The organism is Campylobacter sp. RM9334 (genome assembly GCF_020138145.1).
Classification (GTDB): domain Bacteria; phylum Campylobacterota; class Campylobacteria; order Campylobacterales; family Campylobacteraceae; genus Campylobacter_E.
Genome location: NZ_JACGAX010000018.1, coordinates 1 through 40,504, shown reverse-complemented (window position 1 = coordinate 40,504; position 40,504 = coordinate 1). Strand labels below are relative to the sequence as shown.

Sequence of the window (40,504 nt, the reverse complement as noted above, 5' to 3'; positions counted from 1 at the left end):
TTTTCAAAATTGGAGTTTTTGTGAATATTGTTATTATTGGAACTGGTTATGTTGGATTGCCTAGTGGTGTTGGTTTTGCACAATTAGGTCATAATGTAACTTGTGTAGATATTGATGTGGATAAGATAAATATTTTAAGACAAGGTAATATACCTATATTTGAAAATGATTTGGAAATAGCTTTTAGGGAAGTTGTTAATAGTAGGTTATTTTTTACAACCTCTTATTCTTGTATTAATAATGCAGATATAGTAATTTTGGCTGTTGGAACGCCTCAATTGAATAATAGTGGCAGTGTTGATTTGAGATATATCGATGATGCAATTATAGAAATAGCTAAAAATTTATGTAAAGATAAAAATTTAGTTTTAGCTATTAAATCTACTGTTCCAGTAGGTACTAGTGATCAAATAGAGCACAAATTTAATACTTTTAATTTAAATGTAAATATAGTATCTTTACCTGAATTTTTGAGAGAAGGGTATGCTTTAGTAGATTTTTATAATCCAGATAGGGTTATAATAGGAAGTAATTCTGATAAGGCAAGTAAAGTATTAAAAGAATTATATTCTCATATTGATAGCAGTAAAATTTTAATAACTTCTAGAAAGTCAGCTGAACTTATAAAATATGCATCAAATTCTTTTTTAGCAATGAAAATACATTTTATAAATGAAATGGCTGATTTTTGTGAAAAAAGTGGTGCAAATATAAATGAAGTTGCATTGGGTATTGGGTTTGATAGTCGTATAGGTGATAAGTTTTTAAATCCAGGACCAGGATATGGTGGAAGTTGTTTTCCTAAAGATACTTTAGCAATGTTAGAAATGGCTAGAAAATGTAAAGTAGAACTTTCTTTGTTAAAGGCTACCATAGAAGGAAATAATAGAAGAAGATTTAAAATTATAGATAATATTGAATATATATTAAAAAATGTTGAAAATCCAAAAATAGGTATTTTAGGACTTGCTTTTAAAGGTGGTACTGATGATTGTAGGCAAAGTCCAGCGTTAGAAATAACAAAGGAGCTTATTAAGAAATATGAGAATATTAATGTATATGATCCAAAAGCGATGAAGAATGCTAGCAAGATATTAAAGAATAATGTTAATTATTTTAATTCTATATATGAGTGTTCTAACAAATGTGATTTATTGGTAATATTAACTGAATGGGATGAATTTAAGGATATCGATTTTAATTTATTATCTAATAAGATTAAAACTAAAATTATATATGATACTAGAAATATAGTTAATTTAAAATTAGCTGCTGAATATAATTTTAAGATAATAAATATAGGTAAAAGCGGAGATAGCTATGAATATTAATAATATAATAGTTAAAAATGCTGAAGGTGATCCTGATACAAAAGCTACTATTTTAATTAAAAATAAGATTGACTATACTCCAAAAGTATCGGTAATAATCCCGGTATATAACACTGAAAAATATTTAGGAGAGTGTTTAGATAGTGTAATAAACCAAAGCCTAAAAGAAATAGAAATAATATGTGTAGATGATGGCTCAACTGATAATTCACTAGAAATTTTAAAAGAATATGCAGCTAAAGATAATCGTATTACAGTACTTACTCAAGAAAATCTATATGCTGGAGTTGCAAGAAATGCTGGTATGATGGTAGCTAGTGGAGAGTATTATCATTTTTTAGATAGTGACGATTGGGTTAAATGCAATATTTATGAACAATTATTGACTAATATTTTTGAGACTGATATTGTTATTTTTGCTAATGATATTTACGATGATATTACTAAAAAAATAATAGGTAGAACTTACTTGCCTAATTATAGTGTTGATAAAAAAATTAAAAATATTTTTAATATCACAAATCCAAATGCTTGGACTAAGATATTCAATTCGCAATTGATAAATAAATATAAAATTTATTTTCAAGCTTTACAAGTTGTTAATGATTTGGCTTTTACATATATTTGCATCGCCTTGACTAATAAAATTAAATTATTAAATAATTCTTATGTTATATATAGAACAAATCAGTGTTCAAATTTGACTGCTAATAGAGGAGATAAAATTGAATGTTTTGCAAGAGCTATACAATTTTTATATGATAGTCTATGTAAACATAATATTTACAATAAGTACAATCAAAGTTTTTTGGATAGAGTTAATTCATCATTTATATATGAATTAAGTTATTGTAATGATAGTTATGAGGTTATAAAAGCAAAATTAAAATTTATTGTAAATGATAAAATATATAATTTTTTATCTAGTTTACTGAGACCAAAAATTTCTATTATTATATGTGTTTATAATGGTGAAGATTATATTGAACAATGTTTAAAAAGTGTTATTGGGCAAACAATAAGGGATATAGAGATTATATGTGTTAACGATGGTTCTTGCGATTCAACTTTATCTATATTGGAGAAATATTCTTGTATAGATAATAGAATAACTATTATAAATCAAACAAACCAAGGTCTATCTATATCTAGAAATAACGCTTTTCTTGTAGCTAAAGGATTTTATATTCAATATATTGATGCTGATGATTACATTGATAGTTTTGCTTGTGAAAAAATTTTTACTAAAGCTTTTCGTAATAAATTAGATATGTTGATGATAGGTGGTATGAATTTTGATAATAATAACAATATCTCTTGCAATGATTATTATAGTTTTAGATATATACCAAATGATTTTAAAGATATTTTTAACTACAAAGATTGTCGAGAATTTATTACAAAAATAGCTGTATCTTCTTGTCTTACTATATACAATAGAGATTTTTTAGTAAAAAATAAAATATTATGGGTAAATAAAAAAATATGTTTTGAAGATAATTTATTTTTTATAGAATCTTTGTTTAAAGCAAAAAAAATAAGTATTTTAAGAGATAAGATATATTTTAGAAGAGTTCATGATGATTCTATCACTCAAAATTTAGAAAAAAAATTTTTAGATAAAATTATAATAGTTGAATTATTATCCCAAATGTTGCCTAGAATAACAAGTGATGAATTTATAAATATTTATATGTTATTTTATGTTAACATTTTATATGCCAATTATAAGAGTTTTAATGTTCAGTATAAAAAACATTATAAAGAGTATTTAATTAGAGTAATTACAAAAATTATAAATACCTATAAACTACAAGTATCTAGAGAATTAGAGTTGTTTATTAAAGATAATTTTGGTATATATTATCAAGAAATAAATTCTGCAAGATTTGATATTAAAAATTTTGGTTTTCACAATCAAATTGAATTAATAGAGGAAGTGGATTTAATACTACCGATATCAACAAATAAAAGCAATGGTTATAATATAATAGGTAATTGTAATAAAATAATATTTAAGAATAAAGGTATTGGTTATTTAATAATTGAGCTTTTTAATATTGATAATATTGAGGTTATATACAATAAAGTATATTTAAATGGAAAAAATATATTAAAAAATCCAATCAAAGTTAATGCAAATAGTTCTGTAAAAATTAAACAATTTCTTTTAAAGGAAGAAATTTTATTTTTAAATTTAGATTATTATAGTGGTAATGGAAAATTTAATATAAAAATTAGAAACTATAGAACAGCAACTAATAGAATTGAATTATTGGAACATAGTTTTAAATCTACCAATCCAATTTGGTTCACTAATCAAGATGGTATTGGTAGTGTTGTTATAGATAATAATTTAAAAACTAATTTTAAAATTAAAATAGTCGGGGATGGTATTTTAATGTTAAAATTCTTGGGTATTGACAAAAGACTTAATGATATTAGGGTTCCAGTGTATGTATTATATAATTCAATTAAAATCAATGGTACTGAACTTTTACAAAATCCACTATTATCTTGGCATGATGATGCATACATATATAAAATCAGTGTAAAAGATAAACAAATAATTAGTGTTGATATTGATAGAGGACATTACTTATATGATATTAAAGATATTTGCAAAATTGTTCCTAATATTACACATGCTGATTTTTATGATTTCAATTTAGTTATAGAAGAATTAAAATTTAATATTAAAAAGAATTATTCTTATTATTGGTTTTTAATTATGAAACTAATTAAGTTTATTTTTAGGAGTAAAAAATGAATCCAAAAAAGATAGCAAAATTATATATACCTTCAGTTTTATGCTTTAATAGTTATTTGGTAGATAAAAGAGTACCAACAAGACCTTTAGAGAATAGACAAGATAATTTTAAAGATTTATATGATTATGGTGTTATCTTTTGCGATATATTTTATGATGAATTTGAGCATAAAATACACGCTATAGGTGCTCCATTTACACAAAAGAAAGATTTGTTATATAAAAATATAACTTTAAAACATAATATTAATTCAAAAAATATAAGTATAATGAAAATAAATTTTAATTTTTCTTCAGTAAATATATCAACAAAATATTTAGATAGAGCTAGTCATTATGAATTATTATATACTTCTTTTTTTAAACCTAGAGTACTGGAATTTTGTAACTATGGTAGTTTTGTTTATAATAAAATTAATGATATATATAAATGGGGGGGGGGTAGTCAATTATTTAAAAGATAAAAGAGTTATAATTACAATGAGTAAAGACAATAGGCTTACATGGATAAAAGATTTTTGTAATTTTTATAAAATTATACATAAAGCTGATGCTATTGTTATATATGATAATTGTAGTGATGATTATTCTTCTCAAGAATTATTAGAATATTTAGAACAAAATATTGATATGTCGGTTGTGGTTGTTAGATGGCCTGTACCATATGGTCCTGGAAGCTTTAATAAATCTCCTTGGGATTCTGATTATTCTCAATATTGTATGTTTGAGCATGCAAAATATAGTTTTTTAAAATACGCAAAATCAATTTTAAATGTAGATATAGATGAGTTAGTTATTTCTTATAATAATAGATCTATATTTGAAGAAGCTGAATTGTCTAAAGAGCCTATATATTTTGATGGACAATGGGTAGAAAATACCGCTATAAATTGTAATTACTCTTATAAAGATTTGTTATATATAAATATTAATTCTCCTAGAACTGCTACAAAATGGTGTATTTGCCCTAGTAATATAAAAAATATAGATTTGAATGATATTCAATATAGAGTACATGATCATTTAAATTTAAAAACTAAAAAATCTCTTAAAAATAAGTTAAACAATAATTATGAAATTAGACATTTTAAAGGGATTACAAATGGTTGGAAATATTCTTCTAGGTTGTTAAAAAGTAATGAAGAAAATTTAAAAAAATGCAATGTATTGCACAACCTTTATACTAAATTAATGTGGATTTGAGACTCTATGGATAGTTTGTAAAATTTTAATTAGTTTTATACAATCACAAAATTTATTAGATAAAGGATTTAAATATCTAGGATATAAAATAATAACTCCAGCTATTAGTTCGTTGATGCTTAGGTTTCTACTACGGCGAGATAGGATTTTTGGAGTTATGTTTTTATCAATGGTTAGACCCCAGCCAGCATAAAATGGAGCTCCGTAAGTTACCACTACTTTATCACGAATTAATGCATCATATCCTGCTGTTGATGTGATAGTATGAACCTCATCACAAGCTTTTATACAACTATCTATACTAATATCAGTTATAATTTCATCGCAATATTTTAAGATAATTTTCTCATCCTTAAGTCCTTTACGATTACCAGCTACTACATCAGGATGAACTTTATATATTATATAAGCCTCCGGATTTTCAGCTCTAACTTGCTTTATAAGTTTTAAAGTATCATATCCTAAACCACCACATTTGATAGATGCATCATCTTCAACTTGTGCTGGAATTAGTATTGTTTTTTGTTTTCTTTTTGGCAATTCTTGATGTTTTAAGCAATTGTATTTAGAAAATGAATTATCTAAAATTAGTTTTCTAATCTCTTTTGCTTCTTCTATTAACTCATCGCTAAAATTGGTATTTTTTAGGATATATTCTAATCTACTTGGAAGTTGAGGGTCAAAATAAATTCCCATATCATCAACTACTAATGAGTATGCTTTAGTAAGGTTTGAGCCAAGTCCAATTGAGCGTATAAAACCATCTTCTACTATGCTAACATTCTTAAAATACTTTTCGAGTTCGTTTTTATCATACTTTTTACCCCATATAAATGCTTTATCGTTTTCTGTAACCTTATACCGCTTTAAAGTACTTAAAGAGTTCATGAAAATTATTTTATTATCAAATGATTTAAAAAAATGCTTTGTATGAGCTCTTTTCCATAAGGAAAACCCAAAGAAAAATAATCTCCCTGAATTAGCCTTATAAATTTCTCTAAATTGCACTATGGTTTTCATAGTATCAAAAATATCTGAAATATCTTCAGAGTAGGGATTATAATATTTCGTATATAAAAAATACATAGCATAAAATATTTCTTCAATATTTCTTATTTTTATTCTACGCTCACATTTTTGTTTATCTTTTGTAATTCCCCATCCTGCATAAAAAGGTATTCCATAGCACACACATTCACACCCGCAAAGTAAAGCTTCAAACCCCATTGTTGAAGTTTTTGTATAAACCTTTTTAAAGTTTTTAAGTAAAATTATTGGATTATAACTATCGCTTATAATCTCACACTCTTGTGGAATTTCATTTATGTTTATATCGCTTTGTTTTTTGCTATTTAGTGTATCTGGATGAATTTTTACATAAATTTTAGAATTAGGGTTTTCCTTGATTGCGTCTTTAATCATATCAAGTGAATTAATATTATTAGCTAAACCATATTTAAGTGATAGATCATTTGCACTCTGCAAAATCACTAAAACATTATCTTTATTCCCTAATTTAAATTCTTTGTAAGCATTGTTATATTTGCTTATATTATTATCTACTAGATATTTGATAGCTTTTCTTGCTTTTTGTAATTCATCTTCGTTAAACTCGTAAGTATTCAAAATATTTTCTAATCTACTTGGAGTGGTTGCATCATAATAAATCCCAATATCATCAAATACTAGTGAAAAGCTATTTTTATCATTAATGCCAAGCCCTAAAGAGCGAATAAGCCCATCTTCAAGTAAGCAAAATTTAGCATTATTTTTTTTAGCTAAATCCTTGGCTATTTTGCCACTTTCCTTTCTTCCCCAGCCATAATAAACACCATTGCAACTTGCATCACGCCAAGAAAGATTTAAAAAGTTTTTAACATTTTTACGAAGTTTATATTGTTTAAAATATCTAATCAGCATTCTTTACCTAAAATAAAAAGAACTTAGAGTAGTTAAGACCCAATCTATCGTTGGAACATCTCTAAGTTAAAATTATTCTAATATAATTATGTAAACATAAAAGGCAGCTAAATGTATAAGATAGAAGAAGAATTTTATAAAAAAATTGAAGATTTATTTGCAAATTATCAATTCCTTTTAGTAGATGATTTTAAAGACAGAATGATAAAAGCTATAAAAACATTGCACTTTGAATATTTGCTAGGCTCTTGCAAAGAAGCTAAAAAATTATTAGAAAAATATAATAAGGAATATAATTTATTTGAACTTATAATGGTTATTTATAATAAACGCAGGAGAAATCATCAGACCAAATCACTATTATTGCACTGTTTTGAAAACACTTTAAGAAGCACTGTAGCAATAAATTATGCAAACCATTATAATAAAAACGAAGATAATTGGTTTTGTAACATAATTGATATTAATATGGCAAAGAGAATAAATAGGCAATGTAAAGAACTAGATTTAAACAATACAAACACATTTGAGATTTTTGATTGTTTTAGGATGATGGATTTACAAGAGATAATAAATGAAAATTGGAATTTATATTCAATAATTTTTGCTGAATATAAAGAATATAAAAATCAAGAATTGCCACCATATGATAAAAACCATTTATATACAAAAATAGGTCAAATTAGAAAGGTAAGAAACGAAATCTTTCACAATAAACCTACAAAAATTAGATTTCAAAAAGATTTAGAAATATTAATGCTTAGAATGGAATTTAACTTAAAAGATGCTATAAACATTGGTAATATAGCAGATGGCATTAGTTTGCAATATAAATATACCCCTTAAAAAGGGGTAAAATTATTTTTTACTTTCTTTTAGTGCAATGTGTAATTCATTTAGCTGTGCATAAGCAACTTTGCTTGGTGCGTCAGTCATTAGGCATTGCGCTCTTTGAGTTTTAGGGAATGCTATTACATCTCTAATTGAGCTAGATTTTGTAACTAGCATTAATAATCTATCAAGCCCTATTGCAAATCCACCATGACTAGGTGCTCCGTAGCTTAATGCGTCTAGTAAAAAGCCAAATTTTTCTTTTTGTTCATCTTCGCTAATTCCAAGTAATTTAAATACTTTTTGTTGAATATCGCTTCTATGAATCCTTATACTTCCACCACCAAGCTCAACTCCGTTTAATACTATATCATAAGCAATAGAATTTATCTCATCAATTGGTGCATCGATATTTTTTGGCATTGTGAATGGATGATGCATTGCCGAATAGCTTCCATCATCATTTTGCTCAAACATAGGAAAGTCAACAACCCATAAAAACTCAAATTTATTTTCATCAATAATCTTTAATTCATTCGCTAAGAATAATCTAAATCTTCCCATATAATCTAAAACGGTTTTTTTAGCACCAACGCCGAAGAATACTACATCTCCTACACTAAAATCTGCTTTTTCTTTTAAGAAATTTATAAGCTCAGCTCCATCATCATCAAAAAATTTAGTTAATGGTCCTTTTGGTCCATCTTCTTTCATTTGAATAAACGCTAGACCTTTAGCACCAAATTTTCTAACATATTCTTCAAATCCTTGCATTTGGCGTTTTGAAAAAATATTATCTCCATTTTTAACAATAATTGCTTTTACACGATTTTTCTTAGTATCTTTTGCAGGTTCGCTAAAAATAGCGTTATTTGACTTTGTAAAAATGTGTGCAACATCAATCATTGGCATATCAAATCTTAAATCAGGTTTATCACTTCCATAAAGTTCCATTGCTTCATTATAGGTCATTCTTTTTACATTTTGTGGCATTGCAATACCAACACTTGCAAATGTTTCTCTTAAGAAAGTTTCAGCATTTTGCATAACCATTTCTTGGTCGCAAAAACTCATCTCAACATCTATTTGAGTAAATTCAGGTTGTCTATCAGCTCTTAAATCTTCATCTCTAAAGCATTTTGCAATTTGAAAGTATTTATCAAACCCAGCAACCATTAAAAGTTGTTTGAATAATTGTGGGCTTTGTGGTAACGCATAAAATTCGCCTTCATGCACACGAGATGGAACTAAATAATCTCTTGCACCTTCAGGTGTAGCTTTTGTTAAAATCGGAGTTTCAACCTCCATAAAGCCTAATTTTGTTAAAGCATTTCTAGCTGCTGTTGTAATGATTGAACGCTTTTTAAAATTATCTAATAATTTAGGATTTCTAAGACTTAAAAATCTATATTTTAGTCTTAATTCTTCATTAACATTTAAATCATTTATATCAAAAGGTAGCGCTTTTGCACTATTAATTAGTTCAATTTCGCTACATACTATTTCAATTTCTCCGGTTTTTAGTCTTGGATTTACTAAACCTTCGCCTCTAGCTCTAATCTTACCTTTAGCACTTATTACATACTCATCTCTTAAGCTGCTTGCTATTTCGTGAGCATTTTTGTTTATTTCAGGGTCACATACTAATTGAATAATACCTTCTTTATCTCTTAAATCTAAAAATACAACTCCACCATGGTCGCGGTAGCTATTTACAAATCCAGCTACAACTACTTCTTCATCAATGTTTTTAATGCTAAGCTCAGTGCTATAATGTGTTCTCAATTTCTTTCCTTAACATGAATTTTTATTAAATTAATTGATTTTTACTCAAAAATTGTAAATTTATAATAAAAAGAATAAGAAAAGATTATGAAAAATAAAGAAATTAAAAAAATAATTATATTTTGCAAATTAGGTTTAGAAGATAGTTTGGAATTAAATAATATAAAAAATTATCTTAATAGTAAAAATATTGAATATTTAATATATATAAATGATAGAAAAAATGAAATAGAATTTGATTTAGAAAATGTGGGATTATTAATATCCTTAGGTGGAGATGGAAATATAATTTCAGCTTGTAGATATCTAGCAAATTCTAATATTCCTGTATTTGGAGTAAATGCCGGTAATTTAGGCTTTTTAACGGAGTTTAAAACTACAGAATTTGAAACCGGTATGAATGAGTTTTTAAATGGTTCATATAAACTTGAGCGACCATTTTTACTAAGTGTTCAAATAAAGCTAAATAATGGTAAAATCTTACAAAAATATGCTTTTAATGACGCAGTATTTAATAGAGCAAATCATTTATTATTAGCGGATATAAAAACGAGTTTTAAAGGAGATATTTTTAATAACTATAATGCCGATGGGCTTATAATCTCCACTCCTTCAGGCTCAACCGCTTATAATCTTAGTGCAGGCGGCTCGATTATTTATCCATTAAGCCGTGTTTTTATGCTAACTCCAATTTGTTCTCATTCACTAACTCAAAGACCAATAGTATTACCTAAAAGTTTTTTTATTGATGTTATGAGTGCAAATTGCACTTTAAGTATAGATGGTCAAGAAGTATTTAATAAAGATGAATTTAAAAGCGTTAGAATAGGGCTTAGTAATGTAAGAGCAAATATTATTAGGCGTAAAAATAGCTCTTATTTTAGGGTTTTAAATGAAAAGCTTAATTGGGGAGAAGTAAGATGATAGAAAGATTATATTTTACAAATAATATAACTTTTGATGAACTTAACTTAGAATTTAAAAATGGTCTTATAGTTTTTACAGGTTCTAGTGGAGCTGGAAAATCAGTAATTTTTAAAAGTATATTAGCAGCTTTTGGAATTTTTGAAAGCAGTGCAAGTCTTTTAGAAATTAGCATAGATGATAAGATAAATGATGAAAGTATAGAAAATTCTAATCCCAATGTTTTTAGGGTTAAAAAGGATAAAGTTACTAGATATTTTATAAACAATCAAGCAGTTTCAAAAAAGATTATGAGTGAGCTAAATGCTAGTAATATTCGCTATTTATCGGCTAAAAATTATGATGATTTTGAGCCAAATTATTTATTAAAAATGCTAGATTTAATCATAATTAAAAAAGAGCAAAATTATGAAAATACTTTAAATGAATATAAAAATAATTTTAAAAAATTAGATGAATTAGAAAAAGAATACAAAAAATTATGTGAAGATGAAAATAAAATCAATGATTTAAAAGAATTATTAAGCTTAGAAATTAAAAAAATTAAAGATATAAATCCAAAAATAGGCGAATATGAAAAATTATTAGATATTAAAACCAAGCTTTCAAAAAGAGATAAAATAGAACAAGCTTTAAGAAAATCAGAAGGCATTTTTGCCTATGAGAGCAGTGTTTTAGAACTTTTAAGATTAGCTAATATTGATAGTGAATTTTTTGTAAGTGCTATGAATGAATTAAATGATATTTATAATGATTTAAATAATGATAGTAGTGAGTTAGATATTGAAGAGATTTTAAATAGATTAGAAAAGCTTCATTATCTAGTAAAGCGTTATGGAAGCGTTGAAGATGCGTTAAATATACTCAAAGATAAAGAAAAAGAATTAAATATTTATGAAAATATTGATTACGAAAAAGACAATATTGAAAAAAAGCTTAAAACTCTAAAAAATAAGCTTATAAGCGATGCGAAAGCTATATCAAAAATAAGATTAATTTACCTTAATGAACTTGAGTGTAAAATTAATGATTATCTAAATTTGTTATACTTAGACAAAATTGCTCTTAGGTTAGTGGAATTTGAACTAGGAATTAACGGCATAGATAGATTTGAAATCAGTTTAAATAAAGCAGGTTTTAAAGAGATTAGCTCGGGCGAGTTAAATAGATTAAGACTTGCATTTTTGGCTAGTTTTGCTGATTTTATTGATTATGCGAATGGTTATATATTTTTAGATGAGATAGATGCTAATTTAAGCGGAAAAGAGGCTATTAGTATTGCAAATGTAATTAGTAAATTAAGTAAGCATTATCAAATATTTGTAATAACTCATATGCCTTGGATTTGTGCAAAAGCAAATCAGCATTTTTTAGTAAGTAAAGAAAACAATAAAAGCTTTGCAAGAGAGCTTAGAAAAGATGAAGTAGCAAATGAACTTGCAAGAATGATTAGTGATGAGAATATCAGCCAATCAGCCTTAGATTTTGCAAAAACCATATTAGAAGGAAAAGAATGAAATTACTATTAGTAGATGACAATAAGATGTTAGCTAAAGCAATAGCAAAAAAAGTTAGTGGCGCATTAAATTGCGAATTTGATGTAGCTTATGATTTTGCAGAGGCTAAAGAGTTGCTAGATAATAATCAGTATTTTGCTGCATTACTTGATTTATGTTTGCCTGATGCTATGCATGGTCAAGTTGTTGATTATGCTCTATCTAAGAAAATTCCAAGTATTATTCTAACTGGACTTGATGATGACGCTACAAGAAAAAGTTTTATGGATAAAGACATTGTTGATTATGTGCTAAAAGAAGGTAGCGAATGTGTTGATTATATAATAGATATTATTGAACGCTTACAAAGAAACGAAAATACGAAAATTATAGTGGCTGAAGATTCAATGGCTATGAGAAATATTATTAAAAATATTTTGCAAGCTTACAAATTCCAAGTTTTCCCAGCAGCTCACGGAGCTGAAGCATTAGGATATTTAGAACAACACCCTGATGTAAAACTTATTTTAACAGACAAAGAAATGCCAGCAGTTTCTGGTGAAGAGCTTATAAAAGAAGTTAGAAAATCTTATAATAAAAATCAATTAGGAATAATAGTTTTAACAGCTCACGGAAGTGATGATGTTGGTGCTAGAATGCTAAAAACCGGAGCAAATGATTTTATTCAAAAGCCATTTTCAAGAGAGAATATTATTTGTAGGATTAATAATAGTATAGATTTAATTTATTATTCAGAACAACTAAAAGAAAGTGCTGAAAAGGACTTTTTAACAAAATTAAATAATAGAAAAAGCTTTTTTGAGGCTAGCAAAGAATATTATTCAAAAATCAATGATGATGTTGATTTTGCTGTATTAATGATAGATATAGATAAATTTAAAAACATTAACGATACACTAGGTCATGCTGCAGGAGATAGCGTTATTGTTCAATGTGGTCAAACTCTACTTGAACAAGTTAAGGGCGGGGATATGGTTGCTAGATTTGGTGGCGAAGAATTTTGTTTATTAATTAAAAATATTAAGAAAGAAGACGCTATTAAAATGGCAGTGAAAATTAGAAGTGCAATTAAATCAACTCCTGCTATGTATCTTGATAAACCAATTAATTTCACAGCTTCAATAGGAGTTGCAGTAGGCTCTAAAAAATCAGAAATAGAAGAAATGATTAAAAAAGCTGATGAAGCTTTATACGACGCTAAAAGAAATGGTCGTGATAGAGTTGAAGTTTATGAAGGCGAATAATAGTGATAATTGATACTCATACGCATTTAGATGATGAAAGATATGATGATATCTTAGATGAAGTTTTGCTTAATGCTAGCAATGAAGAAGTAAAACTTCATATTATTCCAGGTGCTGATATAAAAACATTACAAAAAGCTCGTGATATTTCACATAAATATGATAATGTATATTTTGCTGCCGGAGTTCATCCTTATGATATACAAGATTTTGATTTAGACTACTTAAAGAGTTTTTTAGAAGATAGTAAATGTGTTGCAATAGGAGAATGTGGTTTAGATTATTATAAAAATCCTAGCGAAGAAGAAAAAAAGCTACAAAAAGAAGTATTCAAAAAACAGATTGAACTATCAATTGAAAGAAAACTACCATTAATAATACATATAAGAGACGCAAATGCTGATTCTTTAGAAATATTAAAGGCTTATAAGGAAGCTTTTGGAGTATTGCATTGTTTTAATGCAAGTCCAATTCTATTGGAATTAAGCGATAGATTTTATTATGGAATTGGAGGAGTGCTTACATTTAAAAATGCAAAAAACTTAGTTGAAATCTTACCTAAAATCAAAACAGATAGATTACTTATAGAAACTGATTCACCTTATCTTACCCCGCATCCACACAGGGGGACTTTAAATGAGCCAAAATATTGCAAATTGGTTGCACAAAAAATGGCAGAAATACTAAATAAATCAATTGAGGAGATAGAAGAACTTACAACAAATAACGCAAAAAAATTATTTAAAGGATTAATTTGAAAAAATTTATATTATTAATAGTTACAAGTATTTGTTTATATGCGAATTTTTCAGTAGATAAATACGATAAACAAGAAAAAATCTTAAAAAGTATTGATGTAGATTTAAGATATTTACAAGACCAATCTTTTATGGAAATTTTTTACGATATGAGTGAAAGAGAAGTGCTTTATTTTACAAAAGTATTGAATGAAGCTAATATGAATATTCCAATTATTAAAGCAATTTTAAAAAAAGAAGGTGTTCCTGATGTTTTTTTATATCTTGCTATGGTTGAGAGTAATTTTAAAACAGATGCTAAATCTGGAGTAAAAGCTACAGGTGTTTGGCAATTTATGGAACCTACTGCTAAGAATTTTGGTCTAAAAATTGACAAATTTATTGATGAAAGAAAAGATGTTGTAGCTGCTAGCGTTGCTGCTGCAAAATATTTGCATAGGCTAAAAGATGAATTTGGTAAATGGTATTTAGCTATTTTTGCTTACAATTGTGGAAATGGCTGTGTTAGAAAAGCTATTAAAAATGCAGGTAGTGATGAATTAAGTGTATTATTAGATGAAGACCAAAAATATTTACCTAAGGAAACAAGAAGATTTTTCAAAAAGATTTTAAGTACTAGTTTAATAGCAGAAAATGATATTGCTAAGTATGGTGATATTTATTTGTTAAATCAAGTTATGGCACTTAATATAGGTAAAGTTGATGTAAAACCAAAAGAAAGTTTATCATCAATTGCTAGAAAAGCTGGGATTAGCTTAAGTGAATTTAAAGATTTAAACCCACAATTTAAAGGCGATTTTGCACCACCTTATAATTATTATGCTTATTTACCAATAGAAAAGATAGCAGCTTATAAAGATAACTCAAATCCTATTAAGTATGCTAAAAATAATGTAAAAAATGTAATAAGCTATAGGGTAAAACAAGGTGATACAATATATGCAATAGCTAAGAAAAATGGTGTTTCTACAAATGCTTTAAGAGCTTATAATAATTTAAAAGATGATAGAATTGGAATTAATCAAACCTTATTAATTCCTGTATTAGTATATGATGATAGTAAGGAGGCTAAAAATTGAAAAAATATTTAGTTTTCGCTAGTTTTTTATTTTTATTTGCTGCTTGTTCAACTACAAGTAGCTTAAACCAAAATTATAATTATGGAGTAGCTAAACCAAATACTCCAGCTACAATGAGACCTTATACAATAAATGGTAAGACTTATTATCCAAGTAAGGTTGATATTGGAGATACTGAAACTGGCATTGCTAGTTGGTATGGCCCAGGTTTTCATGGTAAAAAGACTTCAAATGGAGAAACTTTTAATACAAATTCTATGACAGCAGCTCATAAAACTTTACCTATGAATACAATGGTTAGAGTTGATAATTTAGAAAATGGAAAAAGTGTTGTAGTAAGAGTTAATGATAGAGGGCCATTTGTTGCTGGAAGAATTATTGATTTATCAAATCGTGCAGCGCATGAAATAGATATGACTAAAAAAGGCACTGCAAGAGTAAAATTAACTATATTAGGCTTTAATCAAGACAATATTAAACCTCAAATATCTAATACAAATTCTAACATTCAAAATAGTGTAAATAGTATTATGGGTGGAGATTTTATGATACAAATAGGAGCGTTTAAAAGCTCTGCAAATGCTTATAATTTAGCAAAAAGATATGCAAATTATAAAGGTTATACAAGTAAAGTATTAAATTCTAGCGATGGATTTTATAGAGTGTTTTTAAAAGGCTTTAGAAGTGAAGAAGAAGCAAAGGATTTTATAAACTTAGCTAATTTTCTAGGTTCATTTATATTTAGGGAGTAAGAATGATTAAATTAGTTATTTTAGATATTGATGGATGTTTAAGTGATGGTAAAATTATTTATTCTCCTAATGCTGATTTGATTAAAGAATTTAATGTAAAAGATGGAGCTGCTATTTTAAAAGCTAAAGAATTGGGTATAAAATTTGCAATTATTACAGGAAGAAGTTCTGAAGTTGTTTTAAATAGGGCAAGAGATTTAGGCATTGAATATGTATATTGTGGTATTAAAGATAAGCTAAGTTGTGCTAAAACACTACTGAAAGATTTAAATATTACTTTTGATGAAGTTGCTGCAATAGGGGACTATTATAACGATTTAGACCTTTTAAAATCTGTTAAACTACCTTTTATTCCTAAAGATGGGGCAAAAATTTTTGGAAGAATTTTAAATACAAAAGGTGGATATGGTTGTGTGCATGAAATGCTTGAAATTATTGTAAAAGAAAATAATCAATTAAAGCAGTGGATTAAGTGTTAATAAAAACTTTTAATATTATTTTAGTTTCTATGCTATCTATGCTTTTTTTTATAATAATACAAAAGCCTTATGATATTGATAAGATGAATTATCAACTTGATTTTAAAAGCCTTGAAGCTAATGATATTATCGGTTATGAGCTTAGTAATAAGCTTGAAAAAATAGCTTATGCTAAGCAATATTACAAAATAAATAATCAAGATAATTTGATTAATTTAAGTATAAATGATTTAGAAAAGCATTTAAGTAGTAATAAAGCAACTAAAGAAAATAATATTATAGTATTAAATGGCGATGTCAAATATAAAGATAATCTAATTAAGCTTGAAAGCGATGTATTAAATTATTCAATAAATGAAAAAATCTTAAGCTCTTTGAGTAAAACTAAAGTAACTTATAATAATAGTTTAATTAATGCTAATTCTTTTAGTTATAATTTAAATTCTTCAGATTTATTATTAAAAGAGGTTGATTTATGTATAGAAAAATAGTTATTTTATTATTATCTTTATGTAGTTTATATGCTGAAAAAATTGAGATTAATGCAAAAATTTTTGAAGGTAATAAAGATAATCAAACTGGGGTATTTAGCAAAGATGTTAGTATAAGGCAAGGTAAAGATTATTTAAATTGTCAAGTATTGACAATAAGAACAAATAAGGATAATAAAATTGCTAGCTATGAAGCACAATATGTAACAAGTTTTTCTATAAGTTTAAATAAAGATAATTTCAAAGGTAAAGCAGATAAGATTGTTTATGATGTAAATAAAAATACTTATGAGCTTATAGGGAATGTTAAAATTACAGAAAATAACAAAGAATTATCAGCAGATTATATTTATATAAACCAAAATGATGGAACATATAAAGTAAAAAGTGATAAAGCTAATAAGCCAGTTAAATTAATTTTTGAGATAGCAAAATGAATATAGTAAGTGCAAAATTTTTAATATCTTGTGAAAAATATTTTCAAACACAAGAATATAATTTAGGTGAAATTGCTTTTTTAGGTCGTTCTAATGTAGGTAAAAGCTCTTTAATAAATGCTTTAGCAAATCACAAAGGTCTTGCAAAATCATCTTCAACTCCAGGAAAAACTCAATTAATTAATTTTTTTGAAGTTACATTTGCGGATAAAAACAAATTGATTTTAATAGATTTACCAGGTTTTGGATATGCAAGGGTTTCTAAGGATAAAAAAGCTGCTTGGAACAAGAATTTAAATGAATTTTTACAAAAAAGAAAAGAAATAAAATGCTTTATTCATTTAATAGACTCAAGACACGATGATTTAGATATAGATGAAGGTGTTTATGAATATTTACAAGATTTTATGAATGAAAATCAAGTTTATATAAAGGTTTTTACAAAAATTGATAAATTAAATCAGAGTGAATTTTCAAAACTAAAATCAAAATATAAAGATGCAATTTATGTATCAAGTGCTAGTAAAAAAGGTATAGATAAATTGCAGGAAAAAATATATGAGTTTATTAAATGAAAGAACGAGTTGGGTTAAGCTATTATATAACAATATTTGTTTTATTTTTTTACCAATTACTATGCTCTATTACATTTTTTTTACCACCTTTACTCGGAGTTTTTTTTGTATTTTTGATTATACATTTTAAAAAAAGTGGTTTTGATAAAACTAGTTTGCTTATTATTTTATATCTATGTCTTATTGAAATAACCCACGGATTAGTGCTGTTTAGTACTACAATAGCGTTTTTAATATTTTTTTATTATTTTTATGATAAGTTGATTTACAAACTTAAAAATAGGGATATTTTGATAATTATTTTTATAATATTTGTATATTTTATAGATATATTTTTAAATTTATTATTTTCTTATTTATTTGAACTAGAAGTGCTTAAATTAAGCAATATTTTTATTTATTATATATGCCTTGAATCTTTATTATCAATTATTTTGTTTAGAGGTATTGTGTGAGATTAAAATTTGTAATTTTTGTAATATTGTCATTTTTTATAATGCTACTTTCTAGGGTATATTGGCTTAGTATTTATAGCAATGATTATTATGAAGAACTAGCACAAAAGAATTCAACCAAAGAAGAATTAATTCCGCCTATTAGAGGGATAATATTAGATAGAAATAATACCCCATTAGCTGTTAATCAGCTTGGATTTTCAATATCTTTAAAACCACATTTAAGTAGTAATTTATTAGATGTAACAACTAATAAAATTCTAAAATGCTTTAGTGATTTAGATATTGATAAAATTATTAAAATATATAAAAGAGAAAATAGCTATTACAATCAAGATGAAATAGAAATTATAGATTTTATAGAGTATGAGAAGATAAATCCTTGTTATTTTGAGCTGAATTTAGATGATAATATATTAATAAAACCAAGTGTTAAAAGACTATATCCATTTAATTCTTTAGCAAGTCATATAATAGGCTATGTGGCAAGGGCAAATGCTGAAGATATGGTAAATAATGATGTTGTAAAAGTTACAAAAAAAATTGGAAAAACAGGCATAGAAAAATATTATGATGATATATTACAAGGCACGCCTGGCAAAAAAGTTACAAAAGTAAATTCCATCAATCAAGAAGTAGAAGAAATTGAGTTTAAAAAACCAATTATGGAAAATGACATAAAACTCACTATTGATATAAGAATGCAGCAGTACTTAGATGAATTGTTTAAAAATATTAGTGGTTCAGCAGTTGTTTTAAGTATTGAAGATGGCTCAATTATTGCAGCAGGTTCTTATCCAGAGTATGATTTAAATCCTTTTGTTACTGGAATTTCACAAAACGAATGGGATATGATGATACAAGATTTAGACCATCCATTTACAAATAAGATTATAAATGGTCGTTATCCACCAGGTTCAGTTGTTAAAATGGGCGTAGGCTTATCGTTTTTACAAAGTGGTAAAATAGATACTAATACTACTTTTACTTGTTCTGGTTCTTTTGATTTTGGTGGTAGAAAATTTAGATGCCATAATGTATATGGGCATGGGGTTATGGATTTAAGAACTGCTATTAGGTCAAGTTGTGATGATTATTTTTATAAAGGCAGTTTAAAAGTTGGAATAGCTGATATAAGTGCAAGTTTATATAAGCTTGGATTTGGTAGAAAAACAGATATTGATTTACCACTTGAGAGTGTTGGTATATTACCAAATAAAGTATGGAAAAGTTCAAGATATAATCAGCCTTGGTATCAAGGTGAAACTTTAATTACTAGCATAGGGCAAGGTAATTTCCTAGCAACTCCAATGCAAGTAGCAGTCTATACAGCAAAATTAGCTAGTGGATATGAAATAAAGCCACATTTTGTAGATGAAATAAATAAAGAAAAAGTTGAAATTGTTAAAAAAGATATTTTTACTCAAAGCGAACAACAAGATTTAAAATATATTAGAGCAGCTATGTATGATGTAGCAAATACACCTAAAGGCACAGGATATAAACCTTTATTGGAGAGTAAAATCACATTAGCAGCCAAAACAGGCACAGCGCAAGTTGTAGGGATTTCTCAAAGTGAAAAAAAGCGTATGAAAGAAGAAAATATGGAATATTATACAAGAAGCCACGCTTGGATGAATGCTTATGGACCTTATGAAGAGCCAAAATATGCCGTGGTTGTTCTAGTTGAGCATGGAATGCACGGAGGCGCTACTTCTGGGCCAATTGTTGCAAAAATATTTAATAAATTATTAGAATTAGGCTATATTGATGAGCAATATCAAAAGGGATTTAAAAAACATAAATGATATTTCAAATTCTAAATGTATTAAAGATAAATTATTATGATTAGCCTATTTTTTTGCAAGGATTTATATGTTTAGAGCATTTTATTTATCTAAAAAATGGTTTTTATGGTCTTGGGGCGGGAGTTTGCTTATTTTGCTTGCGATTTTTTCTCAAACCTTACTTAATGTACAAATCAATAATTGGTATAAAGATTTTTATAATCTCTTACAAGCAGCACCACAAAATAGCACTTACGAGCAGTTTTTAAGTGGCTTGAGTGATTTTTTATTTATAGCTTTACCTTATATTTTAATAGCTACATTAACAGCGTTTTTTTCTAGGCATTTTGCTTTTGCTTGGAGAGAAGCTATTACATTTGCTTATCTTAAGGCTTGGCGTAAGAATAATGATTATATAGAAGGCTCATCACAGCGTATTCAAGAAGATATATATAGATTTGCAAAAATCGTTGAGAGCTTGGGTGTTGATATTATAAAGGCTTTTATGACCTTGATTGCTTTTTTGCCTATTTTATATACTTTAGGGGCTAATTTAGTTTTGCCTATTTTTAATTTTCAATCAGGTTTAATTATGTGGGCTTTATTAACAAGCGTTGGTGGTCTTATTATATCTTGGTTTGTTGGAATTAAACTTCCTAATCTTGAATATAACAATCAAAAAGCCGAAGCTGCTTTTAGAAAAGAGTTAGTTTATGCAGAAAATGATAGAACCAATCACGCATTACCAGAGCAAATGTTTGAGCTTTTTACAGGGCTTAAGTTTAATTACAAAAGATTGTTTTTGCACTATGGATATTTTGATGTTTGGCTATATTTATACGAGCAATTTATGGTGATTTTTGCTTATTTGATAGTAGGGCAAAATTTATTCTTAGGAATAATTGCCCTAGGTGTTTTAGTTCAAATCAATAATGCTTTTAGTAGTGTTCGCTCAAGTTTTAGTGTTCTTACTAAAAATTGGACAACTATTACAGAATTAAGAAGTATTCACAAGCGTTTAAAAGAATTTGAAGAGCATATTAATTTTAAAATTAATTCTTAATTTATGTTATTTTGAATTAATTTTATTTGTATAAACTAATGGCATTTTTTAATTTTTAATAAAGGTTATTAATGAATTTTTTACAAAATCAAGCTTTAAAATATACTTGCAATTTTCTTAACAAAGAGCTTAAGTCTAAGTTTAATTTTAAAAATGAAGTTAATTTAGAAAAATCTAAAGATGGTAAAAAGGTAATGCTATATATTCATGTTCCGTTTTGCCATACTTTTTGTCCTTATTGTAGCTTTCACAAATTTGCTTATGATGAAGAATTATGTAAAGAATATTTTAAAACTTTAAGAATTGAATTACAGCAATTTAAGGATTTAGGATACGATTTTAATACACTTTATGTTGGTGGCGGAACTACTTTAATCAATGAAGCAGAACTTATAAAAACACTTAGTTTATGTAAGGATTTATTTAGTATTGAAGAGATTTCTTGTGAGAGTGACCCAAATCATATAAAGCCTGAAGCTTTAAAAGACTTTAAAGGGCTTATTGATAGGCTTAGTTGTGGGGTGCAGAGTTTTGATGATGAAATTTTAAGAAAAGTTAATCGTTTAGAAAAGTTTGGAAATCAAAAAGAATTAGTAAAAAAATTAGAATTAGCTAATGGGATTTTACCAACTTTTAGTATTGATTTGATTTTTAATTTTCCATCACAAACAAAACAAATGCTAATAAAAGATATTGAATTAGCTAAAAATATTGCTCCATCACAAATTACTTTATATCCACTGATGAAATCTAATCTTACTAAAGAAATAATTGCAGCTAAATTAGGCATAGATAAACAAGATAATGAATATGAATTTTATAAGATAATTTGCGAATACTTTAGTGATTATGAGCAAAATAACTCTTGGAGTTTTTCTAAGGATAGAACTAGTTTTAATGATGAATATGTAAGCACACATCACGAATACATTGGTGCTGGTAGTGGGGCTTTTTCTTTTACAAATAATAAGCTTTTAGTAAATGCTTTTAAATTAGATGATTATAAAGCTAAGGTTTTAGCTGGTAAAAATCAAAAATTAGCTCACATAGATTTTAGTCCTGAAGATAGAATTAATTATATTTTTCTAACAGAGTTTTTTAAGGATAATTTGAATATTAATAATTTTAATTCTAATTATAATTGTGATTTAGAAAAACACTTAGGGCTAAAACTAAAAGCAATGCAGACTATTGGAGCAATTAACATAAATAATGGTATTATTAATAATACTTTTTTTGGTAAATATCTAGCACTTACCTTGATGAAAGAATTTTATATAAATATGGATTTAGTAAGGGCTTATTTTAGAAAGGATTTATAATGAAAAAATATTTATTTTTACTAATAAGCTCAATGCTTTTTGCTAGAGAAAACCCATTTGTGCCTATTGTAAAAATCAATAATCCAAGTCCTATTGAAGAGATAAAGGAATTTAAAAAAACAGCTTTTAGTGTTCCAAGTGATGCTAGAATTTTAAATAAAATGAAACTTATTTATACAAATGTAGATGGGACATTGAAAGAATTTGAATTAGATATTAATGAAGCTCTTGATTGGCATAAAGTTTATATGCTACTTGACGCCCAAGAGCTTACAAACCAAGATAAAGAAGAAGCAAAAACTGAATTAAAAGAAGTTGATAAAATAAAACTTGCATTAAAAAATCAAGAAAATGCTAATGATGACAATTCTAATGTAGAGCAAAATACTACTAAAATTACTGAAGTTAAGAAAGAAGAAAACAAAGAAAATAAAATTAGTAAAACCACAGAATATACACCTTTATCATTAGACATATCAAATAATTTTAAAATAGTTATAGACAAAAAAAATATTTCAATTAAAACAAATAGCGAATTAATTAGGGAATTTAGTTTAAAAAAACCAAATAGAATTGTTATGGATTTTAAAATTAATCCAAGTTTAAAAAATAAATCATTTGAAATAAAAGCTAATTATTTTGATGAAATTTATACTGGAGTTCATAGAAATTTTTATCGTCTTGTAATAAAACTTGATGGTATATATAATTATAATATTGAAAAAAAATCTAAAGAATATTTAATTAAATTACAATAAAAAGGGGTGTTATGAAAAAAATAATTTTTTTAGGTGCTGGATATGCAAACTTATCTTTAATTAAAAGTCTAAGCAAGGAAGATTTAACAAAGGCTGAATTTTTGCTAATTAATAATAATTCATATCATTATAAAACTACAGAATTACATAAAATTGCAGCAAATGAGAGTGAAAAAAATATCAAAATTCCTTTAAAAGATATAATTCCTAGTGAAATTGTAATTATTCAAGATAGTGCTATTAAAATTGAAGGAAATAAATTATATTGCAAAAATACTGATTATGATTTTGATGAGATTTATGTAGGTTTAGGTGCTAATAAAAATACTTTTGGTATAGAAGGGCTTGATGAAGCTTATGAAATCGGAACTTATGAAGACGCTTTAAAAACCAAAGAAATTATTTATTCTAATTTAGAAAAATCTGAAAGTATTTATAAAAATATTGTAATTTGTGGAGCTGGATTTAGCGGTGTTGAATTATGTGCTTCTATAGCTCAAGTTTGCAAAAGCAAAGGAATTGATGCAAAAATTAGCATAGTTGAAGCTATGGATGAGATTTTGCCTATGTATAACAAAGATTTAGCAAAAATAGCAAGAAATTATCTTGAAAAATTAGGCGTAAAAGTTTTAACATCTCATAAAATTATTAAAAAAGTTGGGGATAGATTGTATTTAAACAATGAAGATACTTATATAGATTCAAAAAATATAATCTTTACAGCTGGCGTTAAGGGAAATGAAGTTATTAAAAATAGTGTATTTGAAAACAAAAATAATAGAATATTGGTTAATGAGTTTTTACAAGCGCCAAATTATTCAAATTGCTATATTTTAGGAGATTGTTCTTTAATTATGAATAATGATAGACCATTTGCTCCAACAGCTCAAATAGCTTGCAAGCAAGGTAATTATTTAGCAAGAAGTTTAAGTGCTAGATTAAATAATGAAGAATTTAAAGAAACATTTATTTATAAAGACCAAGGAAGCGTTTGCTCTCTTAGTGAAAAATATGCCGTTGCAAGTATTCAAGGCAAAGATTTTAGTGGATTTTTAGCAAAAGTTCTTAAAAAAATCACAGAATTAAAATGGCAATATAAATTATTTGGATTTAAAGGTCTATAAATTTTAATTCAAATTCTTTTTAGAATTTGAATTAAATTCTACAAAAATATTACGAATTTACACACTTTAAAATAAATTACAAAATTACACACAAATCTTACTCTTTATTAAACTTTAAAATCTAATGTTTGCTTAAAAATAAGGAGAAAGAATGGGAGTTTTAGAAAACTTTAAACAAATTGCAGCAATTCCGCATTGTAGTTTTGATGCAGTTAAATTAAAAGATTTTTTAATTAATTATGCAAAATCAAAAGGTTTTGAAGTATTAGTTGATAAGGCTGAAAATATTTTATGCAAAAAAGGAAATCCTAATATATGCTTGCAAAGTCATTATGATATGGTTTGTGTTGGAGATGCACCTAATATAAATATAATAGAAAGTGATGGATTTATTAAAGCAAACAATTCAACCTTAGGTGCTGATAATGGCATAGGAATTGCCATTATGATGGAAGCTATGAATGAGTTTAGCGACCTTGAATGTTTATTTACCGCTAATGAAGAAGTAGGGCTTATAGGTGCAAATAATTTAGAGCTAAAAATTAGTTCAAAACACTTATTAAATCTTGATAGCGAGTGTGTAGATAGAGTAATAATTGGTTGTGCGGCGAGTTTGATGATGAATGTAAATATTAAGCTAAATTATAAAAACCCTAGTAAAAAATATTTATATGAAGCTCATACTAAAGGCTATAAAGGCGGTCATAGTGGGATTGATATTATCAAAAACATTCCTAGTGCTATTAGTGATTTAGCTTTATTTTTATATAAAAACGATGCTGAATTAGTAAGTTTTAGTGGTGGGGAAAGAACCAATAGTATAAGTGTAAATGCTAAGGCTATTTTTTATAGCGACACTGAACTTAAATCTAGTGAAAATATTGAAATAACCAAGCTTGAGAGTAAAGATGAAAAAGTAATTCAAGAAGATATTTTAAGTCTAATTGCTAGTTATAAACACGGAGTTTGGTCTTATTCAAGGGATTTAAATATTGTAAAAACTAGCGTAAATCTAGCAATCATTAGTCAAAATAATGATGAATTAAAGCTTGAATTATTTGCAAGAAGCGATAATTCAGCAGATTTAGATGAAGTCTTTTATAAAACCAAAGCACATTTTAATAATTACGAAGTAAGACTACTTGCTAAAGATGAGCCTTGGGAGCCTATACCAAATGATTTTACTTATGCAGTGCTTAATTCTTTACAAAAATATAATCCAAAAGCTAGTATGAGTAGTATTCACGCAGGGCTTGAGTGCGGAGTGCTAAAAACTAAGCAAAATGAATTATTATGTGCTTCAATAGGTCCAAATATCCTAAGCCCACATAGTATTTATGAAAGATGTGAGATTAGCACAATAGATATTATTAAAAATACAACATTTGATTTAATTAAAAACTACAAATAAAAGGAGATAAAATGAGTTTTCGTATAGAACACGATACAATGGGTGAAGTTAAAGTTCCTGCAGATAAATTGTGGGCAGCACAAACACAAAGAAGTTTAGAGAATTTCAAAATCGGCACAGAAAAGATGCCTGTAGAATTAATCCACGCTTTTGCGCATCTTAAAAAGTCTTTAGCATTAGTAAATAATGATTTAGGCAAATTAGACAATGTAAAAAAAGATGCAATCGTTAAAGCTTGTGATGAGATTTTAGCTAATAAACATAATGATGAATTCCCACTTGCTATATGGCAAACAGGTTCAGGAACACAAACAAATATGAATCTAAATGAAGTTATAGCAAATCTTGCTACTAAACTTAGTGGAATGGATTTTACTAAAGAAAAAATAGTCCATCCAAACGACCATGTAAATATGAGCCAAAGCTCAAATGATACATTCCCAACTGCAATGCATATAGTAGCAGTCTTAGAAACTGAAAGGACTTTAATTCCTGCATTAGAAATTCTAGAAAAAACACTAGATAAAAAAGCAAAAGAATTTGAAAATATAATTAAAATCGGAAGAACTCACTTGCAAGATGCAACCCCACTTACTTTAGGTCAAGAATTTAGTGGATATGTATATATGTTGCAAAGCTCAAAAAGACATATTTTAAAAGCACTTGAAGATGTAAGAGAGCTAACAATTGGCGGAACAGCTGTTGGAACCGGAATTAATGCTCATCCAGAACTTAGTGAAAAAGTATCAGCAAAATTGAGCGAACTTTTAGGCACTAAATTTATAAGTAGCCCAAACAAATTCCACGGACTTACAAGTCACGATGCTTTAGTATTTTTACACGGAGCATTTAAAGGTCTTGCAGCAAATTTAATGAAAATAGCAAACGATATTAGATGGCTTGCAAGTGGTCCTAGATGTGGTTTAGGAGAGCTTAGTATTCCTGAAAATGAGCCAGGAAGCTCAATTATGCCAGGTAAAGTAAATCCTACTCAAAGTGAAGCTTTAACAATGCTTAGCGTTCAAGTAATGGGAAATGATGCGGCAATTGGGTTTGCAGCTTCTCAAGGTAATTTTGAGCTAAATGTATTTAAGCCTGTAATTATTTATAATTTCTTACAAAGTTTAAGATTATTAGCTGATGGTATGATTAGCTTTAATGATAATTGTGCTATAGGAATTACTCCAAATATTGATAAAATTACTTATAATTTAAATAATTCTTTAATGCTAGTAACTGCACTAAATCCACATATTGGCTATGAAAATGCAGCAAAAGTTGCAAAAAATGCTCACAAAAAAGGAATTAGCCTAAAAGAATCTTGCTTAGAATTAGGCTTAGTTAGTGAAGAAGATTTTGATAAATTTGTAGTTCCTGCAAATATGATTAAGCCAAAATGAGAGAATTACTTTTAGCAATAGAAAGTAGCTGCGATGATTCAAGCATCGCAGTTATTAATGTAAATACTTATGAATGTTTATTTTATGAAAAAATATCTCAAGATGAGCATAATGAATTTGGTGGAGTTGTGCCAGAACTTGCATCAAGGCTACATACTGAAGCTTTACCTAAAATATTAGCTAAAACCAAGCCATTTTTTAATGATTTAAAAGTAATTGCAGTTACTAATGAGCCAGGATTATCAGTATCTCTTCAAAGTGGAGTTGCAATGGCTAAGGCTTTAAGTGTGGCTTTAAATATACCATTAATTGCGATAAATCATTTAAAAGGTCATATTTGTTCTTTATTTTTAGATAAAGAAATAATGAATGATTTTTTAGTTTTACTTGTAAGTGGCGGTCATACTATGATACTTGAGATTACTAAAGAATATGATATAAATTTAATAGCAACTACAAGCGATGATAGTTTTGGAGAAAGTTTTGATAAAGTTGCAAAAATGCTAGGACTTGGTTATCCTGGTGGGGTATTTATTGAAGAATTAGCAAAAAATGAAAGCAATAATACTTATGAGTTTTCTTTACCAATCCCAAGTAAAAGTAGGCTTGAGTATTCATTTTCGGGTATTAAAAATCAAGTTAGATTAGCTATTAATGATTGTATAGCAAATAATACTTTAGATACTCAAAAAGCAAATATAGCAGCAGCATTTCAAAGAATTGCTTGTAAGCATATAATTAATAAATTAAACATAGTTTTGCATAATAAAAATTATAAAGCATTAGGCGTAGTTGGTGGTGCAAGTGCTAATTTATTGCTTAGGTCTAAATTAGATGAAATTTGTAAAAAAAATAATATGCAATTATTGTTAGCTCCGCTTAAATATTGTTCTGATAATGCTTTAATGATAGCAAGAGCAGGGGTTATTGCATACAAAAATAAAGATTTTGTAAATATAAGTGATGATATAATAAACCCAAAATCAAAAAATTTTAAAAGGCTTTAATTTAATGAAAAAAATATTTTTATGTTTAGGATTATTAGGTAGTTTATTAGCTAAGGATTATGGTAATTATATAAGTATTGATGAAAATGGTAAAAAAACTGCTAGATGGCATATTTATGAAGAAAATAATGAATTATTTGGCAAAGTTGTTAAATTGTTTGAATATGGCGATGATGAACTTTGTAAATCTTGTGAAAAAACTTATGATTATTTTACTTATGCAGAAGATGCTAGAAAGATGAAAATAGTAGGTGCGCCATTGCTTTATAAATTAAAAAAAGATGGTGAAAATTCTTATAAAAGTGGTTATATAATTGACCCAGAAAGTGGTAAATTATATAGAGCAAATGCAACTTTTAAAGATGATAAATTAATTTTAAGAGGATATGTTGGATTTTCTTTAATAGGAAGAAGTCAGACTTGGATTAAGGAAAAATAATGCAAGAGTTATTAACTCTTGCTAAAAGAGCAGCAAGAATTGCTGGAGATGAAATAATTGATATAAAACACCCTTTAATTAATACAAAACCAGATGGAACTTTAGTTAGTTCAGCTGATTTAAAAGCTAATGAAATCATATTTGATATTTTAGGAAAAAGTAAAATTAATATATGTTCTGAAGAACAGATTTTAGATTATGAAAAAAGAAAAAAATCTTTATTTTGGCTAATTGACCCACTTGATGGCACTAATAACTATTTAAAAAATAGAAAAAATTTTTGCGTTTGTATTAGTTTGATTGAAAATACAAGACCAATTTTAGGTGTAATTTATGATGTTTGCAATAAGAATTTGTATTATTCAGCTAAAAATATGCCAGTTTATAAAAATCAAGAAATCCTAAATAAAGTTAAAAAAGAATCAAATAAAGCTTTAGTATCTTTAAGAAAAGAACAAGATATAAATAATAGTAAAATTCCATTTAGCTACGGATATTCAGCATTAAATATAGGCTCTGCATTAAAGTTTTGTGCTTTATTAGAAGGCGATGCTGATGTATATTTAAGATACGAAAGGCTCAATTCTTGGGATTTAGCTGCCGGGGATTTTTTAATAAATCAAAGTGGTGGATTAATGTTAGGGCTTGATAAACAAAAATTGAATTATAATACGCCTAATTTTTCTTGCAAACCTTTTATAGCGTTTTCAAGTGTATTTAATAAGGATTAATATGAATATTTTTAACACACATAGAATAGTTTTTGAAGGCTCTTCGGTTAGCAAATATTTAAGTGATAATTTGACCTGCATTCAATTTAGTTTAAATGGTGTAATTGATGCTGGGTTTTTACCAAAACCAACTGATGATAATTTTATAAAGCATGTTTTTATTTCCCACACTCATTTAGACCATATTTGTGCTATTGCTTTATATGTTGATAATTATTTTTTAAAACTTCAAGATAGTATTTGTATATATGCTAGTAAAGAAAGTATAAATAATCTCAAAGAGCATTTTTTTAATAATAAAATTTGGCCTGATTTTGCAAAGATAAAATTACCAAATGGTAGTCCTGCTATAGTTTATAAAGAAATTAATGTAGGAGATAAGTTATTAATAGATGATATAACAATAGAGCCAGTTAAGAGCTATCATACTGAAGGTAGTTTTGGTTTTATTTTAAGCTATGATAAAGATAGTATATATTTTACTTCAGATACTTATTATCACGATGATATAGTGGAATTAATCAATAAAAGAACTGATATAAGACAAGTAATTGCTGATGTTAGCTTTGATTCTAGTATGGATAAATTAGCGAAAGCATCTAAGCACTTAACTCCAAAATTATTAAAAAAAATACAAGAGCAAGTAAGAGATGATGTGATTTTCCATGTATATCACATTAAATATTGCTTTAAAGATAAAATAGAAGAAGAATTAAGAGAATTTAATATCTTAAAAGATTATGGAATGATTATTAAAAATGGTTCATTTATGCAATTTAATACAAATTATCAAAGTGATATGATAAATGTATTAAAAAGACATAATTTAGACCAAGAACAAAAACTAGAAACCATACTTGAATGCTTTTCTCAAATTTCTAAAAACTCTGATTCTAAAGCCAACCTAAATACCTTAGGCGAAATGGTTAAACAAAACATTCAAGCTGATAGATGTAGTGTGTGGTTTATTGACAATGAAAGAAAAGAATATTATACCTTACACGCTGATGGAGTAGGTGAGATTAGAGTTCCTTTTGGTAAAGGAATAGTAGGTCGTGCAATTGAGACAAAAGAAGCTATTTTAGAAAATAATCCAAAAAGCAATCCGTATTTTGATAGCTCAAATGATGAGAGAACAAAATATAGCACTAAATCAATTTTAGCTATGCCTATTTTAAATAGTGAGCATGAAGTTATTGGGGTATTCCAAGCTTTAAATAAACTTACAGATATTAATAATAATTTTGATAAAGATGATTTAGATTATCTAAGAATTGCAGCTGATTATTCAGGTAAGATTTATGAAGGAATGAAATTCCAAGAAGATATTTTAAACGCTCAAAAAGATTTAATTTATTCAATAGCTGAAATGGTTGAGAGTAAGAGTGAAGAAACAGGAAATCATGTAAAAAGAGTAGGTAAAATAAGCGAAGCCATAGCAAGACAAATGGGGTTAAGCGAAGAAGAAGTAACGCTAATTAGTTATGGTGCTCCAACTCACGATATTGGTAAGATTGGAATTCCTGATGCTATTTTAAATAAACCTGGAAGACTTGATGAAAAAGAATTTAAAACTATGCAAAAACACGCACAAATAGGCTATGAAATGTTGCATAGATTTAAAGGTAAAATTATGGAAGCAGCAGCAATCATCGCTCACGAACACCACGAAAAATATGCAGGTGGTGGCTATCCAATGGGTAAAAAAGGTGATGATATTCATATTTATGCAAGAATTGTTTCTTTAGCTGATGTTTTTGATGCACTTGCAAGTGATAGATGCTATAAAAAAGCTTGGCCACTTGATGAAGTTTGCAAATATATTAGTGATAATTCAGGTTTTCAATTTGACCCTAAAGTGGTTGAAGCATTTTTTGCTTGTAAAGAAGAAATATTTGCAATAAAAGAAAAATATGTTGATAAATATATTGATGATAATTTAATGTGATTGTAATTTGTTGATTTTTTAGATTAATCCAAATTAATTTTTCATTGATTTGGATTAATTATTTGCTTTAATTTAAACTATTAATACTTTTTTAAATAAAATTATTTATAATCGCTCCTTTTTTTAAAATTAGGAGTAATTTAATGTTTTTTAAAAATAATAAAGAAATACAAGACAAGATTATTAACGAGTTAAAAGATAAAGAAGCTATTTTAAAAGCTATTTATAAAGAAATGGCTATTATAGAATTTGATACTAAAGGAAATATTGTTGATGCAAATGAGCATTTTTTAAAAGCTACAAAATATACACTAGCAGAGATAAAAGGTAAGCATCATAGAATATTTTGTGATAAACATTATGTTAATTCAAGTGATTATTCAATCTTTTGGCAAGAATTATCAAGAAATATTCCACAAAGTGGTCAGTTTAAAAGATTTGCAAAAGATGGTCAAATAGTTTATTTAGAAGCAAATTATTTACCAATAGTAGATGAACAAAATCAAGTTTATAAAGTAATTAAGTTTGCTGCTGATATTACAGAGCATGAAAATGAATTGTTGGACTTAAAAAACACAATTAATGCAGCAAGTAAGTCTATGGCTTTAATTGAATTCACTCCAAACGGAGAAATACTTGATGCAAATGATAATTTTTTAAATACATTAAATTACAGAAAAAGCGAAATTATAGGCAAACATCATTCTATGTTTTGTGATAGTGAATATGTAAAAAGTAGTGATTATAGAAAATTTTGGGAAGATTTAAGAAGCGGACATTTTCAATCAGGTCAATTTATAAGATATACAAAAGATAATAATCCTGTATATTTAGAAGCAAGTTATAATCCTGTTTATAATGCCGAAGGTAAGGTTTATAAGGTAATTAAATTCGCAAGCGATGTTAGTGAGCAAGTAATAAGAGATTTGAATAAAAATAAAATCGTAAGCGAGTTAGCACAAAAAAATGATGAAAGCACAAATGAAGGTAGTAAAGTTATTGCTAAAACCGTGCAAAATGTCCAAGAAATAGCAGAAATTATGAATGAAAGTAGTGAATTGGTTAATTCGTTAAATACTCAATCAGATGAGATTGTATCGGTTATTCAAACTATTAAAGATATTGCAGAGCAAACTAATTTATTAGCATTAAATGCTGCTATTGAAGCTGCTCGTGCTGGCGAGCATGGTCGTGGTTTTGCTGTGGTTGCTGATGAGGTTAGAAAACTTGCTGAAAGGACTGCAACATCAATTAATGAAATTACTTTAACAATTAATTCTATTAGAAATGTTAGTGCTAATGTTGTTGAGAGTATAAATAAAAGCATAGCTCAAGTAAATGATAGTGTTGTGTTAGCAAATACTGCAAATGAATGTATGAATAAAATCAAACAAAGTTCAGAAGAAGTAGCAAGAGCTATGGAAGAAAATAAATAAATATAATTTGAAATTCTTAGGAATTTCAAATTAGTTTTTTAAGTCTTTTTGCAATTCTTTTAAAAAAATTCTCGCAACATCACTTAATTTATCATCAATCCAAATTAACCTTAAATTAGAAGTAATTAATGGGTTTATAGGCTTAAAACATAAATCATCATTAGTGTTAATTAATTTATCAAGAGATAAAGCGTATCCAATATCTTCTTTAACAAAAATTGCAGCATTGTATAATAAATCATAAGTAGCTACTATATTTAGCTTATCTTGATTTTGCCTTAAAACATTTGGCATTTCTTGCGTAAAACCTTGTCTTGATACTATAAGTGGCATTTGAAATAAATCATTTATGCTTATATCTTTTTGCTTAGCGTATTTTGAAGTATTTTTCATAATAATCCCCCAAGTATCACTATGATTTAAATCTAAATAACTAAAATTGCTAATATCAAATTCTTGAACTACAACGGCAAAATCTATTAAAGAATTTTGTAATTTATTTACTACATTTTCATAATTACCACTGAATATATGAAATTTAAAATTTTTATTTTGTAGCTTTTTAGCAGTTTTTGCTATTTTGGCTATTCCAATTGATTCAGCACAGCCTATATAAACATCTCCACCATTAAAATCTTTTAAATTTTTAAATTCTTGCTCGGTTTTATCAACTAAATCTAAAATATCACAAGCTCTTTTATAAAGCATTTCTCCTTCTTTTGTGAGAATGATTTTATAATTTGTTCTAATAAAAAGTTTTTGCCCTAATTTTGTTTCCAAATCTTTTAATTGTCTTGATAGATTTGGTTGAGTAAGATTTAATTTATTAGCTGCTTTAGTTATATTTTGTAATTTTGCAGATTCTATAAAGTATTTTAAAACTCTAATTTCCATAATATTCCTTAGAAATAATTAATTTTTATAATTAATTATATATTATAAGTATTTGATATTTCTTTTAAAAATAAATAAAATTATTTTACTTTTAAAACAAGGAGATTTTTTATGAATAATTTTATTTTTCACAATCCAACTAAGATTTATTTTACTGATGAAGTAGAGCAATCTTTAGAATTTGAATTAAGTAAATATGGTAAAAACATTGTTTTGGTTTATGGTTGTGGCTCGGTGCATAAAAATGGTATTTTTAACCAAATTGTAAAAATACTAGATAAATTAGGCAAAAATATAGCATATATTGATGGTGTTATGCCAAATCCTACTTTAGAAAAATTAAACTCAGGTGTAAAGATAGCAAGAGAGCATAAAGCTGATTTTTTATTAGCTTTAGGTGGCGGTTCTGTTTGTGATTATACAAAAGCTTTAGCAGTTAGTATAAACTCAAGCGATGATTATTGGGATAGATATTTTATAAATCAACTTGAGCCAAATTGTGATGTAGTTTCGTTAGGTTGTATTTTAACAATGTGTGGGACAGGCTCTGAAATGAATGGTGGTAGTGTAATTACAAATGAAAAAACTCATCAAAAAATAGGAAAAGTTTTTAATGATAAAAGAGTATTTCCTAAGTTTTCTATATTAAATCCTAAATACACTTTAAGTCTTAGCAAATATCAAATGATAAATGGAATTTATGATGCGTTTAATCATATTTTAGAGCAATATTTTTCAAAAGAAGATGATAATGTGAGCGATTATTTAGCAGAAGGGCTTATGCGTTCAATAATCTCATCAAGCAAAATTGCAAATAAAAACCCTAATGATTATAAGGCTAGAAGCGATATTATGTGGGCAAGTACTCTAGCATTAAATACTATGCTTCATTGTGGTAAAAATGGAGATTGGATGGTTCATATGATAGGTCAGGCAATTGGTGGCTTTACCAATGCAACGCACGGAGCTACTTTAAGTGCTATTAGCTTGGCGTATTATGAATATATAATGCCTTATAATATTGATAAATTTAAAAGGTTTGCTATTAATGTCTGGGGTATAAAAGACAATAAAAGCGATGAAGAAATAGCTAAATTAGGACTATTTGCTATGAGAGATTGGATGAGTGAGCTAGGTCTTTGTATGAATATAAAAGATTTATTAGTAGATGAAAGCTTGATTGAAGATATTGCTAATAATGTATTCATCTTAAATGGTGGTTATAAGGAGCTTAATAAAGATGAAATTATTCATATACTTAAGAAAAGTTTTTAGCATTTTTATTGGTTTAGGAGCTTTTTGTATGTTAAATGGATTTAGCAATGATGAAATATATGTTGAAATAAATAATCAAGAATTAAAAATAAAATTAGAAAGTAATTCATCATCAACTGCTCTTTATGAAGTATTACAAAAGTCTGATTTAAATATCTTGATGAATGATTATGGTGGGTTTGAAAAGGTAGGAAGAATTGATAAAAATCTTCCTACTAATGATAAATATTTTCAAGCTAAAGCACTTGATGTGATTTTATATAATGCTAATAATATAGTAATTTATTATGATAATAATTCTTGGAGTTTTACTAAATTAGGAACAATTTATGGCATTAGTAAAGATGAGTTAAAAAAGCTTTTAGGTAATGGCAAAATTAATGCTAGGTTTTATGTTAAAAATAAGGATTAATTATGATTAAGTATGTAAAAGCAAATTCTATTGAGCATAAACTTATGCTTAAACAAGCTAAAGAAGCTATGAAAATAACTTTTAAAATTAACAATACTTATAATGAACCAGAAGAATTAAATAAATTATTTTCTCAATTAATTGGTAAAGAAGTAGATGAAAGTTTTACTTTATTTCCGCCTTTTAATACGGATTGCGGTAAAAATATTTCAGTAGGCAAAAATGTATTTATAAATAGCGGTTGTAAATTTCAAGACCAAGGAGGAATTTATATAGGAAATAATGTTTTAATAGGGCATAATGTAGTATTAGCTACTATAAATCATGATATAAATCCATTTAAACGCTCTGATATGGTATTAAAACCAATAACAATAGAAGATAATGTTTGGATTGGTTCAAATGCCACAATACTTAGCGGAGTAAAAATTAAAAAAGGCTCAATAGTAGCAGCTGGTGCGGTGGTTACTAAAGATGTTGAAGAATTTCAAATAGTAGCAGGAGTTCCAGCTAAATTAATTAAAACTATAAAATTAAGCTAATTAATAAATTAGCTTAATAATTTTTCTTGTTGAGTTTTTATGATATTTACAATTGAGCGAATATTATCAATTGTATATGGTAATGGTAGAAAATCTACTTCTTGAATAATTTTTTCAACATTAGGTGTTATTTTGTGGTTGTTTAATATGAGAATTAATTTAAAACAATATTCATCTTGTGCTTTTACTAAACGATTTAAATCATATTCATTAAAAGTATTGATTAGATTTGCGTCTAATAAAACAGCTCTATAAGCGCAATTTACTCCATCTTCAATTTTCTCTAAAAGACCATTACTTGATTGATTTTGAACGCAGTTAATTTCATAGCTTTCAAGATTTGCAGTGATTGTTTTTGATATGTCAATATTGTTATGAACTATTAAAACACTTAATCTATCTTTTGGAGTTACATCTGGTAAATTATTTTCTTTATCATTGATTAGTATTGGGATACTAAGACAGATTGCGTGATTAATTCTTTCATTTGTATCCTTAAAGGCATAACTAGAACCATCAATTTTTTTCATATATCCACTAAATTTATGTAATTGTTCTGAAATAGATAGTTTTTTAGGATTAGTAAAGCTTTTAAATAATTCAGTTTTTTTATCATCAACAACACCACAAACTCCAATATCAACACACAAAAGAGTTCTGTTTTGCATATTATTAATAATCCCAATATCAATAAATATGGTTTCATTTTCTACATTTTGATTAATCAAATCAGCAGCAGCCCAAATAGCATTGATAATATTTGTATAATCTCCATAAAAATACCTATTTGGCATACATTTTTCATTGTTATCGTTTAGATATAGCATATCTTGTCTAACTAAAAATATGTTATTTTTAACACTAGCTTCGTAATTTAGCGTTTTGAAAAAATATAAAAATACTTCTTGTAAATCAAAATATAAAGATGATTTTTCAAAACTTTCACTTTCAAATTCTGCTTCATCGCTAACACTAAACATTTTTACTTTTTTAGTTTTTAATTTCATTTTTAGCTTGTAAATATAAGCTAATAATAAAACTATTAAGCCACCTAAAACTACAAATAAAAGTATTGTATCTTTATCAGAAAAATCTATTTTAGAATCTGCAAATAGATAGGTTGAGATTAAAATTAATAATAATTTTTTCATATTTTCCTTTCAAATAATAAGCATTGCATCGCCGTATGAGTAAAATTTATATTTATTTTTAATAGCTTCTTCGTAAAGTTTTAAAGTATTTTGCCTACCTATAAAACTAGCTACTAACATAATTAAAGTTGATTTTGGCAAATGAAAATTTGTTAATAAATAATTTTGTCTAATTGGCCTATTAGATGGGTTTAAAAACAAATCGCATTCGCCACTACTTTTTTTTGTCCTTGCATAATACTCTATTGTTCTTGTAGCAGTTGTGCCAACCCCTAAAATAGGTATATCACTATTAATTAATTTTATTGCTTCATCGCTTAGATTAAAGTATTCGCTATGCATTTTATGTTCTTGTATGTTTTCACATTCTACACTAGCAAAAGTTCCTGCACCAACATGTAAAGTAATATAAGCACTTTTTTTATCTTTTAGACTATCTAAAACTCTATTTGTAAAATGTAATGACGCAGTAGGTGCTGCAACAGCTCCAATATTTTTAGCAAACACGCTTTGATAATTTATCTCATCATCTAAATTATCCATTCTTTTAAGATATGGTGGTAGTGGAATATGTCCGATTTTTTCGCTAATTTTTAAAACTTCATCGGTTTTTAAAACTTCATTGTTTTTGCAAAATTTCACAATTCTGGTGCCATCTGCGTTTAGCTTTAATATTTTTGCGTTTAAATTATCTTGAAAAATTAAAATATCATCTTCTTTAACTTTACCCCTAATTTGCACTAAAAACTCATCATTTGCTAGAATTTTATTTATAAATAATTCACATTTTGCACCACTAATTTTATTGCCATAAAATCTAGCTTTAAATACTTTAGTATCATTAAAAATCAAAGCACATTCAGGCAAAAAATTAGCTAATTCATAAAATACACTATGAGTAATTTTTTCACTATTTTTTTCATATACTAATAGTTTTGCACTATCAGCAGGATTTGCAGGGTATTTTGCTATTAATTCTTCTGGCAAATCATAATCATAAGAACTTAGTAAATTATCAAGCATTTTTATCTTCTAATAATTCTTTTTCATCATCTTCGCTATCTATATCAGGGTCAGCTGGATTTACTACTTTAGCAATATAAATTGAAATAGCATAAAGCCCAATTAAAGGAATTGCCATTAAAAATTGCGAAAATACATCAGGCGGGGTCATAATTGCTGCAAATATAAAAATAACTAATATAGCAACTCTAAAATTTCTAATAAGAGTTTTTTCAGTTACAAGACCAATTTTTGCTAAGAAAAATATAGCAACAGGTAATTCATATCCTAATCCAAATGCAATTACTAATTTTGTAAAAAAGCTCACATATTCAGAAATTGAAGGCATAGCCTTATACTCTCCACCGCTAAAATTGATTAAAAAATCAAAAGCAATAGGAACTACTAAATAATAACAAAACGCCGCACCAATCAAAAACATAATAGTAGCACTAAATACAAAAGGCACTACAAATCTTTTTTCATTTTCATATAAACCTGGTTCAACAAATTTCCAAGCTTGCCACAAAATTATAGGCAATGCTACAAGAAATGCTGCAAATAAAGAAACTTGCATAGCAGTGAAGAAATTCTCTTGTGGTTTATAAAATATAATTTCAGAGCCTTCAGGCAATACATTCATAAGTGGAACACAAATAAAATGCAGTATTGGTTTCCAAAATACAAAACATACAAAAAAAGCTAAAATCAAAGCAACTACACTAATAAATAATCTTTTTCTAAGTTCAACTAAATGTGGTTTTAATTCTTCAAACATTTTCGCTCTTTTCTTTTAAAAATTGTTCTCTTTTGCTAAGTTGCTTTTCTTCTGTATTTGTATTTTTTTCTTCTGTAGAATTTGAATTTTGATTTGAGTTTTCTGTATTTTTTACACTATCAATAGTGCTATTTAAAGCATTTTGTGCGTCTTTTTCAAAATCACTTAAAGTATTTTTAATCTCATCAAATTCTTCAAAGCTTAGTTTTTTTCTGATACTATCATTTGCTTTTGTGATTTCTTCTTTATATTTTCTAGCTTCATCTTTTAATTCGCTAATATTGATTTCGTTTTCTATACTTGATTTAGCTTCGTTAATTTGTTTTTTAACAGCCTTTAATAATTTTGCGATTTCAACTATAGTGCCAGGTAGTTTTTCAGGTCCTAAAACCAAAACAGCAACTATTAAAATAATAACAATTTCCATAAAACTCATAATAAAACTCTTTTAGATAATTTTTTGCTGAATTTATCTAATTTTTTTTAATCGTTAGTTTAAATTAAGTTTTGCTACTTAATCTTTTTAAAGTTATATTTAGTTATATTTAATTAATATATTTACTAATTATTAAATTATTTTAAAGGGGTAAAATATGAAAATTAATTCAAATAATTATAACTTACCATTACAAAAGCCAAATAATAATCAAGCATTAGTTCAAGGAAGACTTGAAAATAAAGAAAATGCAAAAAGATATGATGATTTTATTAAAATGTTTTACCCCGATACTCACGATAGCTTGGATTTTAATTACCCAACTAATAGCAATGAAGCAAAAATCCAAAGTATGGTTATTTATATGTTACTTGAACATCAAGATGCTTTATATGGCGATATGTATACGAATACAATTTATGAAAGAGCCTTTAGTCCTGAAGCAAATCAAGATGTGCAAAAAGATTTAAAAGATTTTTTAAAGGAGCATTCTGATAGCTTAGGAGATTATAAATGGAATCAAGATGTAATAATAGCAAAGCTATTTAATGCAAGAAATATTAGCGAAGATGAGTTTAAGCAAAGATATCTAGCAAGAATTGATGAGATAAAACAAGGCAAAGAGCATGAAAGTATCCAAAATAGTGAAAATACAAAACCAAGTGATGAAATATTAACAATAAATAAAAATGATGAAAAAGTTGAAGATAAAAAAGACAAAACTGAAGATAAAAAACCTTACGAAGCCATAGAAGTAAAAGGCTCTAGCACTCGTGAAAGTATGGAAGATATTTTAAGCAAACTTGATATTCAAAATATCAAAGATGAAAGAGATTTATTAGCTATTTTAATGGCATATAAAGATAGCAAGAATTTATATGATAAAAGAGTTTAAAATAAAGGAATAATTATGAAAATAAATTCTTATTCAACATATCAAATAACTAATATAAGCAAAAAAGAAACAAATAACGAGATTAAAAAAGTAGATAATAAAGCAGATGATAAAAAGGTAGGAGTTGTTTTAGGATACGGAA

38 protein-coding genes and 1 pseudogene are annotated in these 40,504 nt (G+C 26.7%); 32 read left to right on the top strand and 7 right to left on the bottom strand.

Features of this window, described 5'->3' with window-relative positions:
- The 4 genes from AVBRAN9334_RS07780 to AVBRAN9334_RS07765 form a co-directional block, all read left to right on the top strand.
- On the top strand, window positions 1–1,331 hold a 1,331-nt coding region (locus AVBRAN9334_RS07780; RefSeq protein WP_336607470.1), incomplete at its 5' end, for a UDP-glucose dehydrogenase family protein.
- A complete protein-coding gene (locus AVBRAN9334_RS07775) occupies window positions 1,321–4,101 on the top strand; it encodes a glycosyltransferase family 2 protein (RefSeq protein WP_336607469.1) in 2,781 nt (926 codons plus the stop codon). The genes AVBRAN9334_RS07780 and AVBRAN9334_RS07775, both read left to right, overlap by 11 nt.
- Entirely contained in the window at window positions 4,098–4,565 is a 468-nt protein-coding gene (locus tag AVBRAN9334_RS07770; protein WP_336607468.1) for a hypothetical protein, read from the top strand. The genes AVBRAN9334_RS07775 and AVBRAN9334_RS07770 overlap by 4 nt, the downstream gene beginning before the upstream one ends.
- A 16-nt stretch (window positions 4,566–4,581) precedes the next feature.
- Window positions 4,582–5,304 (top strand): hypothetical protein, encoded by a 723-nt coding sequence (locus AVBRAN9334_RS07765; RefSeq protein ID WP_336607467.1) that lies wholly within the window; start codon window positions 4,582–4,584, stop codon window positions 5,302–5,304.
- Here AVBRAN9334_RS07765 and AVBRAN9334_RS07760 read toward each other — a convergent pair.
- The gene (locus AVBRAN9334_RS07760; RefSeq protein ID WP_336607466.1) at window positions 5,290–7,224 is read right to left on the bottom strand and encodes a capsular polysaccharide biosynthesis protein; all 1,935 of its coding nucleotides are present in this window, start codon (window positions 7,222–7,224) and stop codon (window positions 5,290–5,292) included. The two genes, AVBRAN9334_RS07765 and AVBRAN9334_RS07760, sit on opposite strands and share 15 nt — an antisense overlap.
- 111 nt (window positions 7,225–7,335) lie before the next feature.
- Here AVBRAN9334_RS07760 and AVBRAN9334_RS07755 point away from each other — a divergent pair, with 111 nt between their 5' ends.
- Entirely contained in the window at window positions 7,336–8,070 is a 735-nt protein-coding gene (locus tag AVBRAN9334_RS07755; RefSeq protein WP_214117975.1) for a hypothetical protein, read from the top strand.
- A gap of 12 nt (window positions 8,071–8,082) precedes the next feature.
- On the opposite strand, the gene aspS is transcribed toward AVBRAN9334_RS07755, so the two are convergent.
- Entirely contained in the window at window positions 8,083–9,840 is a 1,758-nt protein-coding gene (aspS, locus tag AVBRAN9334_RS07750) for an aspartate--tRNA ligase (protein WP_336607465.1), read from the bottom strand.
- Between the two features lie 87 nt (window positions 9,841–9,927).
- On the opposite strand from aspS, the gene AVBRAN9334_RS07745 reads away from it, so the two are divergent.
- The 23 genes and pseudogenes from AVBRAN9334_RS07745 to AVBRAN9334_RS10235 all read left to right on the top strand — a co-directional run bounded on the left by AVBRAN9334_RS07745 (window position 9,928) and on the right by AVBRAN9334_RS10235 (window position 32,977).
- Window positions 9,928–10,764, top strand: coding sequence for an NAD(+)/NADH kinase (locus tag AVBRAN9334_RS07745; protein ID WP_336607464.1), 837 nt, complete (start codon window positions 9,928–9,930; stop codon window positions 10,762–10,764).
- Complete coding sequence (locus tag AVBRAN9334_RS07740; protein WP_336607463.1) at window positions 10,761–12,281, top strand: AAA family ATPase; 1,521 nt, start codon at window positions 10,761–10,763, stop codon at window positions 12,279–12,281. The genes AVBRAN9334_RS07745 and AVBRAN9334_RS07740 overlap by 4 nt, the downstream gene beginning before the upstream one ends.
- On the top strand, window positions 12,278–13,525 hold the full coding sequence (locus tag AVBRAN9334_RS07735; RefSeq protein ID WP_214117982.1) for a GGDEF domain-containing response regulator: 1,248 nt from the start codon (window positions 12,278–12,280) through the stop codon (window positions 13,523–13,525). Before AVBRAN9334_RS07740 ends, AVBRAN9334_RS07735 begins: the two co-directional genes overlap by 4 nt.
- Before the next feature lie 2 nt (window positions 13,526–13,527).
- A complete protein-coding gene (locus AVBRAN9334_RS07730; RefSeq protein WP_214119844.1) occupies window positions 13,528–14,283 on the top strand; it encodes a TatD family hydrolase in 756 nt (251 codons plus the stop codon).
- Entirely contained in the window at window positions 14,280–15,362 is a 1,083-nt protein-coding gene (locus AVBRAN9334_RS07725) for a lytic transglycosylase domain-containing protein (protein WP_214117987.1), read from the top strand. The genes AVBRAN9334_RS07730 and AVBRAN9334_RS07725 overlap by 4 nt, the downstream gene beginning before the upstream one ends.
- The gene (locus AVBRAN9334_RS07720; RefSeq protein WP_284444073.1) at window positions 15,359–16,114 is read left to right on the top strand and encodes a septal ring lytic transglycosylase RlpA family protein; all 756 of its coding nucleotides are present in this window, start codon (window positions 15,359–15,361) and stop codon (window positions 16,112–16,114) included. Before AVBRAN9334_RS07725 ends, AVBRAN9334_RS07720 begins: the two co-directional genes overlap by 4 nt.
- 2 nt (window positions 16,115–16,116) lie before the next feature.
- Window positions 16,117–16,593 (top strand): KdsC family phosphatase, encoded by a 477-nt coding sequence (locus AVBRAN9334_RS07715; RefSeq protein WP_214117989.1) that lies wholly within the window; start codon window positions 16,117–16,119, stop codon window positions 16,591–16,593.
- Window positions 16,587–17,084 carry an LPS export ABC transporter periplasmic protein LptC gene (gene lptC, locus AVBRAN9334_RS07710; protein ID WP_336607462.1) on the top strand — a complete coding sequence of 166 codons (498 nt, stop codon included), beginning with the start codon at window positions 16,587–16,589 and terminating at the stop codon, window positions 17,082–17,084. Before AVBRAN9334_RS07715 ends, lptC begins: the two co-directional genes overlap by 7 nt.
- Window positions 17,069–17,521, top strand: a complete 453-nt coding sequence (lptA, locus tag AVBRAN9334_RS07705) for a lipopolysaccharide transport periplasmic protein LptA (protein ID WP_214119845.1) — start codon at window positions 17,069–17,071, stop codon at window positions 17,519–17,521. Before lptC ends, lptA begins: the two co-directional genes overlap by 16 nt.
- A complete protein-coding gene (gene yihA, locus AVBRAN9334_RS07700) occupies window positions 17,518–18,096 on the top strand; it encodes a ribosome biogenesis GTP-binding protein YihA/YsxC (RefSeq protein ID WP_336607461.1) in 579 nt (192 codons plus the stop codon). Before lptA ends, yihA begins: the two co-directional genes overlap by 4 nt.
- Window positions 18,097–18,547: 451 nt before the next feature.
- Entirely contained in the window at window positions 18,548–20,359 is a 1,812-nt protein-coding gene (gene mrdA, locus AVBRAN9334_RS07695) for a penicillin-binding protein 2 (protein WP_336607460.1), read from the top strand.
- 67 nt (window positions 20,360–20,426) lie between these two features.
- The gene (locus AVBRAN9334_RS07690) at window positions 20,427–21,401 is read left to right on the top strand and encodes a putative transporter (protein ID WP_214117998.1); all 975 of its coding nucleotides are present in this window, start codon (window positions 20,427–20,429) and stop codon (window positions 21,399–21,401) included.
- Window positions 21,402–21,472: 71 nt separating this feature from the next.
- Window positions 21,473–22,723 (top strand): coproporphyrinogen III oxidase family protein, encoded by a 1,251-nt coding sequence (locus AVBRAN9334_RS07685; protein WP_239802643.1) that lies wholly within the window; start codon window positions 21,473–21,475, stop codon window positions 22,721–22,723.
- Window positions 22,723–23,481: an AMIN domain-containing protein gene (locus AVBRAN9334_RS07680; protein ID WP_250325844.1), complete on the top strand. Its 759-nt coding sequence runs from the start codon at window positions 22,723–22,725 to the stop codon at window positions 23,479–23,481. Before AVBRAN9334_RS07685 ends, AVBRAN9334_RS07680 begins: the two co-directional genes overlap by 1 nt.
- Window positions 23,482–23,492: 11 nt before the next feature.
- On the top strand, window positions 23,493–24,605 hold the full coding sequence (locus AVBRAN9334_RS07675) for an NAD(P)/FAD-dependent oxidoreductase (protein WP_214118000.1): 1,113 nt from the start codon (window positions 23,493–23,495) through the stop codon (window positions 24,603–24,605).
- 151 nt (window positions 24,606–24,756) lie between these two features.
- On the top strand, window positions 24,757–26,016 hold the full coding sequence (locus tag AVBRAN9334_RS07670) for an aminoacyl-histidine dipeptidase (RefSeq protein WP_336607459.1): 1,260 nt from the start codon (window positions 24,757–24,759) through the stop codon (window positions 26,014–26,016).
- Between the two features lie 11 nt (window positions 26,017–26,027).
- Window positions 26,028–27,416, top strand: a complete 1,389-nt coding sequence (gene fumC, locus AVBRAN9334_RS07665; RefSeq protein ID WP_336607458.1) for a class II fumarate hydratase — start codon at window positions 26,028–26,030, stop codon at window positions 27,414–27,416.
- Window positions 27,413–28,423, top strand: a complete 1,011-nt coding sequence (gene tsaD, locus AVBRAN9334_RS07660) for a tRNA (adenosine(37)-N6)-threonylcarbamoyltransferase complex transferase subunit TsaD (RefSeq protein ID WP_214118007.1) — start codon at window positions 27,413–27,415, stop codon at window positions 28,421–28,423. Before fumC ends, tsaD begins: the two co-directional genes overlap by 4 nt.
- 4 nt (window positions 28,424–28,427) lie before the next feature.
- On the top strand, window positions 28,428–28,862 hold the full coding sequence (locus AVBRAN9334_RS07655) for a DUF2147 domain-containing protein (RefSeq protein ID WP_214118015.1): 435 nt from the start codon (window positions 28,428–28,430) through the stop codon (window positions 28,860–28,862).
- Window positions 28,862–29,593 carry a 3'(2'),5'-bisphosphate nucleotidase CysQ gene (locus AVBRAN9334_RS07650; protein WP_336607457.1) on the top strand — a complete coding sequence of 244 codons (732 nt, stop codon included), beginning with the start codon at window positions 28,862–28,864 and terminating at the stop codon, window positions 29,591–29,593. The genes AVBRAN9334_RS07655 and AVBRAN9334_RS07650 overlap by 1 nt, the downstream gene beginning before the upstream one ends.
- 1 nt (window position 29,594) lies before the next feature.
- The gene (locus tag AVBRAN9334_RS07645; protein ID WP_336607456.1) at window positions 29,595–31,541 is read left to right on the top strand and encodes an HD domain-containing phosphohydrolase; all 1,947 of its coding nucleotides are present in this window, start codon (window positions 29,595–29,597) and stop codon (window positions 31,539–31,541) included.
- Window positions 31,542–31,684: 143 nt separating this feature from the next.
- Window positions 31,685–32,443 (top strand): annotated as a pseudogene (locus tag AVBRAN9334_RS10240) (PAS domain-containing protein); the annotation flags it as partial.
- A gap of 24 nt (window positions 32,444–32,467) precedes the next feature.
- Window positions 32,468–32,977 (top strand): methyl-accepting chemotaxis protein, encoded by a 510-nt coding sequence (locus tag AVBRAN9334_RS10235; protein ID WP_239803726.1) that lies wholly within the window; start codon window positions 32,468–32,470, stop codon window positions 32,975–32,977.
- 30 nt (window positions 32,978–33,007) lie between these two features.
- On the opposite strand, the gene AVBRAN9334_RS07635 is transcribed toward AVBRAN9334_RS10235, so the two are convergent.
- Window positions 33,008–33,871, bottom strand: a complete 864-nt coding sequence (locus tag AVBRAN9334_RS07635) for a LysR family transcriptional regulator (protein ID WP_214118028.1) — start codon at window positions 33,869–33,871, stop codon at window positions 33,008–33,010.
- A 111-nt stretch (window positions 33,872–33,982) separates the two neighbouring features.
- On the opposite strand from AVBRAN9334_RS07635, the gene AVBRAN9334_RS07630 reads away from it, so the two are divergent.
- The 3 genes from AVBRAN9334_RS07630 to AVBRAN9334_RS07620 are packed head-to-tail and all read left to right on the top strand — an operon-like array spanning window position 33,983 to window position 36,100.
- A complete protein-coding gene (locus AVBRAN9334_RS07630; protein ID WP_336607454.1) occupies window positions 33,983–35,146 on the top strand; it encodes an iron-containing alcohol dehydrogenase in 1,164 nt (387 codons plus the stop codon).
- A complete protein-coding gene (locus tag AVBRAN9334_RS07625; protein WP_336607453.1) occupies window positions 35,112–35,558 on the top strand; it encodes a cyclophilin-like fold protein in 447 nt (148 codons plus the stop codon). The genes AVBRAN9334_RS07630 and AVBRAN9334_RS07625 overlap by 35 nt, the downstream gene beginning before the upstream one ends.
- 2 nt (window positions 35,559–35,560) lie before the next feature.
- Window positions 35,561–36,100 carry a DapH/DapD/GlmU-related protein gene (locus AVBRAN9334_RS07620; RefSeq protein WP_336607452.1) on the top strand — a complete coding sequence of 180 codons (540 nt, stop codon included), beginning with the start codon at window positions 35,561–35,563 and terminating at the stop codon, window positions 36,098–36,100.
- Between the two features lie 8 nt (window positions 36,101–36,108).
- On the opposite strand, the gene AVBRAN9334_RS07615 is transcribed toward AVBRAN9334_RS07620, so the two are convergent.
- From AVBRAN9334_RS07615 to tatB, 4 genes are read right to left on the bottom strand one after another with little or no spacing between them, the layout of a single operon-like run.
- Window positions 36,109–37,251, bottom strand: a complete 1,143-nt coding sequence (locus AVBRAN9334_RS07615; protein ID WP_336607451.1) for a hypothetical protein — start codon at window positions 37,249–37,251, stop codon at window positions 36,109–36,111.
- A gap of 9 nt (window positions 37,252–37,260) precedes the next feature.
- Window positions 37,261–38,274 carry a tRNA preQ1(34) S-adenosylmethionine ribosyltransferase-isomerase QueA gene (queA, locus tag AVBRAN9334_RS07610; RefSeq protein ID WP_336607450.1) on the bottom strand — a complete coding sequence of 338 codons (1,014 nt, stop codon included), beginning with the start codon at window positions 38,272–38,274 and terminating at the stop codon, window positions 37,261–37,263.
- Complete coding sequence (gene tatC, locus AVBRAN9334_RS07605; protein ID WP_214118042.1) at window positions 38,267–39,031, bottom strand: twin-arginine translocase subunit TatC; 765 nt, start codon at window positions 39,029–39,031, stop codon at window positions 38,267–38,269. Before tatC ends, queA begins: the two co-directional genes overlap by 8 nt.
- Entirely contained in the window at window positions 39,024–39,467 is a 444-nt protein-coding gene (tatB, locus tag AVBRAN9334_RS07600; RefSeq protein ID WP_336607449.1) for a Sec-independent protein translocase protein TatB, read from the bottom strand. Before tatB ends, tatC begins: the two co-directional genes overlap by 8 nt.
- Before the next feature lie 157 nt (window positions 39,468–39,624).
- Between tatB and AVBRAN9334_RS07595 the strand changes: the two genes are divergently transcribed.
- Window positions 39,625–40,362, top strand: coding sequence for a hypothetical protein (locus tag AVBRAN9334_RS07595; RefSeq protein WP_336607448.1), 738 nt, complete (start codon window positions 39,625–39,627; stop codon window positions 40,360–40,362).
- Window positions 40,363–40,504: the final 142 nt, after the last annotated feature.

Bases quoted from the DNA above. Each gene is read 5' to 3' on its own strand.
- AVBRAN9334_RS07775 (WP_336607469.1), top strand. From the start codon at position 1,321: ATGAATATTAATAATATAATAGTTAAAAATGCTGAAGGTGATCCTGAT.
- AVBRAN9334_RS07770 (WP_336607468.1), top strand. From the start codon at position 4,098: ATGAATCCAAAAAAGATAGCAAAATTATATATACCTTCAGTTTTATGC.
- AVBRAN9334_RS07765 (WP_336607467.1), top strand. From the start codon at position 4,582: ATGAGTAAAGACAATAGGCTTACATGGATAAAAGATTTTTGTAATTTT.
- AVBRAN9334_RS07760 (WP_336607466.1), bottom strand. From the start codon at position 7,224: ATGCTGATTAGATATTTTAAACAATATAAACTTCGTAAAAATGTTAAA.
- AVBRAN9334_RS07755 (WP_214117975.1), top strand. From the start codon at position 7,336: ATGTATAAGATAGAAGAAGAATTTTATAAAAAAATTGAAGATTTATTT.
- AVBRAN9334_RS07745 (WP_336607464.1), top strand. From the start codon at position 9,928: ATGAAAAATAAAGAAATTAAAAAAATAATTATATTTTGCAAATTAGGT.
- AVBRAN9334_RS07740 (WP_336607463.1), top strand. From the start codon at position 10,761: ATGATAGAAAGATTATATTTTACAAATAATATAACTTTTGATGAACTT.
- AVBRAN9334_RS07735 (WP_214117982.1), top strand. From the start codon at position 12,278: ATGAAATTACTATTAGTAGATGACAATAAGATGTTAGCTAAAGCAATA.
- AVBRAN9334_RS07715 (WP_214117989.1), top strand. From the start codon at position 16,117: ATGATTAAATTAGTTATTTTAGATATTGATGGATGTTTAAGTGATGGT.
- lptA (WP_214119845.1), top strand. From the start codon at position 17,069: ATGTATAGAAAAATAGTTATTTTATTATTATCTTTATGTAGTTTATAT.
- yihA (WP_336607461.1), top strand. From the start codon at position 17,518: ATGAATATAGTAAGTGCAAAATTTTTAATATCTTGTGAAAAATATTTT.
- AVBRAN9334_RS07690 (WP_214117998.1), top strand. From the start codon at position 20,427: ATGTTTAGAGCATTTTATTTATCTAAAAAATGGTTTTTATGGTCTTGG.
- AVBRAN9334_RS07685 (WP_239802643.1), top strand. From the start codon at position 21,473: ATGAATTTTTTACAAAATCAAGCTTTAAAATATACTTGCAATTTTCTT.
- AVBRAN9334_RS07680 (WP_250325844.1), top strand. From the start codon at position 22,723: ATGAAAAAATATTTATTTTTACTAATAAGCTCAATGCTTTTTGCTAGA.
- AVBRAN9334_RS07675 (WP_214118000.1), top strand. From the start codon at position 23,493: ATGAAAAAAATAATTTTTTTAGGTGCTGGATATGCAAACTTATCTTTA.
- AVBRAN9334_RS07670 (WP_336607459.1), top strand. From the start codon at position 24,757: ATGGGAGTTTTAGAAAACTTTAAACAAATTGCAGCAATTCCGCATTGT.
- fumC (WP_336607458.1), top strand. From the start codon at position 26,028: ATGAGTTTTCGTATAGAACACGATACAATGGGTGAAGTTAAAGTTCCT.
- tsaD (WP_214118007.1), top strand. From the start codon at position 27,413: ATGAGAGAATTACTTTTAGCAATAGAAAGTAGCTGCGATGATTCAAGC.
- AVBRAN9334_RS07655 (WP_214118015.1), top strand. From the start codon at position 28,428: ATGAAAAAAATATTTTTATGTTTAGGATTATTAGGTAGTTTATTAGCT.
- AVBRAN9334_RS07650 (WP_336607457.1), top strand. From the start codon at position 28,862: ATGCAAGAGTTATTAACTCTTGCTAAAAGAGCAGCAAGAATTGCTGGA.
- AVBRAN9334_RS07645 (WP_336607456.1), top strand. From the start codon at position 29,595: ATGAATATTTTTAACACACATAGAATAGTTTTTGAAGGCTCTTCGGTT.
- AVBRAN9334_RS07635 (WP_214118028.1), bottom strand. From the start codon at position 33,871: ATGGAAATTAGAGTTTTAAAATACTTTATAGAATCTGCAAAATTACAA.
- AVBRAN9334_RS07630 (WP_336607454.1), top strand. From the start codon at position 33,983: ATGAATAATTTTATTTTTCACAATCCAACTAAGATTTATTTTACTGAT.
- AVBRAN9334_RS07625 (WP_336607453.1), top strand. From the start codon at position 35,112: ATGAAATTATTCATATACTTAAGAAAAGTTTTTAGCATTTTTATTGGT.
- AVBRAN9334_RS07620 (WP_336607452.1), top strand. From the start codon at position 35,561: ATGATTAAGTATGTAAAAGCAAATTCTATTGAGCATAAACTTATGCTT.
- AVBRAN9334_RS07615 (WP_336607451.1), bottom strand. From the start codon at position 37,251: ATGAAAAAATTATTATTAATTTTAATCTCAACCTATCTATTTGCAGAT.
- queA (WP_336607450.1), bottom strand. From the start codon at position 38,274: ATGCTTGATAATTTACTAAGTTCTTATGATTATGATTTGCCAGAAGAA.
- tatC (WP_214118042.1), bottom strand. From the start codon at position 39,031: ATGTTTGAAGAATTAAAACCACATTTAGTTGAACTTAGAAAAAGATTA.
- tatB (WP_336607449.1), bottom strand. From the start codon at position 39,467: ATGAGTTTTATGGAAATTGTTATTATTTTAATAGTTGCTGTTTTGGTT.
- AVBRAN9334_RS07595 (WP_336607448.1), top strand. From the start codon at position 39,625: ATGAAAATTAATTCAAATAATTATAACTTACCATTACAAAAGCCAAAT.